Source organism: bacterium, assembly GCA_024228115.1.
Classification (GTDB): Bacteria; Myxococcota_A; UBA9160; order UBA9160; family UBA6930.
In genome coordinates this window covers 1-57,671 of sequence record JAAETT010000050.1, presented here as the reverse complement: position 1 = coordinate 57,671, position 57,671 = coordinate 1, and the positions used below count along the sequence as shown (strand labels likewise).

48 protein-coding genes are annotated in these 57,671 nt (G+C 64.7%); 31 read left to right on the top strand and 17 right to left on the bottom strand.

Annotated elements, in window-relative coordinates; genetic code table 11:
• Window positions 1-284 precede the first annotated feature (284 nt).
• Window positions 285-728 carry an Rrf2 family transcriptional regulator gene (locus GY937_01975; GenBank protein ID MCP5055472.1) on the bottom strand — a complete coding sequence of 148 codons (444 nt, stop codon included), beginning with the start codon at window positions 726-728 and terminating at the stop codon, window positions 285-287.
• A gap of 252 nt (window positions 729-980) precedes the next feature.
• Between GY937_01975 and GY937_01970 the strand changes: the two genes are divergently transcribed.
• From GY937_01970 to nirK, 3 genes are read left to right on the top strand one after another with little or no spacing between them, the layout of a single operon-like run.
• The gene (locus tag GY937_01970) at window positions 981-1,541 is read left to right on the top strand and encodes a hypothetical protein (protein ID MCP5055471.1); all 561 of its coding nucleotides are present in this window, start codon (window positions 981-983) and stop codon (window positions 1,539-1,541) included.
• A 13-nt stretch (window positions 1,542-1,554) separates the two neighbouring features.
• Window positions 1,555-2,307 (top strand): SCO family protein, encoded by a 753-nt coding sequence (locus tag GY937_01965; protein ID MCP5055470.1) that lies wholly within the window; start codon window positions 1,555-1,557, stop codon window positions 2,305-2,307.
• Window positions 2,304-3,443, top strand: a complete 1,140-nt coding sequence (gene nirK, locus GY937_01960) for a nitrite reductase, copper-containing (protein ID MCP5055469.1) — start codon at window positions 2,304-2,306, stop codon at window positions 3,441-3,443. Before GY937_01965 ends, nirK begins: the two co-directional genes overlap by 4 nt.
• 191 nt (window positions 3,444-3,634) lie before the next feature.
• Here nirK and GY937_01955 read toward each other — a convergent pair whose 3' ends face one another.
• The 4 genes from GY937_01955 to GY937_01940 all read right to left on the bottom strand — a co-directional run bounded on the left by GY937_01955 (window position 3,635) and on the right by GY937_01940 (window position 9,776).
• Window positions 3,635-6,310, bottom strand: a complete 2,676-nt coding sequence (locus GY937_01955) for a response regulator (GenBank protein ID MCP5055468.1) — start codon at window positions 6,308-6,310, stop codon at window positions 3,635-3,637.
• 334 nt (window positions 6,311-6,644) lie between these two features.
• A complete protein-coding gene (locus GY937_01950) occupies window positions 6,645-7,649 on the bottom strand; it encodes an alpha/beta hydrolase (GenBank protein MCP5055467.1) in 1,005 nt (334 codons plus the stop codon).
• A 163-nt stretch (window positions 7,650-7,812) separates the two neighbouring features.
• Entirely contained in the window at window positions 7,813-8,547 is a 735-nt protein-coding gene (locus GY937_01945; GenBank protein ID MCP5055466.1) for a PaaI family thioesterase, read from the bottom strand.
• A gap of 8 nt (window positions 8,548-8,555) precedes the next feature.
• The gene (locus tag GY937_01940; GenBank protein ID MCP5055465.1) at window positions 8,556-9,776 is read right to left on the bottom strand and encodes an NADH:flavin oxidoreductase; all 1,221 of its coding nucleotides are present in this window, start codon (window positions 9,774-9,776) and stop codon (window positions 8,556-8,558) included.
• Window positions 9,777-9,942: 166 nt separating this feature from the next.
• Here GY937_01940 and GY937_01935 point away from each other — a divergent pair, with 166 nt between their 5' ends.
• Window positions 9,943-11,706 (top strand): response regulator, encoded by a 1,764-nt coding sequence (locus tag GY937_01935; GenBank protein ID MCP5055464.1) that lies wholly within the window; start codon window positions 9,943-9,945, stop codon window positions 11,704-11,706.
• 56 nt (window positions 11,707-11,762) lie between these two features.
• Here GY937_01935 and GY937_01930 read toward each other — a convergent pair whose 3' ends face one another.
• Window positions 11,763-12,161 (bottom strand): thioesterase family protein, encoded by a 399-nt coding sequence (locus GY937_01930; GenBank protein MCP5055463.1) that lies wholly within the window; start codon window positions 12,159-12,161, stop codon window positions 11,763-11,765.
• 324 nt (window positions 12,162-12,485) lie between these two features.
• Between GY937_01930 and GY937_01925 the strand changes: the two genes are divergently transcribed.
• On the top strand, window positions 12,486-13,541 hold the full coding sequence (locus GY937_01925; protein ID MCP5055462.1) for a hypothetical protein: 1,056 nt from the start codon (window positions 12,486-12,488) through the stop codon (window positions 13,539-13,541).
• A 97-nt stretch (window positions 13,542-13,638) separates the two neighbouring features.
• Here the strand turns inward: GY937_01925 and GY937_01920 are convergent, their stop codons facing one another.
• The 4 genes from GY937_01920 to GY937_01905 form a co-directional block, all read right to left on the bottom strand.
• The gene (locus GY937_01920) at window positions 13,639-14,865 is read right to left on the bottom strand and encodes an ABC transporter permease (GenBank protein MCP5055461.1); all 1,227 of its coding nucleotides are present in this window, start codon (window positions 14,863-14,865) and stop codon (window positions 13,639-13,641) included.
• Window positions 14,866-14,879: 14 nt separating this feature from the next.
• Entirely contained in the window at window positions 14,880-16,103 is a 1,224-nt protein-coding gene (locus GY937_01915) for an ABC transporter permease (GenBank protein MCP5055460.1), read from the bottom strand.
• Window positions 16,104-16,168: 65 nt separating this feature from the next.
• Entirely contained in the window at window positions 16,169-16,846 is a 678-nt protein-coding gene (locus tag GY937_01910; protein ID MCP5055459.1) for an ABC transporter ATP-binding protein, read from the bottom strand.
• On the bottom strand, window positions 16,843-18,180 hold the full coding sequence (locus GY937_01905; GenBank protein ID MCP5055458.1) for an efflux RND transporter periplasmic adaptor subunit: 1,338 nt from the start codon (window positions 18,178-18,180) through the stop codon (window positions 16,843-16,845). The genes GY937_01910 and GY937_01905 overlap by 4 nt, the downstream gene beginning before the upstream one ends.
• 119 nt (window positions 18,181-18,299) lie before the next feature.
• Between GY937_01905 and GY937_01900 the strand changes: the two genes are divergently transcribed.
• From GY937_01900 to GY937_01860, 9 genes are all read left to right on the top strand, one after another.
• Window positions 18,300-19,052 carry a hypothetical protein gene (locus GY937_01900; protein MCP5055457.1) on the top strand — a complete coding sequence of 251 codons (753 nt, stop codon included), beginning with the start codon at window positions 18,300-18,302 and terminating at the stop codon, window positions 19,050-19,052.
• Complete coding sequence (locus GY937_01895) at window positions 19,030-20,034, top strand: zinc-dependent alcohol dehydrogenase family protein (GenBank protein MCP5055456.1); 1,005 nt, start codon at window positions 19,030-19,032, stop codon at window positions 20,032-20,034. The genes GY937_01900 and GY937_01895 overlap by 23 nt, the downstream gene beginning before the upstream one ends.
• A 279-nt stretch (window positions 20,035-20,313) precedes the next feature.
• The gene (locus GY937_01890; protein MCP5055455.1) at window positions 20,314-21,519 is read left to right on the top strand and encodes an acyl-CoA dehydrogenase family protein; all 1,206 of its coding nucleotides are present in this window, start codon (window positions 20,314-20,316) and stop codon (window positions 21,517-21,519) included.
• Window positions 21,520-21,560: 41 nt separating this feature from the next.
• A complete protein-coding gene (locus GY937_01885; protein ID MCP5055454.1) occupies window positions 21,561-22,349 on the top strand; it encodes a hypothetical protein in 789 nt (262 codons plus the stop codon).
• Between the two features lie 42 nt (window positions 22,350-22,391).
• A complete protein-coding gene (locus GY937_01880; GenBank protein ID MCP5055453.1) occupies window positions 22,392-23,624 on the top strand; it encodes a thiolase family protein in 1,233 nt (410 codons plus the stop codon).
• A 10-nt stretch (window positions 23,625-23,634) separates the two neighbouring features.
• Entirely contained in the window at window positions 23,635-25,254 is a 1,620-nt protein-coding gene (locus GY937_01875; GenBank protein MCP5055452.1) for an ATP-dependent acyl-CoA ligase, read from the top strand.
• A complete protein-coding gene (locus tag GY937_01870) occupies window positions 25,251-25,895 on the top strand; it encodes a TetR/AcrR family transcriptional regulator (GenBank protein ID MCP5055451.1) in 645 nt (214 codons plus the stop codon). The genes GY937_01875 and GY937_01870 overlap by 4 nt, the downstream gene beginning before the upstream one ends.
• 30 nt (window positions 25,896-25,925) lie before the next feature.
• Window positions 25,926-26,957: an LLM class flavin-dependent oxidoreductase gene (locus GY937_01865; GenBank protein MCP5055450.1), complete on the top strand. Its 1,032-nt coding sequence runs from the start codon at window positions 25,926-25,928 to the stop codon at window positions 26,955-26,957.
• A 100-nt stretch (window positions 26,958-27,057) separates the two neighbouring features.
• Entirely contained in the window at window positions 27,058-28,245 is a 1,188-nt protein-coding gene (locus tag GY937_01860; protein MCP5055449.1) for a hypothetical protein, read from the top strand.
• A 54-nt stretch (window positions 28,246-28,299) separates the two neighbouring features.
• Here the strand turns inward: GY937_01860 and GY937_01855 are convergent, their stop codons facing one another.
• Complete coding sequence (locus GY937_01855) at window positions 28,300-28,617, bottom strand: TraR/DksA family transcriptional regulator (protein MCP5055448.1); 318 nt, start codon at window positions 28,615-28,617, stop codon at window positions 28,300-28,302.
• A gap of 331 nt (window positions 28,618-28,948) precedes the next feature.
• On the opposite strand from GY937_01855, the gene GY937_01850 reads away from it, so the two are divergent.
• From GY937_01850 to GY937_01805, 10 genes are all read left to right on the top strand, one after another.
• A complete protein-coding gene (locus GY937_01850) occupies window positions 28,949-30,577 on the top strand; it encodes a nitrite reductase (protein MCP5055447.1) in 1,629 nt (542 codons plus the stop codon).
• 33 nt (window positions 30,578-30,610) lie between these two features.
• A complete protein-coding gene (locus tag GY937_01845) occupies window positions 30,611-31,207 on the top strand; it encodes a cytochrome C554 (protein ID MCP5055446.1) in 597 nt (198 codons plus the stop codon).
• A gap of 456 nt (window positions 31,208-31,663) precedes the next feature.
• Window positions 31,664-32,758: a 4Fe-4S dicluster domain-containing protein gene (locus GY937_01840; GenBank protein MCP5055445.1), complete on the top strand. Its 1,095-nt coding sequence runs from the start codon at window positions 31,664-31,666 to the stop codon at window positions 32,756-32,758.
• A gap of 12 nt (window positions 32,759-32,770) precedes the next feature.
• Window positions 32,771-33,994 (top strand): polysulfide reductase NrfD, encoded by a 1,224-nt coding sequence (gene nrfD / locus GY937_01835; GenBank protein ID MCP5055444.1) that lies wholly within the window; start codon window positions 32,771-32,773, stop codon window positions 33,992-33,994.
• The gene (locus tag GY937_01830) at window positions 33,991-34,998 is read left to right on the top strand and encodes a PQQ-binding-like beta-propeller repeat protein (protein ID MCP5055443.1); all 1,008 of its coding nucleotides are present in this window, start codon (window positions 33,991-33,993) and stop codon (window positions 34,996-34,998) included. Before nrfD ends, GY937_01830 begins: the two co-directional genes overlap by 4 nt.
• The gene (locus tag GY937_01825) at window positions 34,995-35,240 is read left to right on the top strand and encodes a chaperone NapD (GenBank protein MCP5055442.1); all 246 of its coding nucleotides are present in this window, start codon (window positions 34,995-34,997) and stop codon (window positions 35,238-35,240) included. Before GY937_01830 ends, GY937_01825 begins: the two co-directional genes overlap by 4 nt.
• A gap of 185 nt (window positions 35,241-35,425) precedes the next feature.
• Window positions 35,426-38,026, top strand: coding sequence for a nitrate reductase catalytic subunit NapA (gene napA / locus GY937_01820; GenBank protein MCP5055441.1), 2,601 nt, complete (start codon window positions 35,426-35,428; stop codon window positions 38,024-38,026).
• A gap of 2 nt (window positions 38,027-38,028) precedes the next feature.
• Window positions 38,029-38,814 carry a ferredoxin-type protein NapG gene (gene napG, locus GY937_01815; GenBank protein MCP5055440.1) on the top strand — a complete coding sequence of 262 codons (786 nt, stop codon included), beginning with the start codon at window positions 38,029-38,031 and terminating at the stop codon, window positions 38,812-38,814.
• On the top strand, window positions 38,811-39,638 hold the full coding sequence (gene napH, locus GY937_01810) for a quinol dehydrogenase ferredoxin subunit NapH (GenBank protein ID MCP5055439.1): 828 nt from the start codon (window positions 38,811-38,813) through the stop codon (window positions 39,636-39,638). The genes napG and napH overlap by 4 nt, the downstream gene beginning before the upstream one ends.
• A 14-nt stretch (window positions 39,639-39,652) precedes the next feature.
• Window positions 39,653-40,189: a hypothetical protein gene (locus tag GY937_01805; GenBank protein MCP5055438.1), complete on the top strand. Its 537-nt coding sequence runs from the start codon at window positions 39,653-39,655 to the stop codon at window positions 40,187-40,189.
• A gap of 14 nt (window positions 40,190-40,203) precedes the next feature.
• Here GY937_01805 and GY937_01800 read toward each other — a convergent pair whose 3' ends face one another.
• Both GY937_01800 and GY937_01795 read right to left on the bottom strand, forming a co-directional pair.
• A complete protein-coding gene (locus GY937_01800; GenBank protein ID MCP5055437.1) occupies window positions 40,204-40,632 on the bottom strand; it encodes a cytochrome c in 429 nt (142 codons plus the stop codon).
• Complete coding sequence (locus GY937_01795) at window positions 40,632-42,176, bottom strand: hypothetical protein (GenBank protein MCP5055436.1); 1,545 nt, start codon at window positions 42,174-42,176, stop codon at window positions 40,632-40,634. The genes GY937_01800 and GY937_01795 overlap by 1 nt, the downstream gene beginning before the upstream one ends.
• Before the next feature lie 114 nt (window positions 42,177-42,290).
• On the opposite strand from GY937_01795, the gene GY937_01790 reads away from it, so the two are divergent.
• The 3 genes from GY937_01790 to GY937_01780 are packed head-to-tail and all read left to right on the top strand — an operon-like array spanning window position 42,291 to window position 45,675.
• The gene (locus GY937_01790) at window positions 42,291-43,481 is read left to right on the top strand and encodes a radical SAM protein (GenBank protein ID MCP5055435.1); all 1,191 of its coding nucleotides are present in this window, start codon (window positions 42,291-42,293) and stop codon (window positions 43,479-43,481) included.
• Window positions 43,478-44,665 carry a protein nirF gene (locus tag GY937_01785; GenBank protein ID MCP5055434.1) on the top strand — a complete coding sequence of 396 codons (1,188 nt, stop codon included), beginning with the start codon at window positions 43,478-43,480 and terminating at the stop codon, window positions 44,663-44,665. Before GY937_01790 ends, GY937_01785 begins: the two co-directional genes overlap by 4 nt.
• On the top strand, window positions 44,662-45,675 hold the full coding sequence (locus GY937_01780; GenBank protein ID MCP5055433.1) for an Lrp/AsnC family transcriptional regulator: 1,014 nt from the start codon (window positions 44,662-44,664) through the stop codon (window positions 45,673-45,675). Before GY937_01785 ends, GY937_01780 begins: the two co-directional genes overlap by 4 nt.
• A gap of 39 nt (window positions 45,676-45,714) precedes the next feature.
• Here the strand turns inward: GY937_01780 and GY937_01775 are convergent, their stop codons facing one another.
• From GY937_01775 to GY937_01765, 3 genes are all read right to left on the bottom strand, one after another.
• Window positions 45,715-47,025: an alginate export family protein gene (locus GY937_01775; protein MCP5055432.1), complete on the bottom strand. Its 1,311-nt coding sequence runs from the start codon at window positions 47,023-47,025 to the stop codon at window positions 45,715-45,717.
• 12 nt (window positions 47,026-47,037) lie between these two features.
• Window positions 47,038-47,889 carry a uroporphyrinogen-III C-methyltransferase gene (gene cobA, locus GY937_01770; GenBank protein MCP5055431.1) on the bottom strand — a complete coding sequence of 284 codons (852 nt, stop codon included), beginning with the start codon at window positions 47,887-47,889 and terminating at the stop codon, window positions 47,038-47,040.
• Between the two features lie 206 nt (window positions 47,890-48,095).
• Entirely contained in the window at window positions 48,096-48,794 is a 699-nt protein-coding gene (locus GY937_01765) for a CBS domain-containing protein (GenBank protein MCP5055430.1), read from the bottom strand.
• Between the two features lie 112 nt (window positions 48,795-48,906).
• Between GY937_01765 and GY937_01760 the strand changes: the two genes are divergently transcribed.
• The 4 genes from GY937_01760 (at window position 48,907) to GY937_01745 (ending at window position 56,665) form a co-directional block, all read left to right on the top strand.
• A complete protein-coding gene (locus tag GY937_01760; protein ID MCP5055429.1) occupies window positions 48,907-50,796 on the top strand; it encodes a hypothetical protein in 1,890 nt (629 codons plus the stop codon).
• Window positions 50,797-50,893: 97 nt separating this feature from the next.
• Window positions 50,894-53,398 (top strand): hypothetical protein, encoded by a 2,505-nt coding sequence (locus GY937_01755; GenBank protein ID MCP5055428.1) that lies wholly within the window; start codon window positions 50,894-50,896, stop codon window positions 53,396-53,398.
• Window positions 53,399-53,402: 4 nt separating this feature from the next.
• On the top strand, window positions 53,403-55,079 hold the full coding sequence (locus GY937_01750) for a hypothetical protein (protein MCP5055427.1): 1,677 nt from the start codon (window positions 53,403-53,405) through the stop codon (window positions 55,077-55,079).
• Between the two features lie 65 nt (window positions 55,080-55,144).
• Window positions 55,145-56,665: a sulfatase-like hydrolase/transferase gene (locus GY937_01745; protein ID MCP5055426.1), complete on the top strand. Its 1,521-nt coding sequence runs from the start codon at window positions 55,145-55,147 to the stop codon at window positions 56,663-56,665.
• Window positions 56,666-56,671: 6 nt separating this feature from the next.
• On the opposite strand, the gene GY937_01740 is transcribed toward GY937_01745, so the two are convergent.
• Window positions 56,672-57,529, bottom strand: a complete 858-nt coding sequence (locus tag GY937_01740; GenBank protein MCP5055425.1) for a hypothetical protein — start codon at window positions 57,527-57,529, stop codon at window positions 56,672-56,674.
• Window positions 57,530-57,671: the final 142 nt, after the last annotated feature.

The following is a 57,671-nucleotide window of genomic DNA, read 5'->3' as shown; positions in this document are numbered from 1 at the left end:
GCCAGATCTTGGCTCCTCCAGGGAAGAGGACGCCTCTCCCATGGACATGCGGCGAAAAGACCCGTAAGGGCTGGAGACGCCGACATCTGGCGGCCCGCAGCAGGCCCTCGCGAGCGGCCCGATTTCGCTGTTTCTGCTCGCTTTTCCTCTCGAGGACCGCGCACGGGAGGCCGAGCGGGCACGGCTCCTTCGTATGCGGCTCGGCCGCCTTCAGCGGCAACCCGCGAGTGGTGCACACCCGTGCTACCGCATGGCTGCGATTGGAGCCGGTTGCTCCGCTGGGTCTAGCGCGCCGCCCTCGCCACCCTGAGGTCCCGGTTCTCGACCCCGTCTTTCGCGATGTCAGCCAGGGTGGTGCCCTCGGCCCAGGACCGGAGTTGTTCGTTCAGCCGGCTCCATGAGCCGTGGAGTGGACAGGGATAAGCCGCGTCGCACTTCCCCCAACCGAAGGCGCAGCGTCCATCCGTCGAGTAGGCGTCCACCGCTGTCAGGATGTCGATGAAAGGGATCTCGTCGGGTGCCTTCGAGAGCAGGAAGCCGCCGCCCTGCCCCTTCTGCGAGGTCAGCAGGCCGGCCAGCACCAGGCGCCGCATCACCTTCGAGAGGTAGTGGCTCGGGATACCCGTCGCGATCGACAGATCCTTCACGCGCATCGGCTCTCCCGTCGGCATGATCGCCAGCCATGCCATCGCCCTGAGGGCGTATTCAGCTGTTTGGGAGAGGATCATGGTTCTACCTGTGGCCAGCGATCGGCCGAGCCTCAGCTCGAGCGGATCTCGCGGCGGAGGGCCAAGCGCCACCACGGGCTCCGCAGTGGATAGTTCGTGAGCCCGAGATGCGGCATCGGTCGTTTGACTGACCCCGGCGCCACACCGATGTGCCATATTAGGGCAAAGGGCCTCTCCGTCGATTGGAATTCCTGCAAAGTGACCAAGGTAGACGCCAGAAGCTCTCAGCGTGCGGAGCAGAGAAGCCCACCCATGCAACGCCCCGCTCCAGCACGCGAGCTGCCCTTGGCCAGCCTGCTCCTGCTTTGCTTGCTCCCAGGCCTATCGGGCTGTCTTGCATCCGGGGGCACCCGTGCAGTCCGCCCACACCCGGTGAAGGCAGCGCGCGCTCCGGAGCAACGTATCGAAACCCTGGTGCACACATGGTTCGCCCTTCTCGAAGTGCGTGCGTCCGGAGAAACGGCGTTCGAGAGCCATCTGGCCGATCCTCCGTTCGAGATCGATCTGGTCGGCGGCACGATTCGGACTCCGGAAGACCTGCACGCCTGGCACGCCCATCTACTGCAGGAGCACCCCGAGCGCGAGTACCGGATCGACCCGGTTCGCATCGTTTCTGCCGGCGATCACCTCTATCGCGCGCACTTCCGCTTTGACCGCCATACACGGGATGGCGGCGGCTCACCCCACGTCGCTCGCCGTGAGCACACCTGGTTCCTGCGCATGCTCCCGAGCGACGAGCCTGTGATCCTCCGCATCGAGGAGCGTCCACTGCTCGCCTTTCCCGGAACAGGCCCGCAGATCACCTGTTACTGATTGGAGTGGCGCCATGCGCTGGAAATCCCTGTACCTGACGACCGTCTTCGCAACGTCGCTCTGGGTCACGGGCGCTCTCGCCGAGGACACCCCGATGCTGGCCGTCCACGACGGGGTCGGTGGCGAGTTCTCTGCGCCTAGCAGCCTCGGCCGCGACGTCACCCTCTCGGAATTTCGTGGCAAGAGCGTGCTGCTGTTCTTCGGCTATACGAGTTGTCAGGACGTCTGCCCCGCCACGCTCTCTCACCTTCACACCCTGATGAAGCGCCTCGGAGCGGGGGCCGACGACGTGCAGGTGTTGCTGGCAACGGTAGACCCGGAGAACGATACACCGGAGCACCTGCGCGCATACCTGGCCCAGTTCGATTCGCGCTTCATCGGGCTGACTGGAACGCGCGAGCAGGCAGACGCGCTGGCAAAGCTCTTCATGGTCGACCACAGCCGGAGCCACGGCGTGGAACTCAGCAACGAGCACAACCGGACCCATACACCGGTGAAGAGCGCCTACCTGTATTCGCACTCCCAGCAGATCTACCTGCTGGACAAGCAGGGCCGCACACGAGCCCTGTTCTTCACCGGCTCACCCCTGGAAGAGATGCAGGCGGCGGTGTTGGCGCTCCTCGAGGAGCCCGCACACGCCCCGCCTGCCGATGGGGGAAGCCCGAATGCTCCGCTCGATGCGAAGTGCCGTTCCGGCGGGGCACCGTGCCCACACGATCCCGCCAACCATGGAGCACATCAGGGCACGGAGGGAAAAAAGGGATGAGAAGAATCTCGATGACTCGACTCGCAGTGCTCGTGGCGCTTGCGTTCGTGGTGGGTGTCGGCCCGGCTGCGGCGGACAAGCCCTCGAAGGCCGAGGGTCTGCGACGGGTGAATCAGGTGATGGTGAAGCCGCCTTTCCTGCCGAAGCACGACCAGGTGGCGAAGGGCGATCCGGTGATCGTCGAGGTCCGGCTCGAAGTGGTCGAGCGGGAGTTGGTGATCGACGGTGCGGGCACCAAGCTCAACGCCCTGACCTTCCAGGGCAGCGTTCCCGGGCCGATGATCGTGGTGCACGAGGGCGACTACGTGGAGCTCACACTCGTGAACCCTGCCGGCGAGATCACCGGGGGCGAGGGTTGGGAGGGTACTTCTTCGAACATCATGAGCCATAACATCGATCTGCACGCCGTGACCGGCGCCCTGGGCGGTGCGGGCATGACACTGGTGAACCCTGGCCAGGAAGCCACGATCCGCTTCAAGGCCACCAAGGTCGGAGTGTTCGTCTACCACTGCGCGCCCGGTGGCGCGATGATCCCCTACCACGTGGTCGCAGGAATGAACGGCGCCATCATGGTGCTGCCTCGCGAAGGCCTCAAGGATCGCTCCGGAAAGCCGCTGCGCTACGACAAGGCCTACTACATCGGTGAGCAGGACTTCTACGTCGCCAAGGGCATCGACGGCAGGTACAAGGAGTACGACGGTCCGGCCGCAGCGATGCCCGAGACGCTCGAGGTGATGAAGACCAACGAGCCCAGCCACGTCGTCTTCAATGGCGCAGTTGGCGCGCTCACGGGTGAGAGCTCGCTCACGGCCAAGGTGGGGGAGACGGTGCTCTTCCTCCACTCCCAGGCGAACCGCGACACCCGTCCCCACCTGATCGGCGGCCACGGCGATTACGTATGGGCCAGCGGCTCCTTCTCCGATCCGCCCCAGACGGACCTCGAGACGTGGTTCATCGCCGGTGGCTCCGCCGGCGCCGCGCTCTACAAGTTCGTCCAGCCGGGTCTCTACGTGTACCTGAACCACAACCTGATCGACGCCGTGCTGAAGGGCGCCGCCGCCCACGTGAACGTCGAGGGCGAGTGGGACAACGACTACCTGGAGCAGATCAAGAAAACGGGACCGATCGGCCCCTAGCAGCGAGAAGGGCCACTTGGGGATCGTCCGCACTCGGGCGCGCCGCGCCTCGGACCGGGTCGGAAACGGCCCGGACCGTGGTGCGGCTCGACCCGACGACGGGTCATCCAGTGCGGTGTTCAACACGACCTTCCAACTCACCAAGGCGTCGGTGGGATCGAAGCCGTGGGAGCGGGAGCAGCGCTCGTCCTCTAGTGGTGATCCTTGCTTTTCAGCACCCGCGCGACAGCCGCCGCGAGCGTGGCAGCGGTGAAGGGCTTTGGTATGAAGCCGGCAATCGGCTCGACGAACCGGTCTAACGTCTCGGCCTCGCTATAGCCGCTCATCAGCAGCACGGGGACGTCGCCGCGGATCTTGCGCAGTGCGCCAAGGGTCGCAGCGCCGTCCATCTCAGGCATGGTCATGTCGAGCACGACGCAATCGATTTCATCCGCACAGTTGGCGAAGATGCGAAGAGCCTCCGCGCCTCCCTCGGCGCAATACACCCGGTAGCCACGCCTCTCGAGGCCGCGGCGCGCCATGCTGCGGATCATGGCTTCGTCGTCGACGAGCAGTACCAGCCCTTGACCTGGATCGTCGTGGGCCTCGACCGCGATTGGCTGCTGGGTCGCGTGTGCCGAGGCGGGCAAGTAGATCCGAAAGGTCGAACCATGCCCTGGCTGAGTATCGACCGCGATGCCGCCGCGGTGGCTACGCACGATGCCCAGCACAGCCGCGAGGCCGAGGCCCCGCCCCGTGAACTTGGTGGTGAAGAAGGGATCGAAGATTCGCGCGACGGTAGCTTCCGACATCCCCATCCCGGTGTCTTCGACCTCGAGTGTCACATATTCACCGGGGGCCAGATCGACGGCGACCACAAGGCCTCGAGACTCGCCCGGTCCGAATTCTGCGATGCCAGAGCGGATCTCGACGACGCCGGGCCCGTCGCCCGAGGACTCTGCGGCGTTGATTGCGAGGTTCATCACCAGCTGCTGCAGCGCGCTCGGGTCGGCCTCGACGGCGGGCAATCCCTCTGCCAGATCGAGCCGCAGCGTCGTCTTGCGAGTCACCGCTGTGCTCAGCAGACCCGCGATCTCCCGCACGTGCTCGGAGAGATCTACCGGCTGGCGCTCGAAGCTGCCTCTTCCAGTGTAAGCGAGCATTTGCCTCGTCAGCATGGCGGCGCGCTCGCTCGCTAGTTGGATCTGTGCGAGAAAGGGCCGTACCTGGCTCGTTTCCGAAAGCTCGCGCAGTGCCTCCGCCGTATTTCCGAGTATGGATGTCAGCAGGTTGTTGAAGTCGTGGGCGATGCCGCCGGCGAGGATGCCGAGGCTCTCGAGTTTCTGGGTCTGGAGCATCTGGCGCTGTAGATCTTCGCGCTCTGCCTCGGCCTGCTTGCGCCGGGTGACGTCCACACCCACTCCCCAGCTGTGCCAACCCGGAACTGGGAAGTCGTCGGAGATGTTCGACCACGAGATCGTGTGCACCTCGCCGTCGCGAGACCTCAACTGCCATTCGCGGTCGCTATCCTGGGTGCGAGCCCGCCACTCCTCGATGAGCGTTCCACGAGCCTCGGGCGCCGAGAGCAAGTCGATCGCTGCGGGGTTGTGCTCGATCTCGTTCGCTGAATAGCCGCTCACGCGCTGGCACTCGCGATTCCAGGCGATCACGTTCCACTGCTCGTCGAAGGCCATCATCAGCACGGGCATGTTCTCGATGACGCCGCGGAAGCGTTCCTCGCCAAGGCGCAGCTCGGATTCGCTGCGCAGGCGCTCCTCGACTTCTGCCTCCAAGGCGGCATTCGCCTCGCGGATCTCCTTGCTGCGCTTCACCATGGACGCGAGATAGGACGTGAGCCCTACGGTGAGCAGCAGGCCCGCGGCCAGGGCCACCCCGGGCAATGGCCCGCGATGGGCCTTCAGGAACTCGGGGGAGGGGCGGCTTTCGAGTATCCAGCGACGACCTCCAAACTCGAACTCACGGGCGAGACCAGGCCAGAGAAGTGCCGCGGCTCCTGCGCCGCGGCCCGAGACGCCTTCGGCAGGCGCCGCCTCCGGCGACCGGGTCTGCGAAAGATGCCGGTACACAATGCGGTTCGTGACCGGCTCCGAGGGGTCGAGAAGGTCCAGATCGACGCCGCCCGGCATGAGCTGGGCCAGGCCACTTTCGATGACCTCGTCGATCCAGAACACCTGCGTCGCGAAGCCAACCAGATTCGCGCGCCGTGAAGTCACATCGTCGGTGTTGGCATCTCGGCGATAGATCGGCGCTGCCATCAGGATGCGCACTCGATCCTCACGGTCCTGCACGAGGTGGATCCGCCGAGACGCCTGTATGCGACCGCTGTCTCGGGCGCGCTCGAGGGCTTCTCGACGTACGGAGTGCGAGGCCAGGTCGAAGCCCAGGGCGGCCTCGTTGTCGCTGACCGGTTCGAGGTAGAAGACGGGGTAGTAGTCGGAGCGGGGCTGCGCTGCGACCATACGACCTTCGGTGTCGGCCTCGGTGATTCGAAATCCAGCCAGGCCCTGCGTGCGTGCGGCACGCTCGAAGGCGGCCCGCCCGCCTGCCTCGACGCGCGGCGCGTAGCCGATTGCCTTGAGCCGCGGCCCGTGCTGGATCAGACGCTCGACGAAGCCCCGAAACGCCACGCGATCGATCTCCTCGACCGCGCTCCAGAGCGCCGCGACGGATTCGAGCAGCTTCTTCTGCTCTTCGAACTGGTGCCGCACGGCCGCGACACGGTCGCTCGCTGCGACCTTGAAATCAAAAGCGAGTCGCTGGTTTTCGAGCTGCCGGACCAGGGAAGCAGCCCAGATCGTGAGCACCAACCCACCTAACAACACGAGCACACTCCAGCCACTACCGCGAAACGCTCGGCCTATGCCCATGCGGAAAGGCTAGCACCCAGTCGCCTACTCCGGAAAGAGAGCATCGTGGTTGTCTCGCCATGGCGTGGACATTCCACGGGGCGTCTGCACGTCCTTGCCGGTCGGGAGGTCGAACTACCGATCGAGACAGCACCTGGTCTGTTGCCGTATACCATTCGTCCTCACTCGTGAGAACGATCGTCGCCCCCGACGTTGCGCGTTGACGGGGTTCGCAGCGATACACGCCGATGTAGTCGTGTAGGGACCGAAGTGCGGACCTGCCGTGCAATTGGAATTCCGGCGATGGGACCACAACGGACTCCAGGAGCTTTCAGCGACCGGAGTGGACGGCGGTTCAGGGGCCCGGAGCCGGCCCCGCATCGACTCGGCCGAGGTGGGCGATGACGGCCTCGATCACGACATCCGGCTGTTCCGCCATGAGATAGTGGCCGGCATCCAGATCCAGTTCCGTGAAAGGACCCTTCATGAAGGCGGCTTGTTGCGCACGCTCGGGGCGATTCGGCCAATAGTCCTGATCCCCACCGATGAAGAGAACGGGCAGATCGATCTCCAGCGGGATGTCGGCTGCCGCTGGAATGCTCGGACGCAGCGCCCGGTACCAGTGGATCGCGGCGGAGAGCGCCCCGGGTTCGGAGAGCACGGCCAGGTACTCGTCGCCTTCGGGAAGCGCCGAGAAGACGGTGCGATCCAGAAGTGCGAGGCCGTTGAAGGTGAACACCGCATCCGCGAGGAATCGGAGATTGAAGACGTCGATGTACGCCGGCAGATCCCTCTCCATGGCCTTCACGAAGACGCCGGAGTGGGGGATCGAAAGCGCAGTCCAGGATCGGATGCGGTCCGGGTGCTGGCCCACAGTCGACCAGCCGACGACCGCACCCCAATCATGCCCGACGAGATGAAAGCGCTCGAAGCCGAAGGCATCGGCAACATCGATCACGTCCCGGACCAACTTGGGGATGAGGTAGTCCTCGACGTTCTGCGGGCGCGCGCCGGGACTGTATCCGCGTTGATCGAACGCAACGACGCGATAGCCGAGAGACGCTGCCTCCTGGAGAAGCGACTTCCACATCGCCGAGGTCTCAGGAAAGCCGTGAAGGAGGATCAGTGGCGGTCCCGTGTTGGAGAGACCGGCGACCCGAGCGCGGAACTCGAACTCGCCCGCACGAACCCGGACCAATCCGTCGTCACTGCTCGGCGACGCCACGGGGAGGGCTGCGGTGTGCGCGGAATGGCGCCGCTCCCCGTCGAGCCCGACCCGGGCCCCGATCATCAGCACTGCAAAGCCGACGACGAGCAGTCCGAGCAGACCGGATAGCAGCCAGCGCAACACACGAAGCATCTCGGTGGACCCCCTGAAGCAGTCTAGGTGCGGTATCCGAGCGAGTACAATGGCGCATTCGCGGCTTGCCGGACGTGGCCGCCGCGAACCGTACTCGAAGAACTCGGACTCGAGCCATCGAAGGCCAGGGCTTCCCGCAGGAAGCGAAATGGCAACGCGGCGCTCACTCTCCCGATTGCGAGTGGCGGGCTTCGTACGCCTCACGCCGCTTCATCAGCTCGACCATCCTGGCCTCGTCGATACTGATGAAGATTCCCTCGGCTTCGGCACACAAGACATCGCCCGCATAGAGCCGCCCTTCGGCAAAGATCTTCTTGCCGTCGATGCGGCTGATACCCGCCTCGAAGTAGAGCTCCTGGTGGAGAGGTGTCGGCTTGCGGTACTTGATGGTGAGCGTCCCGGTGAAACCGCCCTTGCCGGAGAGCGACTGGACGAAACCCAGCACCTCGTCGAAGGCCGCGGCGATGTAGCCACCGTGGACCGAGCCGGGCGGCCCCTCGTAGGCGGAGCCGAAGGTCACAGTGGCCGCCGCAGTGCGCTCGCCCGTCTTGCCGATGGTGATCGGCGGCGCCAGCGGGTTTGCGAGGCCGATGAGCGGGCTCTGATCGAAGAAGGCGCCGACATCGCCGGAGTTCGCCGACTCACCGTGTCCGTGCTGCCGCAGCAGTCGGGGATGTGCCTTCAACGCCTCGGCGTATGCCTCGAGGCGCTCGGCGGCGATTCGCAGCTCATCCGCCGGGGCGTTGCTCGGGACCAGTCGCTCGATCACCAGCCGCATCGCCTGGGCGAGCCGACGCTTCTGCTCCCAGGCATCGGCGCCGGTGGTCTTCACAGCGTCGAAGTGCGGCGTGAAATCCGTGCGGCCGGCGCCATCCCCCGGTCCTCGATCCTTCGCCATGTCGTCCTCTATCTGCTCGGCTGCACCGGCTTCGAGCCCTGCTGATCGTGCAGGACGCAGCGCACACCGCCCTCGCGTTCCATCTCGGCGATGCACTGGTTGCAGTGGTCGCACGCCGATCCGAGTGCTCGGCCCGAGCGCATGCTCTCGACGAGATCGGGCTCGCAGATCAGCGCCCGCCCGAGCGCGACGAAGTCGAAGCCTTCGGCGATGGCATTGTTCATGGTCTCGAGGGTCGTGACACCGCCGAGTAACATGATCGGGAGCCGAACGGCCTGCTTGAAGCGTCGCGCCTTCTCCAGGAAGAACGCCTCTTCGAAGGGATAGCCGCGAATCAGCTTTCTGCCGAACACCGCCATACCGAACTTCCGCACCCAGTCGCGCTCGCCACGAATCATCTCGCGCAACGGAACCCCGCCGCGCATGAGATACATCGGAGTCTGGGTCGTATGCCCGCCCGTGAGCTGCAACGCGTCGACACTGCCGTCCGACTCGATCATCCGCGCGACCTCGATCCCTTCTTCAAGCGTGAGCCCGCCGCGGAAGCCGTCGTCCATGTTGAGCTTCGGATACACCGCGACGTCCGGCCCCGCGGCTTCGCGCACCGCGTTCAGCACCTGACGCGGGAAGCGGGCGCGATTCTCGATACTGCCGCCCCACTGATCGGAGCGCCGGTTGTTGAACGGGCTGAGAAACTGGCTCAGCAGATAGCCGTGCCCGAGATGGATCTCCACGGCGTCGAAGCCCGCGCTCGCGGCCAACTGTGTGGCCCGCCCGTACTCCCCGGTCATGCGCTCGAAGTCGGTCTCGCTCATTGCACGTGCGAAACGCAGGGCGTGAGGGCTGAAAGTCGCCGAGGGGCCGACAGGCTTCTTCCCCGTTGCCCGCGGATGCGCGAACCAGCCCGCGTGTCCGAGCTGGATCGAGGCCTTGGTCCCATCGGCATGCATGGCATCGGCGAAGCGCCGGAGCCCCGGCACCGCCTCGTCACGCATCCAGATCTGATCCCCGAACGTCCGCCCCTCCGCCGACACCGAGCAGTAGGCCAACGTCGACATCCCGACCCCGCCGGCGGCGAACTCCCGATGCCAGTCGATCAAGCGATCGGTCACGAGCCCGGCCCTTGCCTTGCCCTCGTTCGTACCGCATTTGACCACGCGGTTGCGCAGCGCCAGCGGGCCGAGTCGGCCGGGCGTGAAGACGTTGGCGGGTATCGTGGGGCTTTCCATGGGGCGGGCCAATCGTAGCGCCTGCTCCGCCGCAGGGGCCTCCTCGGCAAGGGGAGTTCCCTGCCCGTGGGAGCAGGTCCTTGGGGACGTCGCTGCTCTCGAATCCGAAGCATCGACTGCCGGACATCTTTGCGGCAATGGATTCCCAGAGCCGTATGCTAACGCCATGCAGGTCCCGGCAATGGTGTCCTCGGTTCGCTCCGCCCTCGGCGCGGCCGCGCTTGCCATCGGCGCCTGGTACGCCGCATTGGTCTGGATCCACAGCCGGACCGTGGACGCGCCCGCGTCCTGGTGGATCTGCGGCGCCGCCGCCCTGACGGCAGCGGTCCTGATGGGTATCGGCTTCCGATGGATTCGCCAGCCACCCCGTCAACCCAGCGTGGATGCCTGCGTGCTCGGCCTGGGCATTGCGACGCTCGCGAACACCGCGATCTATCTCTTCCTCTTTCCGGAGCCCCAATACCTTCACGCCCTTGCTCTCGTGCTCATCGGCGGCTCCTTCTTCCTGACCTCGTCCATCTTCCTCGGCGCGTTGGGCGCGGGGGTGGTTGCTGTCGTCGCCACCACCGTCGCGAGGAGCGAGTCGGCAGAGGAGTGGGCGCAGTCCGCCATCATGCTCACGACGAGCGGGGTCCTTGCCATCGTGATCCACATCTGGCGACGGCTCTACATGGACCGGCTGGGCGCCCTGCAGCTGGACAACGAGAACCGGCAGTTGGAACTCGAGCGGAGCATCGAGACCCTCGAGTTGGAGGTGGCCGAAAAGGAGCGACTGCAGGAGACGCTCCTGAAGACCCAGAACCTCGAGAGCCTCGGGCGGATGGCCGGCGGCGTCGCCCACGACTTCAACAACCTCCTGTTGATCATCCTGGGGCATGCCGAGTTCGCCCGCCGTGATCTCCCGGAATCTTCGGCGGCGCAGGGCGATCTCGCGGAGGTCATCACGGCGGCAGAGAGGGCCGCACTTCTGACCGGGCAACTCCTCTCCTACGCGGGCGGTAGTCGCCTCGATGACGAGCCGCTGGACGTGAACGAGTTGGTGCGTGCAACCCTGGCGCTGGTTGAGGCCTCTCTTCCCGCCTCGGCCTCGCTCACTTGCGATTTGCATCCCGCGCAGTCGACGGTCCGGGGCGACGCAGCCCAGCTACAGCAGATCGTCATGAACCTGCTCCTGAATGCGGGAGAGGCGCTGCCAGATTCCGGGGGCCAGATCTCCGTCCGCACGAGCATGGAGGTGCTCGACAGGGCCGCTGCGGGGCAGCTCGAGCCGCCCGAGAGCCGACCGGCGGCGACCTTCGTGTGCATCGAAGTGCGAGATACAGGTGCCGGCATCGCGGAGGAGGACCAGATTCACGTCTTCGATCCGTTCTTCACGACGAAACCCCAGGGCCGCGGGCTGGGGCTTGCCGCGGCGCTCGGTATCGCGCGCAGCCACGGCGGGGGCTTCAGCGTCGATTCGGACCTCGGGCGCGGGTCGTGCTTCCGGCTCTTCCTGCCCGCCTCGATGGACAGGGTGCGGGACGCCGGGCGTGAGGACGATCTGCCATTCCTCGCCGGGCGTCGCATCCTCGTCGTCGACGACGAAGCCGCGATCCGCAGCTTCGTGCGCCGCGTCCTCGAGAGCCGTGGCTGCTTCGTGGAAGAGGCTTCCGACGGGGAAAAGGCGCTCGAAAGAGCCGCTGCGGTCACCGGCCTGGACGGTGTCGTCCTCGACATGACCATGCCGGGACTCAGCGGGAGCGAGACCTACATCCGTCTTCGCGAGCGGTGGCCATCTCTTCCCGTCCTCCTGAGCAGCGGCTACGAGGAAGAGCGCGCGGCCGAAGGCCTCATCCGCGAGCCCGCGACGGCCTTCCTTCGCAAGCCGTATCCCAATGCGTCTCTCGTCGAAGCCCTCGCCGGAATCCTCGAGCCCGACTGGAGCCCTTGATCTCAGGACGGATCGAAGAAGGGCCCCGGTCGACTCGCCCATTGGCGCTGTAGTGATCAGCTCGCCTTCTGGGCGGCGCTCTCCAGGAACTTGCTGAGCGATTTCAGGACGAAGCGTTCGTGGGTGCCAGTGGCGATCAGCTCGCGGTCGTCGTGCGCCTCCACCTCGAATACCAGACGCCGTCGATCGACTTCGATCAAACGCGCTCGCGCAGTGACCGTCAGGCCGACGGGTGTGGCGGCCTTGTGCTCGACATCGACACGGGTGCCGACGGTCGCAGCATCCGGCTCGAGCGCCTCCGCGACACAGCGGATCGCCGCCTCTTCGAGCAGCCCCACCAGCATCGGCGTCGCGAATACGAACGCTCCGGGATTGCCGTATCGATCGGCTGTCAGCTCCGGCGTCACTTCGCGCTTCAACTCGAACTCTCGGCCTGCTTCCAGTGTCTCTGCCATCGGTGACCTCCTGCGGTTGTCCCGACGGTACGCTACGTGGGCCGGTCTGGCCGCCGGGGCGCGACGCCGAGGATCCCGACAGCCGTCACCGCGAAGGCCGAGGAGCACAGCGCCGAGTTGGCGTTCCAATGGAGACTCGTTCGCACAGTCGGTCGGAGGGTGAAAGCAGCGAAGGAGGTTCCGCGTATCTGAAACGGACAGGGAAGCGACCTGACTCTGGAATTGACATAGGGCGTCTGGTACGGTCCGCTCGGAGGGTCAACTGGACGCCGGCCGGCCAACCCACCGCCGGAAACTTCGCTCCAATCCTCTGGGAAGACCTCCATGCAGAAGCCTGACGCTTGCAGGCCCCTCCGACGCGGATGTCTCGGCCCGGTAGGTGACTCAGGCGGACCAGGCCCCGGGCGAGGCGTAGGGACACTCCGCACCGCAGTCACCGGAATCGTACTGGTGGTGGTCCTCGGTGCAGTCGGAGTGCTCGAAGGCTGTGCGCCCGAAACGCTCGAGGTGCGCCGTGCGGCTGCGGCACAGCGCGGAGTCGAGTGGCTGATCGCCAATCACGATCAGATGCCGCACGAGTGGGCGTATGTCATTTTCCCCAGCCTGTACAAGGTCCTCCCAGATGGGGATCTGGTGGCCTTGACAGGGGTCATCGGAGAGAATGCGTCGCGGAGACCGATCTTGGAGCTCCCGCCCGACCTCGACGACCCGAAGCTACTCCGACTCCTGAGGCTTCGCCCCGTGGTGGCCGAACTCGTGCGCAGGAAGCAAATGGGCGAGCCCTGGGAAGGTCCGACGAGACAGCTCCAAGCGCTGCTGCGCCGCCACGAGCCGACGCTTTGGAGACGGTTGGAGTCCACGCAGCGGGTCGTGCTGCTTCATCAGTTCGCGAAGCTCGGGATCGAGACGCAGCTCAGCGTGGACGCCGTAAGGCAGGGTATCCAGTCGCGCTGGCAGAACGGGGATTCCAAGAAGCTGCTTGTCGACATCCAATTCATGTACGGCGTGACGCACGTCTTCTTCGGGGCATCGGGCGAGTTCTCCGGTTACCTGGACGCGGCCGACTACGAGCTTGAGATCGAGATTCTCGGTGCCGCGCTTCGGCGCTACCTATCGGAGAGCGTGCCGGAGCGTCGCGCCTTCCTGGATCTCCAAGCCGAGATCATGGCTGCGCGCAAGCTTGTCCGCCTGCCCGAGAACGAGGACGCACTGGCAATGACCGAGCGCCTGCTCGCCTTTCAGCACGAGGACGGAAGCTGGGGCGAGCCGGGCCTCAACCACGAAATCCATGCCACCTACACGGCGGTGCTCGCGTTGCTCGACTACCCGCCGAGCTTTCGCGAGCTGCCCTCGTCGTGGAAGCGGAAGGGGAATGAGTGAATAGAGCGATGTCCCCGAATTCGCGCGAGACGTAGCGCTGCGCCCGGAACGAATTCCGGTGCGATGAGGCCAGCACACCAGCCCAGAACGTGCTCCCTCAGAGATCCGAACGCAGAGCGGCCGCGGTATCGATCTCGCGAATTCGGCGTGCGGGGAGGATCGCGGAGACGACCGCGACGCCCAGGATCGCGACAGCCGTCACGGCGACGACCGAGCCGGAGAGGATCGGTTTCGGGAGGGCTGGCGGAGTCCACTGGACCAGAGCGGCACACAGGCCGAGGCCGAGGAGCACCCCGCCGAGCGTCGCCGCACCCGAGACGAGGACACTTTCGAGCAGGGTCTGCCGCACGAGCCAACGATCTTTGGCGCCAACCGCCTTGGCAACCGCCACCTCCATCGTTCGCTCCGCGAGGATGGCCAGGTGGTAGTTCGCGATGCCGACGGCGCCGATCAACAAGGTGATCAGGCCCGCCAGACCGATGAAGCCCGAGAATCCGGCGTGGAAGAGATCGATCAGGTCGAGGAATTGGGCCAGATCGAACCACTTGAAGGCATCCTCGTCCTCGGCGTGGAAACCAGCGCGAGGGCCTAGAATGTGCAAAACGGCTTCGACCGCTTCGTCCGTCCCGACGCCTGGCCGCGGATAGACCAGCAGATTGCCCACCGCCTCGTCGTCGTAGCCCAGGGCGCTCTCCGCCGTGGTGATCGGGATCATCAGCATGCGGTTGTCCGGCCGGTTCGTGTTCATGTACTGCCGGCCCTTCATCGCAGCGACACCGAGGACACGAAAGGGATGACCGTCCACCCGTAGGATTGCGCCGATGGCGGCGCCGGGACTGCCGAAGAGATCGCGGGCCGCATCGTGACCGAGGATCGCCACGGGTCGGCGACGGGCTACGTCGGCGCGATCGAAGAAGCGACCATGCCCCATCTGGAAGTTCCGATATCCCGCCCAGCGATGATCCACACCCGTCAGATCGAGACGACGCGTCCTCGGCCCCGCTTCGACGAGCACCCGGCCGCGAGACATCTGCTGGGCAAGCACGGCCTCGATGCGATGCGACGCGTTTCTCTCGACCGCAGCGGCATCCTGCCGAGAGACCCGAACCGGTTGACCCTTGCGGAAGCCCGGAAACCCGGATGAAGTCGCCGCTGGATACATCATCACCAGGCTCTGCCCGAAGCTTCCAAGCTCGCGATGCATGTAGGCCTGGAAGCCGGCGCCCCAGGAAAGGAGCACGATCACGGCGGCCGTCCCCCAGAAGACACCGAGAGAGGAAGCCACCACGCGACCCGGATACTCGACCACGGCTTCGAAGGCCATTCGCCAGCGTTCTCTCATGAGACGCGCAACGCGGCAGAGGGATCGACTCTCCCCGCCAACCTGGCCGGGCCGATGGCGGCCCCCAGCCCGACCAACGAGAGGATGAACGCCGTCGTTACCAACACGGCCGGGGAGATCACTGGATCCGGGACGGCTGGCGGAAGCGGCAGGAGAGCAATGACGAAGCAGATCCCGATGGCAAGGACGATTCCCGCAACTCCACCACCAATGACGATCGCGAAAGTCTCGGCCACGATCTGCAAGAGCAGATCACTCCGCCGCGCTCCGCAGGCGCGGCGCATGGCGAGCTCGCGGCGCCTGCCGTTGACGAGCGCGACCATCAGATTTGCCACGCCAACCCCGGAGAGAGCCAGGGTGAGCGTCCCAACGACTCCCAGGAGCAGCTCGAGGGCGACGAAGACGTTGCGGATCCCGCCGATGATGTCGGGCACGCTCTCGAAGCGGAGCGCCTCGTCGTCGCCGGAAACGAGCCGATGGCGGGGCGCGAGCGCACGCCGGATATCGCGCTCCAGGAGCGAAGCGTCGGAGATGCGCAGAGGCTCGACGAAGACATGGTCGATTTCGTCGCCCCGGGCAAAGACCCGCTGACCGGCCGAGAGTGGGACGAACGCCATGTTGTCGTGAAGGTCCCTGTTCGTCATGAACTGGAAGCCTTTCTCCTCGAGTACGCCGACGACCAGGAAGGTGCTCCCGGAGATGCGCACCGGCTGGCCCAACACATCGCCGCGGGGAAAGAGGACCCGGGCAAGAACGGCGCCGAGAACCGCGACCTGTTGCGCCTCGGCTTCGTCGCGCACATCGAGGTAGCGACCCCGTGCGATCTGGTGATTCCGGATCACGGCCAGCTCCGGGTGCCCTGCGGAAACCACCGTTGCCCTTGTCTTGGAATGGGTCTCGGCGGTGGTGGACGCGATGATCTCCCCAGCCGCCAGAGCAATGCGCGGGCTCGCGGCGCGAATCCGCAGCACGTCCTCATCCTCGAGCCGCACGGGGCGGCCTGGACGGAGGCCACCATTCTCGGCGGTCGTGTATTCCCCATCGACGGTCGTCCAACGGGATCCGGTCTTGTCGACGCCGAGATCCAGGAATGCCATGAAACCCGTGCCCACGGCGAGCAGCAGCACCACGCTGGCACTGCCCCAGACGAGGCCCACGAAGGTGAGCAGGTGCCGGCGCCAGCTATCGCGAAGCTCCAGCGCGGCATCCTCGAGCAGCACCGGGAGAAGCCGCAGGGCCCGACGACGACGGGAACCGGATCGCGATCGCCGGGAGCGTCCCGACCTCATGCAGATGGTCCGGTCACGCGGCCATCGCGCAAGCGGATCACCCGGCCCGCTCGGCCTGCTACATCGTCGCTATGCGTGACGACGACCAAGGTGCGCCCCTCTGCGTTCAATTCCTCGAAGAGCGACAAGATCTCTTCGCTGGTGGCCTCGTCCAGGTTTCCGGTGGGCTCGTCTGCGAGGACGACGCGAGGCTCGTTCACGAGGGCCCGGGCGATCGCGACCCGCTGGCGCTCGCCGCCGGAAAGCTGGGCCGGCCGATGGTCGAGCCGATGGCCCAGCCCGACACGCTCGAGAAGGACGCGTGCCCGATCCTCCCGCTCGGCGCGGGGCACACCCGCGTACAGCAGGGGCAGGGCTGCATTTCGGAGAGCGCTCATCCGCGGCATCAGGTTGAAGGTCTGGAACACGAAGCCGAGGCGGTGGGCGCGAAGATCGGCCAGCTCGTCGTCGCTCCACTCCTCCACGGGCTCACCCTCGAACAGGACACTGCCCTCCGTCGGACGCGAGAGTGCGCCCAGGATCTCGAGGCAGGTCGTCTTACCCGAACCAGATGGGCCCATGATCGCGACGAACTCGCCTTCCCGGACTTCGACGTCGACGCCCCGGAGGATCTCGACTTCCTGCTCTCCGAGTGCGAACCGCTTGCGCACGCCGCCCAGGGCCAACAAGCTCATCCGGCGCTCCCGAGAACCTCGAGCAAGACCATGTCTCCCTCTTCGAGGCCCCCCTGCACCACCGTGTGGAAGCCGTCGCTGGCACCTTCGTCGATGCGCACCCATTCCGCGCCGCCGCCCTCCCCTGCGCCACGACGGACACGCGGCCCGTCGCCATCGCGATCGATCGCGTTGTTGGGCACGAGCAGCACGTCCGCGTGGCGACCGACCTGGATCCTGGTGTCGGCCGACATACCCACCCGCGCCCGTGGGTCGTGGCTCAGCTCGATCTCCACCTCGAAGCTCGAAACCGTTCCTTCGGCTTGCCCTGCGGACGACACCTTGCGGACCTGACCATCCATGGGTTCGTCGGGGAAGGCGTCGATCCGCACTTCGACCCGTTGGCCGACCCGCACGGCAGCAACGTCATTCTCGTCGACTTCGGCCAGCACGTGCAGGCGACGGTCGTCGGCAAGGGTGACGACCACGGTTCCGCCGTTCTGGAGATCGGCGACGGCGGTTCCCACCTCGACATGGCGCCGCACGACGACCCCGCCGATCGGCGAACGAATGATCGACTTCTCGACATCTCGACGCATCCGACGGAGCGAGTTCTCCGCTTCGCGAACCGAGGCGTGACGCGCGGCCTTCTCGGCATGGGCATCACCCAGGCTGATCTCGGCAAGCGCCGCGCGATACTCCTCGAGTTCCAGCGTCTCGCGGGAGGCGATGCCTTGCCCATGGAGCCCCTCCACCCGCTCGTGGTCGCGCTGTGCCTTTCGAAGCTCGATCTCCGCTCGGCCAACCAGATCGACCCGAGCCCGGGCGCGGCGTTCTGCGAGGGCGGCTTCCAACTCCGCCACTCGATCTTCGAGGCGCTCACGATCGAGTTCGACGAGGGGCTGACCGGGCTCGACCCGATCTCCGTTGTCGACATGCACCAGGGCAACGATGCCCGGAATCTCGGACTGAACGACGACCCGTGCACTGGGCTCGAGACTTCCGTTGGCGATGACCAGCTCTCGGAGGATGCCGCGCTCGACGGGGACCGCATTCAGATGGGAAGGCAGGTCGCCGTCCTGCGGTCCGAGGCCGGAGGTGAGGCCCATGTAGGCCGATGCCAGGAGCAGGCTCGTCGCACCGATGCCGAGGAGTGCTCTTCCGGACTTTCGGATCCAGCTGGATCCCCGGGCGCGCTTGTTGGTCATGCCCTGCGAAAGAGCAAGTTTCGGGCCATCCGGAACCAGCGTGGAACGGCCTGCGACGGTTCCGCAGAGCCCCGGATGCAGCCCAGGAGCGACACTGCAGCTCCCTGCCTGCACCGTTCCGCTGTTCTCGGGGCCGGAACGACGCAAGCCCTGCCCGCCGTGCCTTTCCAAATCCCACCCTGTAGCCTGGGAGCGCTCGCGCGGAAGGCTTGGGGATGGCCGGCTCGCCGCAATCAGCGGCCGTGGGTCCGGATTCGAGGGCGCCGGTGTATCGCAGCCTTGATCCGCAATCGATCGCGGACGCAGCCGAGGTGCTGGCCCGTCGCATTGGCGAACGTTTCCACGCGTCGGGGCTCGAGGACGCTGCGGGAGAGCTCGTGCGCGTCGCCAGGGAGGTTCAGCAGCGATCGGAGGAGATCGCGAAGCCCAATCTTCCCCTGCGGATCGCGATCGGAGTGCTGGGCTTCCTGCTCGTCGCCACCCTGGTCATCGCCATCTCCTCCTCCCACATGCCCAGCGCAGGTTTCGCATTGCCCGCGCTGATCCAGGTGACGGAGGGCGGGATCAACGTGATGCTGCTCTTCGGCGGCGCCGCGATCTTCCTGCTCAGCGCGGAGCGACGCCTGCAGCGGAGGAAAGCCCTCGCCGCCATCCACGAACTGCGCGCCCTCGCCCACGTCGTCGACATGCGCCAGCTGACGAAGGACCCCCAGCGCGTGCTCGACGCCAGCTTCGTGGCGACGGCCTCCTCTCCCAGCCAGGCCATGTCGGCCTTCGAGATCTCCCGGTACCTGGACTATTGCAGTGAGATCTTCGCCTTGATCGGAAAGTTGGCCGCGGTCTACGCACGCGATTTCGAAGATTCGGCGGTCATCGCCTCGGCGGGTGACGTGGAAGCGCTGACCACCGGGCTCTCCCGAAAGGTCTGGCAGAAGTTGATGATCCTGCGTTTCGGTCCGGGTGTCCCCTCGTCCGGGGGCGTGCTAACGGATGCGCATGCGCGTGATGGAGCTCGATGAGCCCCGGCCTGTGGCGGAAGAGCCGCTGCGCCTGGCCGAACGTCCTTTGCCCCAGCCTGGCCCGGGTGAGCTTCGCGTGCGGGTCGAGGCATGCGGCGTATGTCGCACCGACCTCCACGTGGTCGAGGGAGATCTGGGCGTTCGCCGTCCCCATGTGATCCCGGGTCACGAGGTGGTGGGACGTGTGGAGGCACTCGGTGCCGGGGTGACCGAACCCAGGCTAGGCGAGAGGGTCGGCGTCGCGTGGTTGCATCGCAGCTGCGGCCAATGCCGCTTCTGCCTTCGAGGCGATGAGAACCTGTGCCTGAAGCCCGCCTTCACCGGCTGGGATTGTGATGGTGGCTATGCGGAGGCCGTGATCGCCCCGGCGGAATTCGTTCATCGGCTGCCGGAGGACGCCGACCCAACCCAGCTGGCACCGCTCCTATGCGCCGGCGTCATCGGCTACCGCGCCTGGGTTCGATCGAGGGTCAAGCCGGGTGGACGCCTGGGACTCTACGGCTTTGGCGGCTCCGCCCACATCGTGCTCCAGATCGCACGCCAGCATCGCTGTCGCGTCTACGTAGCGAGCCGCGGAGGCCGCCATCAGGCGCTGGCTCGGGAGATGGGGGCCGAATGGGTCGGCGACGCGAACGAGCCGATGCCCGAGCGACTCGATGGCGCGATCCTGTTTGCGCCCGTCGGGACGCTCGTGCCGCCCGCACTCGAAGCGCTCGATCGAGGCGCCACCCTCGCCGTTGCCGGCATCCACCTGAGCCAGATCCCGGCCCTCGACTACGCCCGACACCTGTTCCAGGAGCGCCAGTTGGTGAGCGTCACCGCCAACACACGTGAGGATGCGCGTGCGTTGTTACGCCTTGCGGAAGAGATTCCCATCCGCCCCCACACCCTCTCCTATCCGTTGGAGCGCGCGAACGAGGCGCTCCTCGATCTTGCCGAGGATCGCATTCGAGGCGCAGCGGTCCTCGAGGTCGGCAGGTAGGGATCCAGGCCCTCGGCTCAGAGGGGTGATCTGACGACTGGTGAAAGGAGCCGACCCGCACGCGATGCGCTGTGTGTAGGCCTCGTGAGGCGGGCGCTCGTCAGTGGATCTCAGGGCGAGCTCGCCACTGCTCGTTCATGCACGTCTCCTACTCCCGCCCTGCGGTGGGCGATCGGCCCGGTCGGGATCGGGTGAACTATTTCCAATTCGAAACTTGACGCAGGTGTCATCTTCGTGTTGAATGCCGATGGCGACTGGCATCGCCCTCGGGAGGATCTCATGCCCATGGAAGACATCGACGTTGGCCTCTCCGAAGAGGAGAGGGCCGTCCGCGACATGACCCACAAGTTCGCCGAGGAGGTCATGCGGCCAGCGGGCCTCGAGCTCGATCGTCTCGCGGATCCCTCGGATGTGATCGCGAGCGATTCGGTGTTGTGGAATGTGTTCGAGAGATACCGGGAGCTCGGCATCGGCATGTTCGAGGCGGGCGACGGGGAAGTCGATCCGATCGCGGCGGCCCGGGTCCGGTATCTGGTGAACGAGCAGCTTGGTTGGGGAGATGCCGGACTCGCGATCAGCCTCGGCGTGATGGGCTTCCCTACCATGTTTGCGGGGCTGTCCGGAAAGCCCGAGCTCGTCGAGCGCTTCGCGCCGCCGGAGAGCAAAGAGATCGGCTGCTGGGCGATCACCGAGCCGGACCACGGCAGCGATACGCTCGCCTTCGGTGAGTTGAAAGTTCCAGAGGGGTCGATCCGTGCGAACTGCACCGCGACCCTGGATGGCGACGAGTACGTGATTCGGGGCCAGAAGGCGGCGTGGGTCTCGAACGGAACCATCGCCACGGTGGCCACGCTCTTCTGCACGATCGATCCGAGCCGGGGTTTCAAGGGGGGCGGCGTTGCGCTGGTGCCCCTGGACTTGCCGGGTGTCTCCCGGGGCAAGCCGCTGGACAAGCTCGGGCAGCGGGCCCTCAACCAGGGCGAGATCTTCTTCGACGACGTGCGGATTCCGGCCGATTACATGGTCGTGGGCGCGGACGCCTACAGCGGGATCGTCGAAATGGTGCTCGCGACCGCGAACGCGGCCATGGGAAGCATCTTCGTGGGCGTCGCCAGCGCGGCTTTCGAGCATGCGCTCGCCTACTCGAAAGAGCGCATCCAGGGAGGCGTGCCGATCTTCGAGCACCAGAGCGTGAAGGCGAAGATCTTCCGGATGTTCAGTCGCGTAGAAGCAGCCCGTTCGCTCGCCCGACGCGTGGCGCTCTACAACTCGACGCAGCCGCCCTTGCTCCAGTACTCGATCGCATCGAAGACCTACTGCACGCAGACCGCGTTCGAGGTTGCGAGCGACGCCCTGCAGATCTTTGGTGGAAATGGGCTGACCCGTGAGTACCCCATCGAGAAGCTGCTCAGAGACGCCCGTGCCTCGATGATCGAGGACGGTTGCAACGACATCCTCAGCCTGGTCGGAGCTGAAAAGCTCTAGATCGCCGAGGAACGGAACCCAGAGGGAGAGGAGATCAGGAAATGGAACTCAGGCAGGTCATCGGCAACAGGCGATCCATACGCTTCCTGCTGCCTTACAAGCCCGTCGAGCCCGAGAAGATCCAGCGCATGCTGGAAGCCGCGCGCATTGCCTCTCATTGGGGGAACGTGCAGAGCCTGCGCGCCGTGGTCGTCTTCAAGGACACGGCTTCGCAGGAGGTGAGGGACGCGCTGCTCGCACCGATCGCCGGCTTCCAGATCCGCATCGCTCCGGTCGTGATCGTCTGGTACCTGGAGACGGCAGCGGTCGACGAGCAATCGGACAGGCTTCGCGAGCTGTTGAAGGCCGGTGCCCTCGGCTTTGGCGAAGGCAAGGAGAAGGCCCTCGAGGAGCAGATCATCCCGATCTTCTCATCGCTCCTCGAGCAGTTCAAGGAGCCGGGCATGAATGAAATCGACTGTGGACAGGGCATCGCCCAGGCCACGTTGATGGCGTTCGAACAGGGGCTCGGAACCTGCTGCCTGGGGACGCCTCACGGCGAGCAGATTCGCGAGAACCTGGGGCTGCCGGAATCCTGTCGCGTGCTACTCCTGCAGACGGTGGGCTACCCGGCCGAGAGCCCGGAGGCGGGCGGCCAGCGCCCTCGCCAGCCTTTCGACAAGCTCTTCCACATGAATGGCTATGGGAATGCGTTCCCGCGCTCCCAGGAAGTGCTCGACGAACTCGAAGCGGACGGATTGATCCAGAGCCAGTCACCAACAGCCTGGCGCGAGGAAGAACTCGAATACTTGAAGAATGCCCTCGGCGTAAAGGGGCACGGCCTGCTTTGAGCCGGCTCATCGGATCCGGGGCGAGAACATAGGAGTGAACGGATGAAACTGAACGCGGTCATCGCGGGTGTCGGGATGACGCCCTTCGGAAAGCATATGGAAACGGGTCTCAAGGCCCTGGGTGCCGACGCGGTCCAGCTGGCCATCGCCGATTCCGGCCTCGGCCTGGACGATCTGCAAGCGGCCTATGTCGGCAACGCGGCCGCCGGCCTCGTTACGGGTCAGGAATGTATCCGCGGCCAGGTCATCCTTCGCTCGATCGGCCTCGGCAAGCTGCCGGTCGTGAACGTGGAGAATGCCTGCGCAAGCTCCTCGACGGCACTTCACGAAGCAGCCGCGATGGTGTCCGCCGGTCTCTACGACGTCGTTCTCGCGCTGGGCGTCGAGAAGCTCTACCACGCGGACAAGCGGAAGTCCTTTGCGGCGTTCAGCGGCGCGGTGGATGTCGAGGCCATGCAAGGGATCATGAAGCGCCTGCAGGAGAGTGCGAAGGAGAGCGGTGCCAAGAGCGGCGCTTCCGGCGCGGGCGAAAAGCGCTCGATGTTCATGGACATCTACGCCGCCGCCGCACGCGGACACATGGCCAACTATGGAACCACCGTCGAGCAATTCGCCGGCGTCTCGGCGAAGAACTCCTTCCACGGAAGCATGAACCCGCGGGCGCAGTTTCGGGAGGCTCTGTCCATCGAAGACGTGCTGGCCTCTCCGATGATTGCCGAGCCTCTGACGCGCCCCATGTGCTCGCCGATCGGCGACGGCGCGGCTGCGGTCGTGCTCGTCAGCGAAGCCAAGGCGCGCGAGCTCGGCATCCAGAAACCCGTGAAGATCACCTCGAGCGTGCTGCGTTCCGGTTGGGATCACGAGTACGGCGAGGACGGTGCGGGCGAGGTCTGCTCGCGAACGGCCTACGAAGAGGCCGGCGTGGGCCCGGAAGACCTGAGCGTCGTTGAATTGCACGACGCCTCGGCCCCGGCCGAGGTCATGGCCTACGAGTACCTGGGGCTCTGCCCGAAGGGTGAGGGCGGCAAGCTGGTCAGCGACGGCACAACGCGCCTCGGCGGGCGCCTGCCGGTCAACACCTCGGGCGGCTTGCTTCGCAAGGGCCATCCCGTGGGTGCTACGGGCATCGCCCAGATCGTCGAGCTGGCCGAGCAGTTGCAGGGACGCTCCGGAGACCGCCAGGTCGAGGGAGCCCGCGTCGGGCTGGCCCAGAATGGCGGAGGCAACATCGGCCCTGATGTTGCCGCGATGGTCGTGACGATTCTCCAGTCCTGAAGAGGGAAGCATGCGCGAACGCAGTGAAATGATCCTGGCGGATCTGGTGCAGATCCGCGCCGAACAGAAGCCCGACCTCGACGTCCTCACCTTCGAGCACCTGAGCCTCGACGGTGACGCGACGCCGGACGAGGTTCGCACCTACTCGGAGCTGACGACGAACGGCAACCGGCTTGCGGCAGCACTGATCGAGCGTGGCATGGAGCGCGGCGATCGTTTCGCCCTGATGATGCGCAACCACCCGGAGTTCGTGGAGGCGATGATCGCCGCCTCCATCACCGGCTGTGTCTTCGTGCCGATCGACCCTCGGACGAAGGGCGAGAAGCTGGCGTACATGTTGCGCAACGCCGGCTGCCACGGTGCGGTATGCGGTGACTACGCCCTGCGCGAGATCGTCTCGGCGCAGAAGGACAATGCGGACATCGCATGGGTCCTGGCCCTCGAATCCGGGGAAGGGAAGGACCTCCTTCCGCTCTCGGAAGCCCGAGGTGTCGACTCACTCGCCGAAGTGCTTTCCAAGCCGGCATCGACGGTGGATGTCCGCCTCGAGGGTCCGAACGATCCCCTGCAGATCATCTACACCTCTGGAACGACCGGCGACCCGAAGGGCGTCGTCTTCCCCAATGCCCGCTTTGGCTCCTATGCCGGCGTCGGATTGATCGCGGGCTACCAGCCGGACGAGCGCCCCTACACGGGCCTCTCGCTCACCCACGGGAATGCCCAGGCCGTGACGCTCGGTCCGTCGCTGGCGATGAGTCTTCGCGGCGTCTTCAGCCGGAAGTTCACGAAGTCGAAGCTCTGGGACGTGTGTCGCACGCGAGGCTGCACCAGCTTTTCGCTGCTCGGCGGCATGGCCACGGCCATCTACTCGGAACCGCGAAAGCCGAACGACGGCGACAATCCGGTTCGCCGCGTGATGAGCGCCGGAATGCCGGCAGCCATCTGGGAATCGTTCGCGGAACGCTTCCAGGTAGAGATCTTCGAATGGTACGGCGCCATCGAGGGCGGGCTCGCCTTCAACCCGGGCGGCACGGGCCCGATGGGTTCCTTCGGGAAGCCGGCCCCGGGGCTCGAGATGAAGGTCCTCGACGAAAACGACCAGGAATGCCCGGCCGGCGTTCAGGGTGAGATCTGCTCGCGGCCGATGGATGGCAGCGGCGCGAGCGTCGAGTACCACGAGAATCCGTCGGCTTCGGAGAAGAAGACCCGCGGCGGCTGGCTTCGTAGCGGCGACATCGGCCATACCGATGCCGAGGGCTGGTTCTACTTCGACTACCGAAAGGGCGGAGGAATCCGCCATAACGGCGATTTCGTCAACATCAGTTTCGTCGAGAAGGCGATCGCGGAGGTGCCCTCAGTCACGGACGTCTTCATCTATGGGGTCGAGGCTGCCTCTGGCGCTCCGGGAGAGAAGGACGTCGTCGCGGCCATCGTACCGACGGATGCCGCCGGCTTTTCTCCCGCGGCCGTCTTCGAAGCATGTCGCACTGCCCTGGAATCGAACTTCGTACCTTCCTACCTCCAGGTCGTCGACGAAATTCCCAAGACGGCCTCCGAGAAACCCCAGGAGCGCTTTCTCCTGGCCGCTTTCTCCAAGGATGCGGATAACGTCTTCGTCGAGCGATCTTGAGCGGACGGAGTACGCCGTCGCGCCGCCACGAGGAAGACGGCGAGGTCGAGATCGGCAAGCGTGCACGCAATGCCGCGCGCAATCGGGCGGAAATCCTCCGGGCTGCCCACGATGCCTTCTGCGAACTGGGATTCGGTGCCACGACCGTGCGTGACATCACTCGCCGTACCGACCTGGCCAGCGGCACCTTCTACAACTACTTCCCCGACAAGGAAGCCCTGCTCCACGAGCTCATCGGCGATTTCCAGATCGAACTCCGAAGACGCGTCCACGAAGCCCGCGAAGCCGCAGAAACGCTGGAAGACCTGCTGCGATCCGCGTTCAGGATCTGCTTCGAAATCTTCGTCGAGGACGAAATGGTCCTGGCGCTGCTGACACGCAACGCCGGAGAGATCGAAGAACTGATGTCTCACAAGGCATTGGAGCCGGCGATCGCCGATCTCACGAAGGATCTTCGCTCCAAGGCGAAGGAGGGCGTCGTGCCCGCGATGGATTTCGATCTCGTCGCCCTGGCCGCCATCGGTGTAGCGAGTGAGCTGGCGATCCATTGCGTACGCACGAAGGCCGACGTGGAGAAGGCAACCACATTTGCCACCGAGCTCTTCCTCGGTGGGATCGAACGGATGAGTCGGAAGAACTGAAGCCTGCATGACAACGCCGGGAGGCAATCGATGACGAACAGCGAACCCTCGAGCCCGCGACACTGGAGTGTGCTGCAGCCGCTCCCCGCCCCGATTCTCGTCGAAATGGCCCGCCAGGCCGAAGCCAGGGGAATCCATGGTTGCTTCGCGCCGCAGGTCATGGGCCCACCCTTCCTACCCCTGGCTGTCGCGGCCGGTGTGACGGAGCGCTTGCAATTGGCCAGTGGCATCGCCATCGCGGCTGCCCGAAGCCCCTTCGAGACGGCCATGGCCGCCATCGACATGGATCGGATCTCCGGTGGACGTTTCACATTGGGCGTCGGCGCGAGTGTGCAAGCATGGTCCCACGGAGTCTTTGGCGCACCCGTGCACAAGCCCGTCACGCACCTGAGGGAAACGGTAGAAGCCATTCGCCACATCGTGAGCGGTGCTCACAAGGGGCTCGAGCCCTTCGAAGGCGAGTACTACCAGGCGGATTTCAAGGAACTCCAGCCGACGGCAGCGCCGCTGCGCGAGGAGATTCCAATCTGGGTCGCCGCCCTACGAGCCCCGATGGTCCGGATGGCGGCACAGGTCGCGGACGGCCTGATCGGCCACCCGATGTGGTCGATCGAGTGGGCAAAGGAATCGATGGCTCCGGAACTCGACCGGGCTCTCGAAGCCGCCGGCCGGGGCCGCAGCGACATCGAGGTCAATATCTGGCCCTGGGCGGCGCCCAATCCCAACGAGGCCGAGGCCATCGAGGATTCACGGCCGACGATCGCGTTCTACGGCGGCGTGAAGCAATACGAATCCTTCTTCGAGGCACACGGCTTCCTCGATGTCGCGCGCAAGCTCCAGGAGGGTGTCCAACGAGGCGACTACATGAGCGTCGCGCACCTGGTTCCCGACGAAATGGTGCGCGCCTTCGTCAGCGTCGGAGAGCCCGAAAAGGTGCGCGAGCGGATCGGCAAGCTCGATGGCCTGGCCGATTCGATCTGCATCGTCCCCCCGGCGTACGGCCTCGGCCCGGAGAAGGCGTTCTTCTACGCAACCGCAATCGCCGAGACCTTTCACACCTAGGGCCAGATCCGTTCGGCTGGAGAAACCCGCCAGTCGGCGGAGATGAGTATGATTGCGCTCTTCCCGATTGCGCTCTGCGCAGGAACGCCCAGGGGGAATTGTGGAATTCGACGAAACCCAACAAGTCATGGAGTCCGTGATCCGCGATTTCTGCAATCGCGAAATCGAGCCACGCATCCCCGAACTCGAAGCCGGCAGCCTCTCGCCATTCGAAATCATGGGCGAAATGTCCGATGCCCTCGACATCGAGGGGTTGATCACCTCCGGTGCCATCGCCGACCCGGCTGTCCCGGCCATCATCTCCAAGGAACTCGCCCGCGTGAGCCCGGGTCTTGCGCTCTCCGTCGTTTCGAATTTCGGCTGCGGAGCGACGATCCTCACCCGAGGCTCCGCCGAACTGATCCAGCGCTGCGGCATGCCCGTGCTCTCGCTGAAGAAAGCGGGTTGTTGGGCGCTGACCGAGCCTGAGAGTGGCTCCGACGCCTTTGCCCTGAAAACGACTGCGCGCATCGAGGGCGACGAGGTCGTGCTGAATGGCAGCAAGGCTTTCTCCTCCAACGCTCCGGAAGCCGAGGTGCTGCTCATCTATGCACGCCTCGAGGGAGGCGATTCGCGCGACAAACGACGCATCTATCCCGTTGTCGTAGAACGCGGAACGGACGGCCTGACGACCGGGCCGCCGCTGCAGAAATTCGGCATGCATGCTTCTCCCACGGGCGACATCTTCCTCGACGACGTGCGCGTACCCCGCGAGAATCTCCTGGGAGATCCGGATCGCCCCGCCCGCGCCACTGCGGAACAGACATTGAGCGGCGAGCGCGCGGTCATCGTCGCGATGTGTCTGGGTGTGATCGAGCGCAGCCTCGAAGAAGCGGTCAGGCATGCGACCCAGCGGGTTCAGTTCGGAAAACCCATCGCGGCGTTTCAGCTCACACAACAGAAACTCGGCCGTATGTACGTTTCCCTCGAGAACGTTCGCAATTCGATGTTCGAGTTGATCCGTGCACAAAAGGACGGAGACCTGACGGAGCGGAAAGTCAGTGCCGCCAAATGGTATGCGACCGAAAAGGCCGCCAGTGCCGCGCTCGACGCGATGCAGATCATGGGCGGCGCGGGTTATCTCCGAGAGCATGCTCCGGAGCGGTTGTTCCGCGATATCAAGCTCTGGACGGTCGGTGGCGGAACGAGTGAAATCCAACAACTCACCATCGCCAAAGATCTACTGCGCCAACACGGTTTCGAAATCGACCTCGCGGGCGGGTACCGCGTCGACGGGATCGAAGGCTAGACCGGCACGGGAATCAAGATTCCGGTCGAACATGTCGGGGCCTGAAAAATGATGTCAGCTGGCGCAATCGACGCAGGTTGGCGTGTGCGGAATCACTTCGAGACGGCGCTCGTCGATCGCACCGCCGCATTGGGCGCAGGTGCCAAAGGTACCGGCAGCGATTCGCAAGAGTGCCGCTTCGATGGCATCGAACTCCTGCCGGCCCGCGGCGTCGAGGCCCTCCAGGACTTCGTCGTTCTCCGCCTCCGTGGCCCGTTCCTCTGAATCCGGATCCGGGGTGCGGCGCAGATCATCGGTGATCCGCCCGACCCGGCGACCGATCTTCCGGCGTCGCTCCTCGAGCCTCTTCTGATGTGCTTCGACTGAAACCATGGTGCCCAAAACCCCCACTGAAAGCGGAGCCCACTTCGAAGGCCCACCTGGGTCCAGACGCAAACGCAATGCCAGCCCGAGCTGGCCTCGATCGGCCGCGCGAAGTGGCTGACTGCTGCATTTCGACCCACTACCGGTTATTCCGGGTCGTTCTTCCTCGCCCGGAGGCAACTGGCCGGGCCCTCCCCGGGGCCCATTTCCATCTCCTTGATGGCCTGAATGCCCATCAAAGCTGGGCTTTCTGGATTGGCCCTCCCGACCAGCGAGCGGAGGAGCATGCGGGCATAGGAGTTGCACCGATCCAGCCCATCGAACCAGGGAGACCCAGATCATGAGCCGAATTCATTCCAACTGGTGGTTGAACGCGTTGAGCTGCCTTGTCCTGATGGCATGGGTGCCATTGGCCGCACAGGTCGTAAGCGCCGAAGCCGCACCGAAGCTGAGCGAAGAGGACTTCGACAAGGCCGAATTCATCTATTTCGACCGATGCTCGGGATGTCACGGCGCCCTCCGCAAGGGAGCGACGGGCCCCAACATCAGCGACGAGAAGATGTTGAAGAAGACCCTCCCCGAGCTCGAGGAAGTGATCTTCGACGGGACCGAGGCCGGCATGCCCGGCTGGGGTCGAACCGGTGAAATGACGAAGGCCGAGACGGCGCTGATGGCGAAATTCGTCCAGATTCCGGCTCCGATTCCGCCCGAGATGGGCCTGAAGGCGATGGCGGAAAGCCACAAGGTCATCGTTCCTGTCGAGGCTCGGCCGACGAAGCCGGAGCATGACCGGGACATCCAGAACTACTTCGGCTTCATCCTTCGCGATGCCGGCAAGGGCGCGATCATCGATGGAGACACGAAGGAACTCGTCGAAGTACTCGATACCGGGTTCGCCGTGCACATCTTCCGTGCCTCGGCGACAGGCCGATACTTCTACACGATCGGCCGCGACGGCGTCGTCAACCTGATCGATCTCTACTCGGACAAGCCCAAGGTCGTCGCCTCCGTGCGCACGTGCCTGGATGCCCGCTCGATCGACGTGTCCAAGTACAAGGGCCCGAAGGGCGACTTCGAGGACTCTCTCGCGGTCGTGGGCTGCTACTGGCCGCCGCAGATGGTCGTCCTCGACGGACAGACGCTGGAGCCGAAGAAGGTCATCTCCACACGCTCGTCGACCTATGACACGAACGAGTATCACCCGGAGCCCCGGGTTGCGACGATCGTCGCGTCCCACGCGGACTCGGAGTGGGTCGTAGCGATCAAGGAAACCGGAATGGTCTGGTTGGTGGACTACTCCGACCTGGACAATCTCAAGATGACCCAGATCGCTTCCGAGCGGTTCCTCCACGATGGTGGCTGGGATGCGACCAAGCGCTACCTGCTGATCGCGGCCAACATGCGTGACCAGATGGTCGTCATCGACACGAAGGAAAAGAAGTTCGTCGCGAAATTCGAGACGGGCGTAAAGCCTCATCCGGGACGCGGCGCAAACTGGGTCGATCCTGAATTTGGCCCCGTGAGTGCCACCACCCACCTGGGCGAGGGCAAGATCACGGTCTTCGGCTCCGATCCTGCGGGCCATCCCGACCACGCATGGAAGGTGGTTCGCGAACAGGAGACGATGGGGCCGGGGCTGTTCCTGAAGACGCATCCGGAGAGCGAGAACATCTGGGTGGACAGCACCATCGCCAAGGAAGAGGGCGACAACCAGAAGATCTGCGTCTTCAAGAAAGCCTCTTTCGACGACGGGCCCAACTGCTGGAAGGCTACGGAGCACGGCAAGATCGTTCACTTCGAGTACAACAAGGAAGGCAACGAGGTCTGGACCTCCGTCTGGGACAAGAAGGGCGAGATCATCGTCTATGACGACAAGACCCTGAAGGAGAAGAAGCGGATCACGGGCGATTGGCTCGTCACCCCGACCGGCAAGTGGAACGTGCACAACACCGTGCACGACATCTACTAGGCCGATTGGAGAGCTGAGAAAACCATGCTTCGGATGATGACGATCGCCGTCGCCATGATGTGCCTCCTCGCCGGGCCTGCCTTCGCGGGCGGCCCGGCGGGCGAGCACAAATACGGTGGCGTCAAGAAGTGCCGGTCCTGCCACAAGAAGGAACCGATCGGCAACCAGATCGGCTCGTGGGAAAAGACGACCCACGCCACGGCGTTCCAGACCCTCTCCTCGGAACAAGCAAAGGAGTGGGCCACCGAAGCAGGTGTGGCCGACCCGACCACCGACGAGGCCTGCGTGAAGTGCCACGTCACGGCGTACGGTGTTCCCGCAGAACGTCTCGGGATGAAGTTCAAGATCGAAGATGGGGTGCAGTGCGAGGCCTGCCACGGGGCGGGAACGAAATACCGCAAGAAGAAGATCATGATCGATCGTGATCTCGCGGTGGAAAATGGCCTGGTCCTCCAAAGCGCCGAGGTCTGCACGACCTGTCACAACGACGAGAGCCCGGCCTGGGATCCGGGGAAGTACACGCTCGCGGACGGGACCACGACCGGCTTCGACTACGACAAGGCAGTCGCCGAGATCGCACATCCGGTCCCCGAGGGTTACGACCCGATGGCCGAGGACGAGGCTGACTGACAATGGTGGACGACGACCCGGGGGGCGCCGACGATCAATCCCAGCCTGGAGGAGCAGCCACCTGGGTGGTCCTGGGGTTGGCCGTCGTTCTGGTTCTTGGACTGCTCTCGGTCCGCTGCGCCTTCGGTCCCGATGTCGCCCGCTCCTACCCGAGCAGGACGCTGCCGCCTGAGCCTCTGCCGGTACTGCTTCCCCCGCCCGAGATGAATGACGACTACGCGCCTTGCAACGATTGCCACGAAGGTGAGCCGACGGATCCGACGCAGCGCGAGTTCGAGGACGATCACGAAGAGACCGCGCTCGCCCACGGCGACCTCTGGTGCCTGCGCTGCCACGATACGGGCGATCGCGACAGCCTCCGCCTCTCCAACGGAACCCTCGTGGAGTTCGAGGAGTCCTGGAAGCTCTGCACCCAATGCCATGGCCAGCGCCTCGACGAGTGGAAGGCCGGCGTGCATGGGAAACGCACGGGCCACTGGTGGGGCGCCAAGGAGGTTTGGACCTGCGTCGCCTGCCACGACCCGCATTCGCCGAAGTTCAAACCGATCGAGCCGAAGCCGCCTCCGGTTCCGCCTTCCATGGTTACCTGGCAGCCCGACGTCGAGCCGGAGGAAACCGATCGTGAAGAACCCTGAACGGGACGAACACCTCGACGCCAAGGGCGCGTCCAGACGAAAGTTCCTGCGCACGACGGCCGCTGGGGTGGGCGCGGCCGCCGGCGTCCCCGCCGCCGCCGAGGCGTTCGACTTCGAGACGTTCTTCCAGAAGAACTTTCGGCGGATGTCCGACGAGGAGATCGAAGCGCTCAAGGATCGGATGGCTCGGAAGTACGAGAAGAAATTTGGCAAGTCTTTCAATGTCCAGGCCACCGGCCCGGTCGACAATACTCTCTTCGGCTACGGCCTCGACATCTCGCGCTGCATCGGCTGCCGGCGCTGTGTCGATGCCTGCGTCCAGGAGAACAATCAATCCCGCGATCCGGAGATCCAATGGATCCGGGTGCTCGAATTCGAGCGCGAACGCGTGGTACGCGGTTTCGAACTCGACGAAGGGAACCCGTACTACGAGCACGAGCAAGCACCCGCCGAGGGCATGGTGTACCTCCCGATTGCATGCCAGCAATGCGAGGATTCGCCCTGCACCAACGTCTGCCCGACCGGGGCAACCTGGGAAGAGCCCGACGGCATCGTGGTGATCGACTACGACTGGTGCATCGGCTGCCGGTACTGCATGGCGGCGTGCCCCTACGGCGCGAGGCATTTCAACTGGGCCGCGCCCACGATCCCGGCGGACGAGGTGAACACGAACATCCACCCGCTGGGAAATGTGCCGCGCTCACGCGGAGTGGTCGAGAAATGCAGCTTCTGCATCCAGCGAGTCCGAGACGGACGCTACCCGGCATGTCATGAGGCTTGCCCGGTGGGAGCGCGCAAATTCGGGAACCTTCTCGATCCAGATAGCGAGATCTCCTACCTGCTGAAACACAAGCGGACCTTCGTGTTGAAATCCGAACTCGCCACGCGGCCCAAGTTCTTCTACTTCTACGGCTGAGGAGAACCCGGCATGACGGTATACCTCGCAGAATTCTGGCATTTCACCAAGGAAAGTGTGGCTCTCGTCGCGAGCGGGAGCCGCGGGTACATGCTCTGGGTAGGCTTGCTGCTCCTGATGATCCTTGGCGGGCTCTACGCCTTCGTCAACCAGGCGAGCTTCGGGTTGGTCACGTCCAACATGCGCGACCCGGTCTCCTGGGGCTTCTACATCGGCAACTTTGCATTCCTGGTCGGAGTGGCCGCAGCAGCGGTGATCCTGATCATTCCTGCCTACATCTACAACTGGGGACCCATTCGCGAGGTCGCCTTGCTAGGCGAACTGCTGGCGATCTCCGCCATCATCATGTGCATGCTCTTTGTAACCGTCGACATCGGGCGCCCCGAAAAAGTCTGGCATATGATGCCAGGCGTAGGCACGCCGAACTTTCCCTACTCGTTGCTCGTATGGGATGTCCTCGTTCTCAACGCCTATTTCGTCCTCAACTTCTTCGTCGCAACCTATCTCGTGTTCATGAGCTACACGGGGCGGAAGTACAATCCGTCCTTCATCATGCCAATCATCTTCCTCTCCATTCCCCTGGCCATCAGCATCCATACGGTGACCGCGTTCCTCTTCATGGGACTCAAAGCCAGACCGTTCTGGAATGACGCCATCCTGGCACCCCGCTTCCTGGCGAGCGCCTTCTGCTCCGGCCCCGCATTGCTGGTGCTGATCTTCCAGATCCTTCGGAAGGTCAGTCCGGTCCAGATTTCGGGCGCCGCGTTGCGCAAGATCGGCGAGTTGCTGGCCTACGCCATGGCGATCAACCTCTTCTTCCTCGGGTGTGAGGTGTTCAAGGAGTTCTACTCCCATAGTCATCACGTCATCCATGCTCGCTTCCAATGGTTTGGTCTGGAAGACGGCTACGGCATTGCGGGCTACTCCATATTCGCGTTGACGTGCAACGTCACGGCGTTCGTCATCTTCGTCGTCCCCGCCCTTCGCAACCGTATCCGCTTCCTCCTCGTGGGGTGCGTGCTGGCCGTTGCGGGGGTCTACGTCGAGAAGGGACTCGGCCTGTTGCTGCCCGGGTTGACGCCGGATGTCATCGGAGAGGTCTATCGATACACACCGAGCTTGAACGAGCTCATGGTGGGTGCAGGCGTCTGGGGCGTGGGACTTCTCAGCTTCACGTTCATGGCCAAGATCTCGATCGCCATCACGCTTGGGGAGCTCGGGTATCGGCGGACGTGAGTCCGTTCTCGCGAGGGCTCGCGTTGGCTCTAGCGCTCTCGGGGCTCGCAGGCGCAGCGGGGGCGGAAGGAAGCGAGTTCGAAGCGGCGTCTCGAGCCTTTCGAGCCGATCACATGATCTTGGACGCGGCACTCGGCGGGGACCGGGTGCTCGTGGCAACCCAATCGGGGCGCGTCGAGGCCTACGATTGGCGGAAGGGAACAACGCTCGAGGCGCTCCTCTCCCTCCCGCCTGAGCCGGGACACGAGCTTCCGGCCACGGTCTCCTGCGTCGCCATCTCCCCCGGCGGCCTGCGGGGGGCAGCCGCCAGCTCCGACGAGCGGCTCTGGCTCTTCGATCTGGAAGGGTCTGCGGCCGCGGCGTTGCCTCGCCCCTTGCCTACCTTCGGCAGCGTACTGGCGTGCCGATTCCTGGACGACCGGCACCTGTTGCTCGGGAGCATGCGCGGAGAACTCGCGCTTGTGGATATCGACACCGGCAAGGAGATTTACCGCAGACAGCTCGACTACGACCCGATCTATGCGATCGCCTCGAGTCCCGACCGCAGCCGGGTGGCCATCGGGTTGCGCTCGAGCCGTATCCAGGTGGTGGACGCGCGAAGCGGCCGGACACTCCAGATGCTGGAGGGCCATCGGGATAGCGTCTTCTCGTTGGGCTGGGCGAACGAGGGAGCGTTGGTCAGCGGGAGCAAGGACAAGCAGATTCTCTACTGGGATCTAAGGGTCGACCCACCCAGCCCGCGGACCCTCTACCGGGGCGACCGCTATGTCACCGCTGTCGCGATCGACCCGGCAGGCACGCGACTGGCCGCGACGCTCGAGGATCACAGGATCGGTCTGATCGAAATGCCGACGGGCCGGATCCTCGAACAGCTCGCGGGACACACGGCGCCCATCCAGGCCCTCGCGTTCACGTCGGGCGGAAACCATTTGATCAGCGCCGGAAACGATGCACGGGTGCTGGTATGGAACATCGAGAATCCCGAGGAGAATGAACGGCCATGATGATTTCAGCCATCCTGGTAACGACACGTCCCGAGCATATCGACGAAACCCGGGCGGCCGTCAATGCCCACGAGTGGGCGGACGTCCACCACGTGGAGGATGAGAGCGGGCGAATCATCGCGACGATCGAGGCCGCTTCCACGAATGAGGCCACGGCACGTATCCTCGAGCTTCGAGAGATCCCCAACGTCATCCTCGCCGAGATGGTCGAACACTTCGTAGACGAGGAGGCCGGCAAATAGCCGGCGCCAGGTTGCAGCCAACTGAGGCTTGCTTCCGCATCGACCGGGGCCCTGCGCCGCACCACGCTCGAAATGGGGGCTGAGAGCCCGCCACAGCCACTCTCCGCTGGCGCGATCCTTGCTTTTGATAGGAGACGCGCCGAGCCGTCCGGCTCGTGAGCGCGCGTATGACGAGAGAGGGCACCATGGAACAAACGCGTCGTAGTTTTCTGAAGACCGCCGTTGCAGCCTCCGCCGCAACCAGCATGGGAATGTGGGTGCCGGCAGAAGCCCAGGCCAAGGCCAAGGCGCTCGAAGCGGGATGGAAATGGGATAAATCCGTTTGCCGTTTCTGCGGAGTCGGCTGCGGGATCATGATGGCGACGAAGAAGGGGCGCGTGGTGGCCGTCAAGGGCGACCCCGAATCCCCCGTCAACCGCGGCATCAACTGCATCAAGGGCTACTTCAACGCCAAGATCATGTATGGCGAAGACCGCTTGACGCGTCCGTTGCTCCGGAAGAAGAACGGGAAGTTCGACAAGCAAGGCGATTTCACCCCGGTGAGCTGGGAAGAAGCCTTCGACGTGATGGCCGCCAAGTTCAAGGAGGCCTACCAGGAGTCCGGCCCTTCGGCCGTTTCGATCTTCGGCTCGGGCCAGTACACGATCGATGAGGGCTACGCCGCCGCCAAGTTCATGAAGGCGGGCGTGCGATCCAACAACATCGACCCGAATGCACGCCACTGCATGGCTTCCGCGGTTGCCGGGTTCATCCAGACCTTCGGCATCGACGAACCCCCGGGCTGCTACGACGACATCGAAGTGACGGATACCGTGGTCTCCTGGGGCGCCAACATGGCCGAGTGTCACCCGATCCTCTGGTCGCGCGTGACCGACCGCAAGCTGACGCATGCGAAGACGAAGGTGGTCAACCTCACCACATTCGGGAATCGCAGCGGGGATCTCGCCGATCTGGAGATCGTCTTCAAGCCCCAGACCGACCTGGCCATCATGAACTTCATTGCGAAGCACATGATCGAGAAGGACGCGGTCAACCATGACTTCGTGAAGAAGCACTGCATCTTCGCAACTGGCCCGGAGGACATCGGCTACGGCCTGCCCGCGGACCATCCGCGCGAGCAGGGCCAGACGATGCGGAGCAAGGCGGGCGCTCACTGGGCGATCTCGTTCGAGGAGTTCAAGCAGAAGCTCGAGCCCTACACCGTCGAGTATGTCAGCGAACTCTCGGGAGTTCCGAAGAAGGAGCTCCTGGAACTCGCCGATCTCTACGCCGACCCGAAGCGGAAGGTCGTCTCCTTCTGGACGATGGGCTTCAACCAGCACACCCGCGGAACCTGGGTCAACGAGCAGATCTACATGATCCACCTGCTCGGCGGAAAGATCTCGACGCCGGGCGCCGGTGCGTTCTCGCTCACGGGCCAGCCCTCTGCATGCGGCACCGCGCGAGAGGTGGGCACCTTCGCCCACCGTCTGCCTTCGGACATGGTGGTCGCGAACCCGGGCCACCGGGCGAAATCCGAGAAGCTCTGGAAACTGCCTGCAGGAACGTTGAATCCGAAGGTGGGCACCCATGCGGTGGCCATGATGCGGGCTCTTCGCGCCGGATCGGTGCGGTTCTTCTGGGCGCAGGTGACGAATCCCTTCCAGGACTTCGCCAACGCCAGCGAGTGGATCCGCGCCGCACGCGAAGGTGACAACTTCATCGTCGTATCGGATTGCTACCCGACCGTATCCGCCAAGGTGGCGGACTTGATCCTGCCGACCGCCATGATCTACGAGAAGTGGGGGGCATACGGGAACGCGGAACGTCGCACCCAGCATTGGCGCCAGCAGGTGAAGGCACCGGGCGAAGCCGAGGGCGACCTCTGGCAGGTCCTCGAGTTCTCGAAGCGCTTCAAGCTGAAGGAAGTCTGGGGAGAGCAACCGCTCCCGGGCCTGAAAGCGGACGGCTTCGAGGACGGCAAGCTTCCGGACGTGCTCGCTGCTGCCAAGACGATGGGATACGACCCGGAGCAGACCTTGTTCGATGTCCTCTTCGCGACGGACAAGATGAAGAAGGTGGCCTGGCCCGACCCGATCGCCGAGGGTCATCCCAACGACATGGCCGAGCATTTCGGCTTCTTCGTGCACAAGGCGCTCTGGGAGGAGTACCGCGAATTCGGCCTCGGCAACGGCCACGATCTGGCCGATTTCGACACCTATCATCGGGTGCGCGGTCTGCGTTGGCCGGTCGTCAACGGGCGTGAGACCCAGTGGCGATTCAAGGAGGGGTACGACCCCTACGTCAAGCCCGGCGAAGGATTCAACTTCTACGGCAAGGCGCTGAAGAAGATCCCCCAGGGCAGCCTGAAGGGAGAGAAGGTCGACCTCGCCGGCAAGGCGAAGATCTTCTTCCGTCCCTACGCGGAGCCGGCCGAGAGCCCGGACGCCGAATACGACCTCTGGCTCTGCACGGGCCGTGTCCTCGAGCATTGGCATTCCGGATCGATGACCAAGCGCGTGGAAGAGCTCAACCGAGCCGTCCCGTATGCGGTGTGTGACATGCACCCGGAAGACGCGAAGGCGCGGGGCATCGCACGCAATGAGGAGGTGATTCTCGAATCTCGCAGAGGTCAGGTCAAGGTGCGCGTGGAGACCCAGGGGAGGAATCGACCGCCCCGCGGCCTCGTCTTCGTACCCTGGTTCGACGAGAACGTCCTGATCAACAAGCTCACCCTCGACGCCACGTGTCCGATCTCGAAAGAGACCGACTACAAGAAGTGCGCTGCCAGGGTGCGCAAGATCTGAACATGGACGACTCGGGCCTCAGCCGACGCGAGTTCCTTGCGGGCGCGTTCCGCGGGCGGAATCTCGCCCTCGCGGGAACGGGCGGAGCCGTCTGGGCCCAACTGGTCGAGGGACAGCGTGGCCCGATCCTCCGGCGCCGGCCGCCGGGTGCACGGGCGGAGCCGGAGTTCCTTGCCACCTGCACCAAATGCGGCCAATGCGTCGAGGCGTGTCCCTACGACACCCTGGAACTCGCAACCGCCGGTGAGGAGTCGCTGGGCACACCGTCCTTCGAGCCCAGGAAGGTCCCGTGCCACATGTGCCCGGACGTGCCCTGCGTGGCGGCCTGCCCGAGTGGCTCCCTCGTGCCCGAGACGGCCATCGAGGACGCCCGAATGGGGCTGGCCGTTCTGACGGACCAGGAGACCTGCCTCGCGTTCAAAGGCCTGCGCTGCGAGGTGTGTTACCGCGCTTGCCCGCTCATGGGCAAGGCGATCCAACTCGAGTTCCGGCCCCAGGAACGCACGGGCAAACACGCCTTCTTCCTTCCGGTCGTCAATTCGGATGCATGCACGGGATGCGGGATGTGCGAGCACTCCTGCGTTCTCGAGGAGGCGGCGATCAAAGTGCTGCCCCCGGCGCTTGCCCAGGGCCGGCTCGGATCCAACTACCGCTTCGGCTGGGAGGAAGAGCCAGAGATCAGTCGGGATTTCACTTCTTCGGATGCCGTGCAGCCCGAGGAGTGGCAGGACAATACGAGCAAGGTGCTCGATGCACTCGATGCGCTGGAGGACACCACGACGCCATGAGTTGGCTCCTCGCTCATCGCTACCTCGTGCTTCGCCGGCTCAGCCAGGCGGGGATCCTCTTGCTGTTCTGGCTGGGTGCTCACATGCACCTGGGCTGGCTCACGGGCAATCTATCGAGTTCGCGTGTGCTGCGGACCGTCCCCCTGTCCGATCCCTATGCCGCGCTCCAGGTCCTCGCCAGCGGTCACCTGATCACGGGCACCGTGCTGCTGGGCTCCATCCTGGTCGTGCTGTTCTACGCATTCGTTGGCGGGCGAAGCTTCTGCTCCTGGGTGTGCCCGGTCAATCCGGTCGCGGACCTGGGTCGCATGATCAAGCGACACTTTCGCCCCCACGGCCAATTGCCCGTTGCGCGTGAGGCCCGGTACGGATTCATGCTGCTCGGGCTCGCGCTGTCCGCGGTGCTCGGTGTCGCCGCCTTCGAATGGATCAGCCCAGTCTCCATGCTCCATCGCGAAATCATCTTTGGAGCGGGCCTCGGGCTGCTCGTCATCCCGTGGATCATGCTGCTCGATGTGTTGGTCCTGCGCCACGGCTGGTGCGGATCCCTTTGCCCTCTCGGTGCATTCTATGCACTGATCGGCCGCGTCTCCCTGCTGCGACCGGCCTTTGCGGCCGAGCGCTGCGACCACTGCGGGGATTGCGTCCGGGCCTGCCCGGAGCCCCAGGTGCTCCACTTCGACAAGATCGCCGCGGCGGGATTCGTCGGAGGCGGGGAGTGCACGAACTGCGCGCGATGCCTCGAGGTCTGCCCGCAGGACGTCTTTTCTTTCAATGTTCGACCCATCCGCGCCGGTAACGAACCGGCAACGACCGAGATCTAGCGCAGGAGGCTGTCATGCAGTCAGGAATCTGGTTCCGCCTTTCCATCACCACGATGCTCGTGGCCCTTCTGGCCGGGGGCGTCAGTGCGGAAGACATCAAGAACGCCGAGGTCGACGATGGCGTCGACGTTTACTTCCGCGATGTGGATCTGAGCGCGCTCGCGAGCCAGGAACTGCCGATATTCCTCGATGGGGAACCCGGCGAATCGAAGCTCCTGGATCGCGCGTTTCCCGATGCGCCCCCTGGGATCCCCCACACCGTCGAGGACATGCTGCCGATCCGGCGGGATTCGAACGAGTGCCTCGAGTGTCATCACCCGACAAACGTCACGGAAGACGACGAGATCCCCGTCACCGAGAGCCACTTCGAGAACGCCAAGATGGTGGAAGGCAAGCCGGGAGAGGCGATGCGCCTCAAGGTCGAGTCCTACGCGAAGGGGAAGGATCTCTCGGGGGCCCGGTACAACTGCACGATGTGCCATGTGCCCCAGGCCACGAATGTGAAGACACCGGCCACGAGCTTCGAGAGCGTGAAGGCCGAGAAGGAGTAGAGGCCGGCTTTGCCCTATTCGTCCGGCGTTTCAGAGAAGCGCCGGACGAAGGCCACCATCTCCCAGATCTTCTTCTCGGACCAGCCGTGGTCGGATTCGGGGCCAAACGCCGGCATGGCGCAGCGGGGCATGCCTCCGACCAGGATCTGGTAGAAGAGCTGTCCGTCGCTGCGTTGGCTCATCGCGGCGGCATCCGTGAGATCGGCCGGCGGGACGTCCTGCTCTGCGTCGGTTCCCGCGCCGTCTCCGAGGGCCCCGTGGCAACGTGCGCATTTGGTCTTGAACTGCTTCGCGAAGTAGACGACCCGTTTCGCTGAGAGGCTCACCTCGTTCTTCGCGTGCAAGAGCTCCTCGGGGACATCGTCGCGGGCGTCGGCAGCCACTGCCATCGCCAGCGTCGCGATCACGGCCAGCGCCCGGCCCGACCGGAAGGTGAAAGCCATCAGTCCGAGGCGCTTTCGCTGCGCGCCTCGGCGGCGTGCAGATCGCGCGTTCGATTTCGAGCGTTGTACTTGCCCACCGGCATAGCGTATGGGAGGCGTGCGACCTCAGCCAGCGTGGTCGAATCGTAGACCACGACCGCCCCATCCACGTGCCAGACGCTCACGAGGGCCTTGTCTCCGTCGGCGGTGAACTCGACGTGCATCGCCTTCTTCCCGGGAGCCGGGTGCAGCGTCCGCTCGAGAAGCCGAAGCGTGCTCTTCTCGACCAGCTCGATCTCCTCGGTATTCGAATCAACCCAGAGATAGGGCGTTGCCTCGTGGGTCCGAACGAAATAGCCAGAACCCTTCAGCGGGATCTCACGCAGGATTTCGAACGATTCCATGTCGACGATCGAGAGCCGCGGAACGCCGATGTGATTGAACGCCGCCCGAAGGGCTCCGCCCTCATCGAAGAAGCAGGCCGAGAAGAGGTGGGGCAAGCCACTGGTCGGGAGTGTCCCCAGGACGCGCTCACTCACCAGATCATAGAGGAGCAACCGCTCCCCCTTGCGAGAACTCGCCACGACCTGATTGCGACCCGGTACCAACGTGAAATCCTCGAACGGCTCGGGAAGCTCCACCCAGCGGAGTTCGAGATTGGGAAGGGAGACGATCAACAGCTTCGGCTCGTCTCGAAATCCGAGAATGAAACGCTGCTGGCCCGGAACGCTCTGCTTCCCCGGAACGAAGTAGACCCCGCTCGGTTGTGCGGAGAGGGGGATGCTCCGGACCGGTCGAAGCTGGCCATCCATGACCACCAGGCTACGGGGCAACTGGTTCGCCGCCGCGACGAACGTTCCGTCAGGGGAGACCGCAATGTTGCGGCTGTTGACCCCGACTTTCACGCGAGTACGGAGCGCAAACCGGTCGAGGTCATACTCCACGACGGTACCGTCGCGGGTCACCGCGTAGACGCGGTGGAGATCCCGGTCGAATTTGGGCCCTCCGTGGATGCGCCCGACCGGGAAGCGGTCGAGCTCCGAGAGCCGATCCCCGTCGAGAACGGAAATGCTCCCTGTGGCCCGCTCGACGACCAGGATGAGCGCGTCCCGACGAATGGACTTCGAGATCCGATCCGTGCCCGGCTCCTCCTCCACGCGGCTCGCCGCGATCGCATCGACGCCCCACGTGACCTCGGGGAGCGGCCTCTGGACGAATTCGACGAGGGCCTTTGCGGCAGCCTCGTCGAGCCGATCGCCGAAAGCCGGCATCTGCGTGTTGGGAAGCCCCTCGAGGATCCCCTGCACGAGCGCATCGCTCTTCTTGCGGGCCAGCGCCTCGGCGTAGAGCGGCGGCGCGTAGCCGCCGTAGCGATCGGCTCCATGACAGCTGGCGCAATACGCCTGGTAGAGGGCTGAAGGAGACGTCTCCGTCTCTGCGACGGCCAGTGAGGCCAGCCCCAACGCCAGGAACAGGGTTGCCGCGCTCTGGAGGCGCCTTCCTCGCTCACGACGATCGGAGCCCCTCGCCGGGCTGCCAGACGGAGCGGGGGTGCCGGCGTGCATCCCAGCGGTTGTAACAGCCCGATCCCGCCCCCTCAAGCGCCGGCTTTTCGGTCGTTCCGCACACCGGTATGCTCTGCCACCGATTTCTGGCGGAGCGGAGAGACCATGCTTCCCGTGAGCGACCTCCTCGAGGTCGGAATGAATGAGCTGTCGACGGCTGAAGTGAGCGCACGTGCTCCCCAGCGCTTCACGCGGACCCAACTCCACGGGCCCGTGATCGTCTGGAACGTCTGCGTCCACTGCAATATGACGTGTCCGCATTGCTACGCCTCCGCAGGCTCGCGCCCTTCACCGAAGGATCTCACCACTGCCGACGCCTGCGACTTGCTGGATCAGATGGCGGCAAGCGGCGTGACCATCGTCATCTTCAGCGGAGGCGAGCCGCTGCTCCGGGGGGATCTCTTCGAGCTACTCGCCCACGCCCGCTCAGTGGGCATCTCACCGCAGCTCTCCAGCAACGGAAGCCTGATCGATGAAGCGATGGCCCACCGTCTGGCCGAGGTGGGAGTTCCCTATGTGGGCATCAGCGTGGACGGTGTCCGCGAGTTCAACGATCCCTATCGAGGCATGGAGGGCGGAACCGAAGCCGCCCTCGCCGGCCTTCGCTTCGCCAGGGCGGCGGGAATGCGCACAGGGCTGCGCATGACCCTCACGGGGCGAAACGTCGACCAGCTCGATGCCGTGCTCGACACCGCGCGGGATGTGGGTGCGAGCCGTTTCTATGCCTCCCATCTGGTCTACTCCGGACGGGGCCGCCACATCGTCGATGAGGATCTGCCCCGCGACCGCGCCCGGTCCGCGGTCGTCCAACTCTTCGAAGCTGCCGAAAAACTCCTCGAGCGAGGAGAACCGCTCCGCATCGTGACGGGCTCCAACGATTCGGATGGACCGCTCTTGCTTCGCTGGGTCGCGGAGCGCTACGGATCCGCCGCGGTCGCGCCCGTCGAAGAATTGCTCCGCGAGCGCGGCGGGAACTCCGCCGGCGAGCGCGTTCTGAACATCGACCACCTTGGCCAGGTCCATCCGGACCAGTTCTGGCGAGGCGCCGTGCTCGGCGATGTCCGACGTGACCGCTTCGAAACGATCCTGGCCCACCCGCTCCGCCAGGAACTTCGCGAACGCGCGAAGCATCTAACCGGACGTTGTGGCCAGTGCAGCTACCTGGACCTATGCCGGGGATCCCATCGTGAGCGGGCAATCACCTGCCACGGTGACATGTGGGCGCCGGACCCGGCGTGCCTGCTGACCGACGCCGAGATCGGCTTCGACCCGGAAAAACCAAGCCCGAACAAGGAGATCGAGTGAACCGCACGGCGGCCTGGACCCTTCTGCTGATCTTCTGTCTTGGGCCCTCGCCCGCCTCCGGCGAGGGTGTGGGCTCGCGCGTCTTCGTCGTCGAACGCGCTTCGGGCAGCCTCGCTGTCTACGACTACCAGGCGCGAAAGCTGCTGCCCCAGCGGATCAAAGACCTCGGAAACCTTCGCCACGCGACCATGATCTTCTCTCCGGATCTCCGCTACGGCTACCTCTCGACCCGGAGCGGCAAGGTCAGCCGCATCGACCTGCAGAGCCTCGAACGCAAGGGGGAGATCTTCACTTCACAGAACTCCATCGACAACGCCATCAGCCAGGATGGACGGGTGATTGCGACCGCCGAATACGTCCCGGGCGGAGTCACGCTTCTCGATGCCCAGGATCTCCACCTCCTGAAGGAACATCGGGCGACGTTCGAAAGCAACGGCAAGACCATACCGTCCCGGGTGACCGGAATCGTGGATGCTCCGGGAAACCGTTTCGTCTGTGTGCTCATCGAAGGCGGCGAAATCTGGATCATCGATGCGAGCCGCCCCGACTTTCCCATCGAGCATCGCATTCCGACCAACGCGGCCCTTCCCTACGACGCCATGATCACACCCGACGGGCGCTACTACGTGGTCGGCCACCTGGAATCCGATCGGATCTCGGTGCTCGATCTCACGAAGCCGGAGGCCGGCGTTCGTGAGATCTCCCTGCGCGATCCCGCCGTGGAATACGACAAGAATTCACCGGTCAAGCTTCCCCATATGGCCTCCTGGGCCGTGGCGGGACAATGGATCTTCGTGCCGCTGGTCGGAGAGAATCGGCTCGCCGTACTCGACCGGAAGACCTGGGAGTTCCATCAGTCGATTCCCGTTCGGAGTCATCCGGTCTATGCGGTGCGCTCCCCGACCGAGCGTGAGGTCTGGGTGAGCTTCTCGGGGGAGGAGGACGATGCATTCGTGCAGGTCATCGATACGGAGAAGCTCGCCGTGGTGGACACGCTCGAGGTTGGCGGCCGCATCTATCACATGGACTTCACGCCGCGAGGCTCACACGTGCTCGTGAGCGCGAATCGAGACAACAAGCTCGTGCTGGTGAACGCGGCCAAGCGAAGCATCGAGGACGTCCAGACCCTGGAGTCCCCATCGGGCATCTTCGGCGTCTGGCGTGCGTTCAGGATCGGCCTGTGAGCGCCGATAGCCCGGCTACGCCGAGGGAAGAACTGATCCGAGCGGTCCAGGCCGGTGTACCGCTGACCCCCGCACCCTTCGAGAAGCTCGGCGGCGACCTCGGACTCGAAGAAGCCCGGGTGATCGAGGAACTTGGCGGGCTGGAGCGCGAAGGGGTCTTGCGCGAAATCTCCGCAGTCCTGGAGGGAAGTGCTCTCGGCTACGAGAGCGCTCTGGTCGCCGCAGAGGTTGCCGAGCCGGAACTCGACCGTGTCGTCGAAGTGATCAACGCGCACCCGACGGTGACGCACAACTACCTGCGGAGCCATCGCTTCAACCTCTGGTTCACCGTGGCCGTCCCTCCTTCGATGGGACTGGAAGCGACGCTTGCTGCTCTTTCCCGTGCCAGCGGCGTCCCTCGTTTTCATCCCCTGCAGCGAACCCAGACGTTCAAGATCGGCGTCAACTTCGATCCGAAGACGCGAAAGAACACCACCTCCGCCGTGGCCGGCCCGGAGGTCGCGAAGATCGAGATCTCCGAGGAGGATCGCCGCTGCTTTCGAGCCCTCCAGACGCCGCTGCCGATCCTCGCTCGTCCCTTCGATCTCCTGGCGGAGAAGGTCGGGGTCGAGGCCGACGATCTGCTCGCGTTCGGACATCGGCACCTGGGCGGCGCAATCCGGCGCTACGTCGGCACGCTGCGCCACAGGAAGCTCGGCGTTCGCGCGAATGGAATGGCCGTGTGGCAGGTTCCGGAAGCGGAGATCGAACGTGTCGGTCTCCAGCTCGCAGCAGCTCCCGAGGTGAGTCACTGCTACGCCCGGGACGTCGTCGAGGGCTTCCCGTACTCCGTCTACAGCATGATCCACGGTCCCGACGAGGCAACCTGCCGGAAGCTCGCAGAAGAGCTGTCCCAGCGGATCGGCGTGGAGGACTACGCGGTGCTGTTCAGCACCCGCGAGTTCAAGAAGACCCGCCTGCGCTACTTCCTGCCGGAGCTCGACGAATGGTGGTCGACCCACGGCGGATGACAGGATGGTGCCACCGCCATGGGTCGGACCCGGGTGCGCTCAGTAGTTGAAGGTCAGTTCCAGCCAGTAGCGCCAGCGGTCGGCACGTCCGCTTCCCGAGGTGCCGTCGAACCAGGCGCCCTTGGTCAGCACCGTGAAGTGCTTGTTGATCGGCTTGATGATGACGACATCGACTTCGTCAGCCAACGTGTCGTTGCCGTCGTCGTTCCAGAAGTGGTGGTAGACCACCTTGCCCTTCAGGCCCCAGGGCAGCTTCGGAGCCACGGCCACGTACAGGTCCTGGAGACCGTTCGTACCGCCGTTGTCCAGGAACGAGTCCGCCCAGCCGTTGAACTTGTGCAATGTGGCCAGGGGTGTCACGAAGCGCGCCTTGCCATCATCCGAGCCCAGCAGCTCGTAGCCCACGGTCACACCGCCGAGGTCCGAGTTGGCCAACCCTGCCTCTGCCGCGACGTAGTGGGCTGTGTAGTCCACCGGATTGTCGCCCGCGTCCGTCTGGAGCGCGTAGGAGGCTGCGTAACTCACGCTCCAGGGCCCATCGAGCGCCTGCTTCCCGCTGGCCCGCAGTCCGTAGGAGTTCGACGACATCCCATTGGCGAGGCGCGATATTCCAGCCAACGTCGTGTTGTCGAAGTCCAGCAGGTAGGCAAAGGCCACGATCTTTGCAGCCGGAATGCCATCGTAGGCGATATTGATCAGGTGGGACTGCGAGTCGAAGTCCCGGTTGTTCTCGCCGAAGATCCGCCGCACGTCCCAGACGTACCCGTAGGTCGCCTTCAGGTGCTCGACCGGGCTGACACTGAAGAGCGCAGCGTCGTACGTCTGCTCGTTCTGCCTCCAGCCCACGTTTCCGACGAAGCGAACGTCGTCGAGCTTGATGCGCTGGCGTCCGGCCTTGAAATCGAGCCCGAAAGCGTCCTTGTTCTGGTAGCGGACGAAGAGCTGGTTCAGCTCCGTCTCTTCCGGATCGGCGATTACGGTCTGACCGGTCGGCGACTCGATCGTGTCGAAGTACTGGTCACCCGCGAAGGAGGCGATGTTCTCGCCTTCGACGTAGAAGGAAAAACCTGCGATCGGCTTCGTCCCGATACCCAGCCGCGTGCGCACTGTGTAGGCCTGGGATGAATCAAAGCCATCCATGTTCGCGAGTTCCATTCGCGCCCGGACGTTGAGATTCACCTTGAAGAACTCGTTGTTGAACGCGCTCTCCCATCCGGCCGGTGCATCAGCGGCTTCGTCGGCCAACGCCGAGCCCGGGACTACCACAAGAGCGAACGCCATCGCGACGATGGCGCACAACCCTGCGAAGGTCCCCCTTCGCTCACCTGAGATCGTCATCTCCCTCAACATCACCCCTCTCCTTCATTGACAATGGATACGTTCATCCGCCGAGTCGATTCGCCTCGACGCCAAACGTGCGCGAAGCGTAACGACACGACCAACAACCGCTAGAACCGGAGTCTCCAGGCCAGAGGTCTGAAGATCGACGACCGCGGATCCCACGGACGTCACGACGACGCGCTGCTTCTCCGTCGCCCCTCGGCTGATGAGGGCTACGGGCAGCTCCGCTGGGTAGCCCTCTCGGAGCAACTGCTCCTGCCACGTCGTTGCGGTGGCACGAGCCATCATCAGGACGAGTGTCCTGCGCTCCAGAAACGGCGGAATCGACAGTTCACTCGCTTCGGCGCAGCGATGTGCGCTGGCGACGACGAAGCTATCCGCCAGACCACGGTGGGTGACGGGGATTCCCGCCAGTTCCGGCACCGAAGTCGAGCTGGTCACTCCGGGAACGACATCGAAGCCGATCCCGGCATCCGCGACACCCAGGGCTTCCTCTCCAAGGCGGCCGAGAACTGCCGGATCGCCGCCCTTCAGACGAACGATTCTCTTCCCTTGCCGGCCAAGACGAATGAGCAACTCGATGATCTGTTCCTGGCTCATCGAGTGCGCGCCACAGCGCTTCCCGACGAAGACACACTCGGCGTCGAGATCCTCGAGCAACGCCGAATCGACAAGGCTGTCATACAGGATGACCTGCGCCTTCTGCAGCGCACGCCAACCCCGCAAGGTGATCAGATCGGCATCACCGGGCCCCGCGCCCACGAACCAGACGAAGCCGGGCCGTCCGCCCCGGCCACGCCGTTTGGACTCGAGAAGCCCCGGGGCTGGCCCAGACGGATCGGCGTTAAGGTGCGGCTCTTGGGCGGTCATCATAGGCTCCCGCCCCGAAGTGAATTCACGAATCGTGCCGAATCAGAATACTGCCAAGAGCCGTTTTCACCCGTCCAGGGACAGTTTCGGGCCAATTCGGCCGAAATCCTGCCCCGGAGTGCCCCACTCGAACGGGGCACGATGGAGCCTGGGGGAAACACCCACCGCTGGACGACGGCATGCCCGTGGACTGGAGTGAGGGTCCGTCGTCAGGCCAACAGAGCCAGGAAATCGCCTTCGGTCAGGATGCCGCGGACCCGGTCGTGCTCGACCACCGGAAGACAGCCGACACGGTGCTCGATCATCATTGCGCCCGCGCGGGAGAGCAGCATGTCGGGCTCGACGACGGCCAGGTTGGTCGTCATCACCTGCTTCACGGGTAGGGCCTCCAGCGTGCGCCGATGCGCCTCCGACCCCTGTCCAAGGGACCAGGCAAGGGCGCCGTAAAAGAGATCGCGCTGGCTGACGACGCCGGCGAGGCGCCCGTCTTCTTCTACCACCACGACGTGACGGAACCGACCCACCTTCATCAGGTCGTCCGCCACCGAAAGCCGGTCGTTGCGACTCACCGTCTTGACATCGCGGGTCATCACCTCGCGCACAGTCAGGTCGCTGTGGAGAGAAGGCCGCTCCGTGTCCGGCGGGGCGGACGGCGTTTCGGATTGCGCAGGCGCCGTTGCCCCGCCCCCCCAACGCTCATCCAGTTCACTCGCTATGCCATCGAGCTCCTTCTTCAAGCGGGTGATTTCTACCGCGAGGGCAGCGGTCGTCCTGCAGTCGCTGGTCAAGGTGGCATCACCATTTCGGGTGAGTCCGGCGGTAGCTCCCACTGCGATCCGGGCGATCTGGCTCTCCGAGGCGCCCCGGCCCGTATCCGTGATGTCGAGAATCAGGCTCTGTTCACTCATGGCGCAAAGAAATGCAGGATGCATGCCCAGGTCTCTCGGGCCGGGCTTCGGCCCTCCTCGGAACGCTTGCAGTCCGAATGGGCGGCCGGGGAAGCTCGGGTAGGATGGACCCATGGGTCCCAGCCAAAGCTCCCGTCGCTGGAATCCGGGTGCGTTTCTCGGCGATCGTGGCCCCGCGATCGAGAACGATTCAGCCGACGCCCCGCTTAGAATCGTCTGCGAAGGGGCACTGGCGGTCCTCTTCAGCTGGACCCTGGCGTACCACCTGATCGCGTCTCTTCAGCTGCCGGCGTACTGGATCTGGCCACCCTTCGTGCTGTTTCTGGCCGCATCCGGCAGCGCTTTGCTGCAACCTTGGCGACGGGACCTTCGGGCTGGCCCGGCGGATCTCGGCCTTCTCTCCGGAGCGCTTCTGCTCGGAGGTGCACTGAGCGTCTTCGTCCTTTTTGTCTCCCGACCCGACGCGGACGACGTGCAGTATTTCCACCGCGCGCTTCTGCAGCTCCGGGATTTCGGTCAGCCGTTCATCGTCACGGAGAAGATCCACGACGTCTCCGACCTTCCGCTCAGTTCCGTCATGACGGTCACCTCTTACGAGTTCTTCGTGGCGATGACTGCAGATCTCTTCGACATCGATCCGGTCTTTGCCTTTCACAACCTCGGCGCGGTGGTGGCCAGCGTTCTCTTCGTTCTTGCCTATGTCCTCATCTTTCGCGAGTTCGGACTGACGTCGATGGCTTCCATCGCCGCAACCACTCTCGTCTGTGCGTTCATGCTAGTCGACGGCAACGTCCACCGATCCCTAGGGAACGTCACGCTCGTTCGCATCTGGCAGGGCAAGGCGATCATGTGGTCTCTCGTGATCCCGTTGGCGATGTTGACGTCGTATCGCTACCTCGCGGTTCCGCGTCTCGAGCGTTTCCTGCCGGTGCTCATGGTCTCGGTCGTCGCCGGGGGCTTGAGTTCGTCGGGCCTCTTCATGGTGCCGGCCATGACGTTCGTGGCATCCGCGGCCTATGTGCTGAGCCGTGGCCCTACACGGGAAAATCTCACCCGCGCCTTCCGAGTCAATCTGGCCTCGACCTATAGCGGCTGCATCCTGCTGGCCATGATGATTGGATGGCTCCCGACGTATCCGCTCGAGGAACTCTACGTCAGCTGGCCGGCAACCTGGATGGCGAACCTCCAACTCGTCATCGATGGTCCCTGGACGCTGATTCGGAACATCCTGCTCTTGATCGTGGTCCCGGCGGTGCTGCTCCCGGCGCCTTTCAGACGCTTCGTGATCCTGCTGAGCCTCGTGCTGGTCGGGCTCTTTGCGAACCCCCTGACCGGCCCCGTGTTCTTGAAGCTCCTGCATTCAGGAGCCTACTGGCGCCTGGCCTACCTCTTCCCCTTGCCCCTATGCGCGGGACTCCTGGCCCGCTCTTTCTTCGCCATCGGGCATGGGCCGCGAGAACGCGCGGCGGAGATCGCGGTGGGTTTGTTGGCGGTCGCCTCGATCGCCGTCGCCTACGAGCACTCCCCGATCGCTCCGGGCCCGGGCCAGTCGCCGGTCTGGTTGAAACAACCCATGGAATACCGCTTTCCTCCGGCCGAACTCGATTTCGCACGTGAAATCGCAGATGAACTCGACGGCCGACACGTGCTGGCCCCCGAGTCGATCATTCATGTTCTTCCTCTGCTCGTGCCGGACCTCCGGCTCGAAACCGCTCGTGCATTCCAGACGCAATTCGCCTTCGACATCGCTGGACGAAAAGAGGAAGGGCTGCGCAGGATGACCGCACAACACTTCGTCACCGGCTGCAGGCCTGCACCCGTGTCGGCCGCCGCCCTGCAGGGCTCGGTGGCTGGCGGCGTGGATGCCGTCGTGCTCGCAGGCTGCCGACCCAAGGCACAGCTCGCGATGAAGCAACTCCTGACGTCATACGGCGGCGACTGGAGAGTGGCCCGACGCGCCGGTAGCTACACACTCCTGCTTCGGGCGGACACAGAAGACTAGTCATCGCGAGGCCAATTCGGAGCGATGGGGGTATGATCGGAGCGCGAGGAACCGTTCTGGGCCCTCGAAAGAGGACCCTCTACCCGCAACGAGACCCATGCCCGCATTCGCACTTCCCGCTCTGTTTCTCGCCTCGGGCTTCTCCGCCCTCGTCTACGAGGTTCTCTGGGCGCGACAACTCGTACTCGTCTTCGGGAATACCGTCGATGCTACGACGACGGTTCTTTCTGCGTTCATGGGTGGTTTGGCCCTGGGAGGCATTGCCGGCGGGCGGATCGCCGCGAGCCTGAAGACGTCGCCCTTGAAGGCCTACGCCGTGCTCGAAGCGGGCATCGCGGTCTTCGCGCTGGGCTTCCCGTTCTACCTCCAGGCGCTCCTCCCCATCTATCGGTGGATCTACCCTGAACTCGCGACCTCCCCACTGGCACTCACGGGAATGCGTTTCGTCATGGTCAGCACCTACCTGGTGCTTCCGGCCGCCCTCATGGGTGCGACGCTTCCCGTTCTGGCGCGGGCGACTGCGCCCCGAGCGGGAGAGGCGGCGGCATCTCTCGGTGCGCTCTACGCAGCCAACACGGCAGGCGGTGTGCTCGGCGTCGTACTGACCGGTTTCTTGTTGATCCCCGGTCTGGGGATCTCTTCAACGAGCATGGTGGCAGTTGCCATCAATCTGGTCGTAGCGGCCATCGGTTGGTCGATGTCGGCCCGGAACAAACCAGGTGCCGCGGCGGTTTCCGGGGCCGTGGCGACTACGGCTGAACGAACGGCTGCACAGGCCGCCATCTTCGCCACCGGGACGTTCGGCCTGGCGTTGGAGGTGATCTGGACGCGGATTCTCCTGTTGGTCTTCGGCAGCACCGTCTACGCCTTTTCCGTGATGCTGGCGACCTTTCTGACCGGAATCGCATTGGGCGCTGCGCTGACCCGGCGTTTCGCCTCCCGCGTGAGCCAGCCTTCCTCCTGGATCGCCTTGCTTCCCCTGCTCCTGGCGGTCGCGGCGGGTGTCGCAGCGCATATGGTCGATCTGCTGCCATCCGTCTTTTCGACCACCCTGCTTCAATTGAACTTGAGTTGGAGAGCCGACATCCTGGGGCGCGCGCTCGTCTCGGCCATCGTCCTTCTGCCAACGTCATTGCTCCTGGGTGCCATGTTCCCACTGGTCATCTGCGTTGGCCCGTCGGAGCCTGGGCCTCTCGCCCGCTGGACCGGAACGATCTATGCCTACAACACCGCAGGGGCCATCCTTGGCAGCGTGACGGCGGGCTTCTTGTTGGTGCCGGTGCTCGGGACCCTGAACAGCCTGCGAGCCCTCTCCGTGGTATTGGGCCTGCTAGGCCTAGTGCTCGCGTGGCGAACGGACCTACGCCGCGGGGCCTCCGTTCTTGCTGTCATCGCTGGAGCTCTTCTCGCGACGTTGCAGCCCTGGGACGTGGCGACGATGTTCGAGCTGCGTGGGCTGCAAGCAAGCCGCGCCCAGAAGGCAGAGGGCATCCCCACGGTCGTGTACCACGCCGAGGGCAAGATCTCGACGGTCACCGTCACGGAGACGCCGGAAGCAGCACTCAAGATCCTCCGGGTGGACGGAAAGATCGAGATGACGACCAAACAGATCGATGTCCGGTTGGGGAAACTTCTCGCCCACCTCCCGATGCTGCTCCACCCCGCCCCCGAGCGCGTCTTCAATCTCGGTCTGGGCGCGGGCCTGACGGTGGGTGCTCTCGCGACCCACGGACCGCGTGTCATCGATGTCGCAGAACTCGAGCCGCATATGGTGGAGGCGGCGCGATTCTTCGAGAAGGAGAATCACGACATCGTCGATCACGAGCGCCTGCAGATTCTTTTCCAGGACGGCCGCAACCATCTCTTGATGACCGACCGCTCCTACGACGTCCTGGCCAGCGATCCCCTGGAGCCGGTCGTGGGCCCGGCCGCCAGCCTCTTCACCCGCGAACACTTCGAGATTGCACGATCACGCCTGGCGCCGGGTGGCTTGATGAGCCAATGGATTCCACTCTACGAGCTGGGTCCACAGGAATTCTCTTCAATCCTCAAGGCATTCGATGCGGTCTTCGAACACGTCACCTTGTTCTTGACCGGCGGCGACAGCATCTTGATAGGCTCCGAGGGACCCCTGGACCTCGACGTGGAGCGCATCGCGAAGAGAATGGAAATCCCCGAAGTGCGAGACGACTTGATCTCCATCGGATTCCATTCGGCCGAGCGCCTTCTGGGCAGCTACGTGACGGTCATCGGGCCCGAACATACGCTCGCGATGGATGTCGTCGAGAACACCGACGACCATCCCTACCTCGAGTTTGCCGCACCCAAGCTTCAGCGGGCCGACACCTGGTCGACGAACCTCCGCCGATTCCTGACCTGGAAGAAGTCGCCGCCGCCGGGGGCCACCCCGGGCGTGCACGATGCCTTTCGCTCCCAGAAATTCTGGCTCCAGGCTCGTCTGGCGTTGAAGAACCGGGACCTCAAGACCTCGGGCATGCTCCTGCGCCGTTCCCTGAGCCTGGATCCCGGCAATCCCCTGGCGCAAGAGCAACTCGTCCAGTGGGAAACCGTGCGCGCAGCGGTGCAGCGCGCCCGGAGGTAGCGCTTTGCGAATCGGAAGCGGGGAGCTGCGGGAAACACGAACCGGGCGCAGCACCCAGGTACTCGGCCACCCGGGCCGACTGGCGGCCGTCGGCCTGCTCTTCGCGCTGGCCTGCCTGCTCGTCTACAGCCCCGCCCTCTCCGGTCCCTTCGTCTCCGACGACGCGCAGTACCTCGTCAACAATCCCTACGTAAAGGATCTCTCGCCCGATCATCTGATCGAGATCCTCGATCCAACAGGCGCGCTGGTGCCTCTCGTCGCGAACTACGCCCCGGTCCACCTGCTTCTGCACGCGCTCGGCTGGTCCCTCTTCGACGCTGAGCCGACCGGCCATCATGTCATGAACCTGTTGGCGCACGCAGCCGCCTCGCTCCTGTTGGTGCTCATGCTCTGGCGTTCCGGCCTTCCCGAAGCGGCTGCGCTCTTCGGCGGCGCCGCCTTCCTCCTCCACCCCGCCAATGTGGAGGCCGTGGCGTGGGTGACGCAGCTCAAGACAACCTCTTCCATGGTGTTCGCGCTGCTGGCGCTCCTGGCACTCGACCGACGGCCCGGCTGGGCAACGGTCGCGTTCGGGACCGCCCTGCTCGCCAAACCGATTGCCGCCGTTGCACTACCCGTCGCGATCTTGCAGGGGTTCGGCCGGGCGCGGCGGGGGGAGAAATCGCCCTCGGATGCGGCGCGGCGTTGGCGCTGGCTGGGCGGCTGGGGCGTCGTCTTCATCGTCTTCGCGATCATCGAAATGATCGCGTTCCAGCACGCCGTCTCCTACGTCGAAAGGTTGCACCCGGATCTTCTCGTACAGCTTCGCACCTCCATCGCCCACGTATTTCGCTATCTCGTGATGGCCACCACCACGCTCGGCCTCTCGGCCTTTCACGAACCCGACCCGAGCCTCCAACTGCTGGATCCAGCCTGGCTCGGAGGCCTCGCCTGCCTGGTGTTGCTGGGCGCACGCACGCTCTACGTACTGGCCCGAGGCAGGGAAGAGGCCGTCTATTGGGCCTGGGCGGCCATCTCGTTCCTGCCCGTCTCACAGGTCTTCCCCTTTCCGTTCCCGATCGCCGACCGCTACCTCTACGCAATCCTTCCGGGCCTCCTGGGCGCCGTGCTGCTTGCAGGCCACGACGCGGTGGGCGCGCGTCCCGCCTTCCTGAAGCGCGCGACCCCCTGGCTGATGGCCATCGCCTGTCTGGTGCTGATCGGACTCGGAAGCGGCAGCTACCAGCGAGCGCGTCTGTGGGGGACACCCGCGTTCCTGCTGGCCGAGTCCGCGCGCAACTACCCGCATGGCGTGCATGCGCAAATGAGACGCGCCGAGCTGGCCGCTGATGCCGGGGATTTCGGAGTTGCCGTCGACGCGCTGCGTGCCTGCCTCGACCGCGGCTATGACGGCTTCGACAAGTTGCTCGGCAACCCAAGGCTGCTGCCGCTGCGGGGTGATCCCCGCTACCGGGCGGTACTCGCCGGCATGGCGCAGCGTTGGATAGATCGCTGGGGTGACGTCGAATCACCCAGCCAGCCCGAACTGCTCTCGCTCGGGGTGGCTCACCGCATGCAGAGCGACGATGTCGCGGCGCGGCGCGCGCTCGAACGCGGCCTCGCGATCGAAGGGCCCCTCGAGGCTGCGCTGCGCTCGCAGCTCGCGGAGGTCGAGGCGGGACGCGACATCTTGAACCCCTGACCTGGAGCCCGGAGTCAGGAGGGGATGCGGGCGGATTGCTAGGATCGCGAGAGGCAGCCACTGCGATGAAGAAACGAACTCTCCCGCGTTCCCATCCTCTTCTCCACCCTCCTGCCAACGACATTCCTCTACCGAGCCGGCTCGAGGCACTCGCGTCGGGAATCGTCGGACTGATGCTATGCGGCCTCATCGCCTGCGGCGAAGGACGAGAGACTGCGGTGAACGAGCCGGGGGCTCCTGCCGAAACCAGCCAGACCTCCCTACCGGGCGATTCCGAGCGCCCTGCCATCCTCCTCGTCACGATCGACACGCTCCGCGCCGACCATCTCGGCGCGTACGGCTACTCCCGTGACACGTCACCCCATCTCGATCGCCTGGCCGAGGAGGGAGCGGTCTTCGGTGTGGTCTATGCGCCCACCGGTGCCACCTGCCCCTCTCACGCCACCCTTTTCACATCCCGATCCCCCATGGCCCACGGCGTGGTTCGAAACGGGTTCGTCCTGCAAGATCGGGAGAAGACGCTCGCCGAGATCCTACAGGCCACCGGCTGGCAAACCGGGGCCTTCGTGAGCTCCTACCCGCTGAAATCCGACTTCGGTTTCGGGCAGGGCTTCGAGCACTTCGACGGCGACTTCAACGCGTCCGAGCCCACCTTCGTTCAACCCCGTTGGGAAGGAAAGAAGGTCAAGGGGGCTTTCGATCGGCGGGGCGACGTCACGGTCGATCGGGCGATCTCGTGGCTCGAAAAACAGGGCGCCGAAGCTCCGATCTTCCTGTGGGCGCATCTTTTCGATCCTCATGCTCCCTATGCCGCGCCGGGGCCCGATCGCACGCGCTACACGAGCTGGACGGATGATCCCGTAGCGCGCGACGTTGCGCTCTACGATGCCGAAATCCGTTTCGCGGACGCCCAGGTGGCCCGTTTGCAGCGTGCATTCGAGCAGCATGCCGGCAGCAGACCCACTCTGATCGTCGCCACCAGCGACCACGGGGAGGGGCTCCATGATCATGGCTACCGCACCCACAACCGGGATCTCTTCGACGAGGAAGTGCGCGTCCCCCTGGTGGTGCGATGGACTGGTCACGTTCCACCGGGCCTTCGCATCGACGAGCCCGCCCATCTGATCGACCTCGCACCCACCTTGCTTGGTCTCCTCGGAATCGATCCCCCTTCCGAAACCCGGCCAGGCACGAGCAATCTGGGATTCTTCGATGGCCAGGATCTGTCGCCGCTGTTGCTGGGCGGAGAGGTACCCGGCCTCGAGGAGAGGGTTCTCTGGCTTCAGCGCGCCTTCTACCGACGGGGACGCCGGCAGCTGGGCGAACGGGGCTGGGGCCTCGGCCTTCGAAAGGGGCGCTGGAAGTACATCGAAGCCAGGGCGGAGGGCCGCCGCGAACTCTACGACCTCGTCGCCGACCCCGATGAGCGCCGGTCTCTGGCGGAGGAGAAATCGGAGTTCAGCAACGAGCTGTCTGCACGACTCACTGCTTGGCGAAAGCGTGAGTTCGCGGAACGCCGATCCGGCACCCAGAAGGTCCGCCCGGAACAGGCCGAAGCGCTTCGCGCTCTCGGCTACGTGGAGTAGAGCGAGTCAGCCCGCTGGGTCGGGGCTTTCAGCCATGACCTCTTCACCCAACGGGCCGAACATCAGGAAGAGCGACCTGGCTTCCCGTTCGCATTGTTCGGCATCGCGTCTGTCCGCCGAACAACTCCGCCAGGCGATCTGCAGCGCTTGTCGGGAAAAGGGAACCGCGTGGTGGTAGTAGCGCTCGAAGAGCGCAGTCGTTTCTCGCACTTGTCCGAGTGAGCCGCCGAGCGAGGTCGGCGCCGCCCCACCGTGGAGCATGCGCAGCTTCTCCAGCAGTCCGTCCACCTTCCCCTGCTTCTCGAGAGTGCGTCCATGACGCGCCACGGCCTGCCCCGCCGCGGCGGAAACCGGATACTCGCTGCTCCAGGCGGAGAGCAATGCAGCCGCCTCGGAGGGGCGTGCCATTTCGATCGCGTGGGCAACCGCCTCGGCGAAGACCTCTTCGCGGGCGGGGCCACCGCCAGGCGGCAGGCTGCGACGCAAGAGAGAGCGCCCAGCGCCGAGTCGGGCATTGGCAAGACTCGCGAAACTCGGCAGGCTGGCTTCCCGGCCTCGGAAGAATGCACGCGCCGCCTGGTCGCTCAGGATCGGGTGACGCAGCGTATGAAGCGGGCCTTCGAGACCGCCGGCATTCGCCGTCCCCTGGGGCAGGATTTCGTGGGTCAGCAACTCGTTGAAGCTCGAGATCTTGGCCCGCTCGAAGCCGGCAGTGAACTCAGCCATCTCGAAGCGACTGCGCATTCGCTCCAGGTCGATCTCCGCCGGGTCGTTGAACCCCATCAGCAGCAGGTCCGGCCCGTACGTGTACCAGACCGCGATGGAGTCGAAGACGTCCACATACGTCCGCAGCACGGTCGTCACTGTGTAAGCGGCCGGATATCGCCGTTCTTCCCGGGCTCGCCGGCGAGATGTAGACCCACCGCATGACAATCCGGGAGGAGGCGGCATGCGGGTGCAAGCGAACGGGAAGGTGAGGCGGTCGAGCGAGGAGTGGCGGGAGATT

Bases quoted from the DNA above. Each gene is read 5' to 3' on its own strand.
- GY937_01975 (MCP5055472.1), bottom strand. From the start codon at position 728: ATGATCCTCTCCCAAACAGCTGAATACGCCCTCAGGGCGATGGCATGG.
- GY937_01970 (MCP5055471.1), top strand. From the start codon at position 981: ATGCAACGCCCCGCTCCAGCACGCGAGCTGCCCTTGGCCAGCCTGCTC.
- GY937_01965 (MCP5055470.1), top strand. From the start codon at position 1,555: ATGCGCTGGAAATCCCTGTACCTGACGACCGTCTTCGCAACGTCGCTC.
- nirK (MCP5055469.1), top strand. From the start codon at position 2,304: ATGAGAAGAATCTCGATGACTCGACTCGCAGTGCTCGTGGCGCTTGCG.
- GY937_01955 (MCP5055468.1), bottom strand. From the start codon at position 6,310: ATGGGCATAGGCCGAGCGTTTCGCGGTAGTGGCTGGAGTGTGCTCGTG.
- GY937_01950 (MCP5055467.1), bottom strand. From the start codon at position 7,649: ATGCTTCGTGTGTTGCGCTGGCTGCTATCCGGTCTGCTCGGACTGCTC.
- GY937_01945 (MCP5055466.1), bottom strand. From the start codon at position 8,547: ATGGCGAAGGATCGAGGACCGGGGGATGGCGCCGGCCGCACGGATTTC.
- GY937_01940 (MCP5055465.1), bottom strand. From the start codon at position 9,776: ATGGAAAGCCCCACGATACCCGCCAACGTCTTCACGCCCGGCCGACTC.
- GY937_01935 (MCP5055464.1), top strand. From the start codon at position 9,943: ATGCAGGTCCCGGCAATGGTGTCCTCGGTTCGCTCCGCCCTCGGCGCG.
- GY937_01930 (MCP5055463.1), bottom strand. From the start codon at position 12,161: ATGGCAGAGACACTGGAAGCAGGCCGAGAGTTCGAGTTGAAGCGCGAA.
- GY937_01925 (MCP5055462.1), top strand. From the start codon at position 12,486: ATGCAGAAGCCTGACGCTTGCAGGCCCCTCCGACGCGGATGTCTCGGC.
- GY937_01920 (MCP5055461.1), bottom strand. From the start codon at position 14,865: ATGGCCTTCGAAGCCGTGGTCGAGTATCCGGGTCGCGTGGTGGCTTCC.
- GY937_01910 (MCP5055459.1), bottom strand. From the start codon at position 16,846: ATGAGCTTGTTGGCCCTGGGCGGCGTGCGCAAGCGGTTCGCACTCGGA.
- GY937_01895 (MCP5055456.1), top strand. From the start codon at position 19,030: ATGCGCGTGATGGAGCTCGATGAGCCCCGGCCTGTGGCGGAAGAGCCG.
- GY937_01890 (MCP5055455.1), top strand. From the start codon at position 20,314: ATGCCCATGGAAGACATCGACGTTGGCCTCTCCGAAGAGGAGAGGGCC.
- GY937_01885 (MCP5055454.1), top strand. From the start codon at position 21,561: ATGGAACTCAGGCAGGTCATCGGCAACAGGCGATCCATACGCTTCCTG.
- GY937_01880 (MCP5055453.1), top strand. From the start codon at position 22,392: ATGAAACTGAACGCGGTCATCGCGGGTGTCGGGATGACGCCCTTCGGA.
- GY937_01875 (MCP5055452.1), top strand. From the start codon at position 23,635: ATGCGCGAACGCAGTGAAATGATCCTGGCGGATCTGGTGCAGATCCGC.
- GY937_01865 (MCP5055450.1), top strand. From the start codon at position 25,926: ATGACGAACAGCGAACCCTCGAGCCCGCGACACTGGAGTGTGCTGCAG.
- GY937_01855 (MCP5055448.1), bottom strand. From the start codon at position 28,617: ATGGTTTCAGTCGAAGCACATCAGAAGAGGCTCGAGGAGCGACGCCGG.
- GY937_01850 (MCP5055447.1), top strand. From the start codon at position 28,949: ATGAGCCGAATTCATTCCAACTGGTGGTTGAACGCGTTGAGCTGCCTT.
- GY937_01845 (MCP5055446.1), top strand. From the start codon at position 30,611: ATGATGACGATCGCCGTCGCCATGATGTGCCTCCTCGCCGGGCCTGCC.
- GY937_01840 (MCP5055445.1), top strand. From the start codon at position 31,664: ATGGGAAACGCACGGGCCACTGGTGGGGCGCCAAGGAGGTTTGGACCT.
- nrfD (MCP5055444.1), top strand. From the start codon at position 32,771: ATGACGGTATACCTCGCAGAATTCTGGCATTTCACCAAGGAAAGTGTG.
- GY937_01825 (MCP5055442.1), top strand. From the start codon at position 34,995: ATGATGATTTCAGCCATCCTGGTAACGACACGTCCCGAGCATATCGAC.
- napA (MCP5055441.1), top strand. From the start codon at position 35,426: ATGGAACAAACGCGTCGTAGTTTTCTGAAGACCGCCGTTGCAGCCTCC.
- napG (MCP5055440.1), top strand. From the start codon at position 38,029: ATGGACGACTCGGGCCTCAGCCGACGCGAGTTCCTTGCGGGCGCGTTC.
- napH (MCP5055439.1), top strand. From the start codon at position 38,811: ATGAGTTGGCTCCTCGCTCATCGCTACCTCGTGCTTCGCCGGCTCAGC.
- GY937_01805 (MCP5055438.1), top strand. From the start codon at position 39,653: ATGCAGTCAGGAATCTGGTTCCGCCTTTCCATCACCACGATGCTCGTG.
- GY937_01800 (MCP5055437.1), bottom strand. From the start codon at position 40,632: ATGGCTTTCACCTTCCGGTCGGGCCGGGCGCTGGCCGTGATCGCGACG.
- GY937_01795 (MCP5055436.1), bottom strand. From the start codon at position 42,176: ATGCACGCCGGCACCCCCGCTCCGTCTGGCAGCCCGGCGAGGGGCTCC.
- GY937_01775 (MCP5055432.1), bottom strand. From the start codon at position 47,025: ATGTTGAGGGAGATGACGATCTCAGGTGAGCGAAGGGGGACCTTCGCA.
- cobA (MCP5055431.1), bottom strand. From the start codon at position 47,889: ATGATGACCGCCCAAGAGCCGCACCTTAACGCCGATCCGTCTGGGCCA.
- GY937_01765 (MCP5055430.1), bottom strand. From the start codon at position 48,794: ATGAGTGAACAGAGCCTGATTCTCGACATCACGGATACGGGCCGGGGC.
- GY937_01760 (MCP5055429.1), top strand. From the start codon at position 48,907: ATGGGTCCCAGCCAAAGCTCCCGTCGCTGGAATCCGGGTGCGTTTCTC.
- GY937_01755 (MCP5055428.1), top strand. From the start codon at position 50,894: ATGCCCGCATTCGCACTTCCCGCTCTGTTTCTCGCCTCGGGCTTCTCC.
- GY937_01745 (MCP5055426.1), top strand. From the start codon at position 55,145: ATGAAGAAACGAACTCTCCCGCGTTCCCATCCTCTTCTCCACCCTCCT.